At 73.7% G+C, this 57,671-nt stretch carries 45 protein-coding genes and 1 tRNA gene (1 of these 46 running past the window's edge); 35 read left to right on the top strand and 11 right to left on the bottom strand.

What is annotated here, in order from left to right:
* The 5 genes from AB0D67_RS29395 to AB0D67_RS29375 form a co-directional block, all read left to right on the top strand.
* Positions 1-1,525: the 3' portion of an amidohydrolase family protein gene (locus AB0D67_RS29395; protein ID WP_362943011.1), read on the top strand. Its footprint begins 5 nt before the window's first position; the window shows 1,525 of its 1,530 coding nt (coding positions 6-1,530); the start codon falls outside the window, past its left edge; it ends in the stop codon at positions 1,523-1,525.
* A 139-nt stretch (positions 1,526-1,664) separates the two neighbouring features.
* The gene (locus tag AB0D67_RS29390; RefSeq protein WP_362943008.1) at positions 1,665-2,786 is read left to right on the top strand and encodes an alanine racemase; all 1,122 of its coding nucleotides are present in this window, start codon (positions 1,665-1,667) and stop codon (positions 2,784-2,786) included.
* A 150-nt stretch (positions 2,787-2,936) separates the two neighbouring features.
* The gene (locus tag AB0D67_RS29385; protein ID WP_362943005.1) at positions 2,937-3,323 is read left to right on the top strand and encodes a Rid family detoxifying hydrolase; all 387 of its coding nucleotides are present in this window, start codon (positions 2,937-2,939) and stop codon (positions 3,321-3,323) included.
* Between the two features lie 50 nt (positions 3,324-3,373).
* Complete coding sequence (locus AB0D67_RS29380; protein ID WP_362943002.1) at positions 3,374-4,612, top strand: hypothetical protein; 1,239 nt, start codon at positions 3,374-3,376, stop codon at positions 4,610-4,612.
* A gap of 144 nt (positions 4,613-4,756) precedes the next feature.
* Positions 4,757-7,657, top strand: coding sequence for an AAA family ATPase (locus tag AB0D67_RS29375; protein ID WP_362942999.1), 2,901 nt, complete (start codon positions 4,757-4,759; stop codon positions 7,655-7,657).
* A 121-nt stretch (positions 7,658-7,778) separates the two neighbouring features.
* Here AB0D67_RS29375 and AB0D67_RS29370 read toward each other — a convergent pair whose 3' ends face one another.
* Positions 7,779-8,168, bottom strand: coding sequence for a response regulator (locus AB0D67_RS29370; RefSeq protein ID WP_362942996.1), 390 nt, complete (start codon positions 8,166-8,168; stop codon positions 7,779-7,781).
* Positions 8,169-8,931: 763 nt separating this feature from the next.
* Here AB0D67_RS29370 and AB0D67_RS29365 point away from each other — a divergent pair.
* Both AB0D67_RS29365 and AB0D67_RS29360 read left to right on the top strand, forming a co-directional pair.
* Entirely contained in the window at positions 8,932-9,306 is a 375-nt protein-coding gene (locus AB0D67_RS29365; protein ID WP_362942994.1) for a C40 family peptidase, read from the top strand.
* Between the two features lie 101 nt (positions 9,307-9,407).
* Positions 9,408-9,482 (top strand) — tRNA-Arg (locus tag AB0D67_RS29360).
* A 303-nt stretch (positions 9,483-9,785) separates the two neighbouring features.
* On the opposite strand, the gene AB0D67_RS29355 is transcribed toward AB0D67_RS29360, so the two are convergent.
* Positions 9,786-12,989 carry a GH92 family glycosyl hydrolase gene (locus AB0D67_RS29355; protein WP_362942992.1) on the bottom strand — a complete coding sequence of 1,068 codons (3,204 nt, stop codon included), beginning with the start codon at positions 12,987-12,989 and terminating at the stop codon, positions 9,786-9,788.
* Positions 12,990-13,161: 172 nt separating this feature from the next.
* Here AB0D67_RS29355 and AB0D67_RS29350 point away from each other — a divergent pair, with 172 nt between their 5' ends.
* Complete coding sequence (locus AB0D67_RS29350; RefSeq protein WP_362942989.1) at positions 13,162-14,628, top strand: carboxyl transferase domain-containing protein; 1,467 nt, start codon at positions 13,162-13,164, stop codon at positions 14,626-14,628.
* Between the two features lie 18 nt (positions 14,629-14,646).
* A complete protein-coding gene (locus AB0D67_RS29345; RefSeq protein WP_362942986.1) occupies positions 14,647-14,856 on the top strand; it encodes a DUF5988 family protein in 210 nt (69 codons plus the stop codon).
* A gap of 1 nt (position 14,857) precedes the next feature.
* On the opposite strand, the gene AB0D67_RS29340 is transcribed toward AB0D67_RS29345, so the two are convergent.
* Both AB0D67_RS29340 and AB0D67_RS29335 read right to left on the bottom strand, forming a co-directional pair.
* Positions 14,858-17,569, bottom strand: a complete 2,712-nt coding sequence (locus AB0D67_RS29340) for an AAA family ATPase (protein WP_362942983.1) — start codon at positions 17,567-17,569, stop codon at positions 14,858-14,860.
* Positions 17,570-17,712: 143 nt separating this feature from the next.
* Entirely contained in the window at positions 17,713-19,449 is a 1,737-nt protein-coding gene (locus tag AB0D67_RS29335; protein WP_362942980.1) for a 2-isopropylmalate synthase, read from the bottom strand.
* A gap of 320 nt (positions 19,450-19,769) precedes the next feature.
* Between AB0D67_RS29335 and AB0D67_RS29330 the strand changes: the two genes are divergently transcribed.
* From AB0D67_RS29330 to AB0D67_RS29320, 3 genes are all read left to right on the top strand, one after another.
* Entirely contained in the window at positions 19,770-20,702 is a 933-nt protein-coding gene (locus AB0D67_RS29330; RefSeq protein ID WP_362942977.1) for a UbiA family prenyltransferase, read from the top strand.
* Between the two features lie 691 nt (positions 20,703-21,393).
* Positions 21,394-22,188 (top strand): ATP-binding protein, encoded by a 795-nt coding sequence (locus tag AB0D67_RS29325; RefSeq protein WP_362942974.1) that lies wholly within the window; start codon positions 21,394-21,396, stop codon positions 22,186-22,188.
* A complete protein-coding gene (locus AB0D67_RS29320) occupies positions 22,169-22,837 on the top strand; it encodes a response regulator transcription factor (RefSeq protein WP_362942972.1) in 669 nt (222 codons plus the stop codon). The genes AB0D67_RS29325 and AB0D67_RS29320 overlap by 20 nt, the downstream gene beginning before the upstream one ends.
* A gap of 17 nt (positions 22,838-22,854) precedes the next feature.
* Here AB0D67_RS29320 and AB0D67_RS29315 read toward each other — a convergent pair whose 3' ends face one another.
* Positions 22,855-23,820 (bottom strand): aldo/keto reductase, encoded by a 966-nt coding sequence (locus tag AB0D67_RS29315; RefSeq protein ID WP_362942969.1) that lies wholly within the window; start codon positions 23,818-23,820, stop codon positions 22,855-22,857.
* Between the two features lie 284 nt (positions 23,821-24,104).
* Here AB0D67_RS29315 and AB0D67_RS29310 point away from each other — a divergent pair, with 284 nt between their 5' ends.
* The 3 genes from AB0D67_RS29310 (at position 24,105) to AB0D67_RS29300 (ending at position 27,246) form a co-directional block, all read left to right on the top strand.
* Positions 24,105-24,791, top strand: a complete 687-nt coding sequence (locus AB0D67_RS29310; RefSeq protein WP_362942966.1) for a 4'-phosphopantetheinyl transferase superfamily protein — start codon at positions 24,105-24,107, stop codon at positions 24,789-24,791.
* A 33-nt stretch (positions 24,792-24,824) separates the two neighbouring features.
* Positions 24,825-25,385: a dTDP-4-dehydrorhamnose 3,5-epimerase family protein gene (locus AB0D67_RS29305; RefSeq protein ID WP_362942963.1), complete on the top strand. Its 561-nt coding sequence runs from the start codon at positions 24,825-24,827 to the stop codon at positions 25,383-25,385.
* Positions 25,386-25,782: 397 nt separating this feature from the next.
* A complete protein-coding gene (locus AB0D67_RS29300; RefSeq protein ID WP_362942960.1) occupies positions 25,783-27,246 on the top strand; it encodes a BTAD domain-containing putative transcriptional regulator in 1,464 nt (487 codons plus the stop codon).
* A gap of 104 nt (positions 27,247-27,350) precedes the next feature.
* On the opposite strand, the gene AB0D67_RS29295 is transcribed toward AB0D67_RS29300, so the two are convergent.
* Positions 27,351-28,967, bottom strand: coding sequence for an FAD-dependent monooxygenase (locus AB0D67_RS29295; RefSeq protein ID WP_362942957.1), 1,617 nt, complete (start codon positions 28,965-28,967; stop codon positions 27,351-27,353).
* Between the two features lie 143 nt (positions 28,968-29,110).
* Between AB0D67_RS29295 and fabG the strand changes: the two genes are divergently transcribed.
* From fabG to AB0D67_RS29205, 18 genes are read left to right on the top strand one after another with little or no spacing between them, the layout of a single operon-like run.
* Positions 29,111-29,860 (top strand): 3-oxoacyl-ACP reductase FabG, encoded by a 750-nt coding sequence (gene fabG / locus AB0D67_RS29290; protein ID WP_362942954.1) that lies wholly within the window; start codon positions 29,111-29,113, stop codon positions 29,858-29,860.
* 20 nt (positions 29,861-29,880) lie between these two features.
* On the top strand, positions 29,881-30,174 hold the full coding sequence (locus AB0D67_RS29285) for a phosphopantetheine-binding protein (RefSeq protein WP_362942951.1): 294 nt from the start codon (positions 29,881-29,883) through the stop codon (positions 30,172-30,174).
* Positions 30,171-30,716 (top strand): 3-hydroxyacyl-ACP dehydratase FabZ, encoded by a 546-nt coding sequence (gene fabZ / locus AB0D67_RS29280; RefSeq protein WP_362942948.1) that lies wholly within the window; start codon positions 30,171-30,173, stop codon positions 30,714-30,716. Before AB0D67_RS29285 ends, fabZ begins: the two co-directional genes overlap by 4 nt.
* A gap of 2 nt (positions 30,717-30,718) precedes the next feature.
* Positions 30,719-31,789, top strand: a complete 1,071-nt coding sequence (locus AB0D67_RS29275; RefSeq protein ID WP_362942945.1) for an aminomethyl transferase family protein — start codon at positions 30,719-30,721, stop codon at positions 31,787-31,789.
* Between the two features lie 43 nt (positions 31,790-31,832).
* Entirely contained in the window at positions 31,833-34,163 is a 2,331-nt protein-coding gene (locus tag AB0D67_RS29270) for a beta-ketoacyl-[acyl-carrier-protein] synthase family protein (RefSeq protein ID WP_362942942.1), read from the top strand.
* Positions 34,160-34,888, top strand: coding sequence for a nitroreductase family protein (locus tag AB0D67_RS29265; RefSeq protein ID WP_362942939.1), 729 nt, complete (start codon positions 34,160-34,162; stop codon positions 34,886-34,888). Before AB0D67_RS29270 ends, AB0D67_RS29265 begins: the two co-directional genes overlap by 4 nt.
* Positions 34,885-36,132: an FAD-dependent oxidoreductase gene (locus AB0D67_RS29260; RefSeq protein WP_362942936.1), complete on the top strand. Its 1,248-nt coding sequence runs from the start codon at positions 34,885-34,887 to the stop codon at positions 36,130-36,132. Before AB0D67_RS29265 ends, AB0D67_RS29260 begins: the two co-directional genes overlap by 4 nt.
* Entirely contained in the window at positions 36,129-36,998 is an 870-nt protein-coding gene (locus AB0D67_RS29255) for an alpha/beta fold hydrolase (RefSeq protein ID WP_362942933.1), read from the top strand. The genes AB0D67_RS29260 and AB0D67_RS29255 overlap by 4 nt, the downstream gene beginning before the upstream one ends.
* A gap of 24 nt (positions 36,999-37,022) precedes the next feature.
* Positions 37,023-37,928 carry an ACP S-malonyltransferase gene (locus AB0D67_RS29250; protein WP_362942930.1) on the top strand — a complete coding sequence of 302 codons (906 nt, stop codon included), beginning with the start codon at positions 37,023-37,025 and terminating at the stop codon, positions 37,926-37,928.
* Entirely contained in the window at positions 37,925-38,377 is a 453-nt protein-coding gene (locus AB0D67_RS29245; RefSeq protein ID WP_362942927.1) for a phosphopantetheinyl transferase, read from the top strand. The genes AB0D67_RS29250 and AB0D67_RS29245 overlap by 4 nt, the downstream gene beginning before the upstream one ends.
* Positions 38,374-39,225 carry an ester cyclase gene (locus tag AB0D67_RS29240; protein WP_362942924.1) on the top strand — a complete coding sequence of 284 codons (852 nt, stop codon included), beginning with the start codon at positions 38,374-38,376 and terminating at the stop codon, positions 39,223-39,225. The genes AB0D67_RS29245 and AB0D67_RS29240 overlap by 4 nt, the downstream gene beginning before the upstream one ends.
* A gap of 26 nt (positions 39,226-39,251) precedes the next feature.
* The gene (locus AB0D67_RS29235; protein WP_362942921.1) at positions 39,252-40,034 is read left to right on the top strand and encodes an alpha/beta hydrolase; all 783 of its coding nucleotides are present in this window, start codon (positions 39,252-39,254) and stop codon (positions 40,032-40,034) included.
* On the top strand, positions 40,031-40,624 hold the full coding sequence (locus AB0D67_RS29230; protein WP_362942918.1) for a 4'-phosphopantetheinyl transferase superfamily protein: 594 nt from the start codon (positions 40,031-40,033) through the stop codon (positions 40,622-40,624). Before AB0D67_RS29235 ends, AB0D67_RS29230 begins: the two co-directional genes overlap by 4 nt.
* Positions 40,621-41,631 carry a right-handed parallel beta-helix repeat-containing protein gene (locus AB0D67_RS29225; protein ID WP_362942915.1) on the top strand — a complete coding sequence of 337 codons (1,011 nt, stop codon included), beginning with the start codon at positions 40,621-40,623 and terminating at the stop codon, positions 41,629-41,631. Before AB0D67_RS29230 ends, AB0D67_RS29225 begins: the two co-directional genes overlap by 4 nt.
* Entirely contained in the window at positions 41,628-42,659 is a 1,032-nt protein-coding gene (locus AB0D67_RS29220) for an ABC transporter ATP-binding protein (protein WP_362942912.1), read from the top strand. Before AB0D67_RS29225 ends, AB0D67_RS29220 begins: the two co-directional genes overlap by 4 nt.
* Before the next feature lie 2 nt (positions 42,660-42,661).
* Positions 42,662-43,840, top strand: a complete 1,179-nt coding sequence (locus tag AB0D67_RS29215; protein ID WP_362942909.1) for an ABC transporter permease — start codon at positions 42,662-42,664, stop codon at positions 43,838-43,840.
* Positions 43,837-44,976, top strand: coding sequence for an ABC transporter permease (locus AB0D67_RS29210; RefSeq protein ID WP_362942906.1), 1,140 nt, complete (start codon positions 43,837-43,839; stop codon positions 44,974-44,976). Before AB0D67_RS29215 ends, AB0D67_RS29210 begins: the two co-directional genes overlap by 4 nt.
* Before the next feature lie 12 nt (positions 44,977-44,988).
* Complete coding sequence (locus tag AB0D67_RS29205; protein WP_362942903.1) at positions 44,989-45,954, top strand: hypothetical protein; 966 nt, start codon at positions 44,989-44,991, stop codon at positions 45,952-45,954.
* On the opposite strand, the gene AB0D67_RS29200 is transcribed toward AB0D67_RS29205, so the two are convergent.
* Genes AB0D67_RS29200 through AB0D67_RS29190 form a run of 3 tightly spaced genes read right to left on the bottom strand, consistent with a single transcriptional unit; the run spans position 45,941 to position 49,836 of the window.
* On the bottom strand, positions 45,941-47,248 hold the full coding sequence (locus AB0D67_RS29200) for a cysteine desulfurase family protein (protein ID WP_362942900.1): 1,308 nt from the start codon (positions 47,246-47,248) through the stop codon (positions 45,941-45,943). The genes AB0D67_RS29205 and AB0D67_RS29200 overlap by 14 nt on opposite strands.
* Before the next feature lie 6 nt (positions 47,249-47,254).
* Positions 47,255-48,148 (bottom strand): LPD16 domain-containing protein, encoded by an 894-nt coding sequence (locus tag AB0D67_RS29195; protein ID WP_362942897.1) that lies wholly within the window; start codon positions 48,146-48,148, stop codon positions 47,255-47,257.
* 5 nt (positions 48,149-48,153) lie between these two features.
* Complete coding sequence (locus AB0D67_RS29190; protein WP_362942894.1) at positions 48,154-49,836, bottom strand: condensation domain-containing protein; 1,683 nt, start codon at positions 49,834-49,836, stop codon at positions 48,154-48,156.
* A 193-nt stretch (positions 49,837-50,029) separates the two neighbouring features.
* Here AB0D67_RS29190 and AB0D67_RS29185 point away from each other — a divergent pair, with 193 nt between their 5' ends.
* Positions 50,030-50,284 carry a phosphopantetheine-binding protein gene (locus tag AB0D67_RS29185; RefSeq protein WP_362942891.1) on the top strand — a complete coding sequence of 85 codons (255 nt, stop codon included), beginning with the start codon at positions 50,030-50,032 and terminating at the stop codon, positions 50,282-50,284.
* Between the two features lie 90 nt (positions 50,285-50,374).
* Here AB0D67_RS29185 and AB0D67_RS29180 read toward each other — a convergent pair whose 3' ends face one another.
* Together AB0D67_RS29180 and AB0D67_RS29175 are read right to left on the bottom strand one after the other, a co-directional pair.
* Positions 50,375-51,904, bottom strand: a complete 1,530-nt coding sequence (locus AB0D67_RS29180; RefSeq protein ID WP_362942888.1) for an AMP-binding protein — start codon at positions 51,902-51,904, stop codon at positions 50,375-50,377.
* 15 nt (positions 51,905-51,919) lie between these two features.
* Positions 51,920-53,278, bottom strand: coding sequence for a condensation domain-containing protein (locus AB0D67_RS29175; protein ID WP_362942885.1), 1,359 nt, complete (start codon positions 53,276-53,278; stop codon positions 51,920-51,922).
* 276 nt (positions 53,279-53,554) lie between these two features.
* On the opposite strand from AB0D67_RS29175, the gene AB0D67_RS29170 reads away from it, so the two are divergent.
* The coding region (locus AB0D67_RS29170) for a beta-ketoacyl synthase N-terminal-like domain-containing protein (RefSeq protein ID WP_362942882.1) at positions 53,555-57,671 on the top strand (4,117 nt) is incomplete at its 3' end.

Raw genomic sequence — 57,671 nt, 5'->3', positions numbered from 1 at the left:
CTTCGATGTGCTGGTCCGGGGTGGCCGGGTGCTGGACGGCACGGGAGCCCCCGCGTTCCCGGCGGACGTCGGCGTCGTCGGCGACGAGATCGTCGCGGTGGGGAGACTGTCCGAGGCCGGAGCCGAGGCCGGCACGGTCGTCGACGCCTCCGGGCGGCACGTCATGCCCGGCCTCGTCGACTGCCACGTCCACGGTGACGCCCTGGCCGGTGATCCGGCGGTGCAGCTCGCCGCGCTCCGCCAGGGCGTGACCACGTTCGTCCTCGGTCAGGACGGCCTGTCCTTCGCCCCGGCCACGACCCCCGGGACCCTCGACTACGTCACCCGCTACTTCGCGGCCGTCAACGGCGCGCACCCCTGGGCCGACGGGCCGCTGAGCGTCCGCGAGCTGCTGGACGGCCACGACGGGACGACCGCGCTCAACACCGCCTACCTGCTGCCGCACGGCACGATCCGCTACGACGTGATGGGCCCCGCCGAGCGGGCCGCCACCCGCGAGGAGCTGGCCGCGATGCTCGCCCGGGTCGAACGCGGCCTGGAGGAGGGCGCGGCGGGCCTGTCCACCGGGCTGGAGTACGCCCCCGGCCGCTACGCCGACGCCGCCGAGATCGCCGCGCTGTGCGCGCCGCTGGGTGGCCTGCCGTACGTCACCCACATGCGCGCGTACGGCGAGCGGGCCCCGATCGGCATGGCCGAGGTGACCGCCATCGCCCGCGCGTCCGGCGCCTCCGTCCACGTCTCGCACTATCACGGCCCGGCGTCCGTCCTGCTGCCGCGCCTCGACGCGGCCCTCGCCGAGGGGCTGGACGTCACCTTCGACAGCTACCCCTACCTGCGCGGCAGCACGATCCTGGCGATGGTCGCGCTTCCCGCGCGGATCCCGGCCGCCGACACCGGACGGGCGCTGGAGATCCTCGCGTCCGGGCCCATCGAGTGGGACGACTCCATCTGGCCGAGGATCACCCTGTCCCACGTGCCCGGGGACGAGTGGGCCGAGGGGATGACGCTCCCGGAGGCCGCCGCCGAGGCCGGGACCGACCCGGGGGAGTTCTGCCGCCGGATCCTCCTCGGCACCCGGCTGGAAGCCGGCTGCGTGACGGCCCGCCCGGACGAGGGCCCCGAGGGGGAGGAGTCGGTCCGCGCGATCCTGCGCCACCCGGCCCACACGGGCGGCTCCGACGGCATCTACGTCGGCGGGCACCCCCATCCCCGGGGGTACGGGGCGTTCGCCCGCATGCTCGGCCGTCACGTCCGCGAGACCGGCGACTGGAGCCTGGAGGCGGCCGCCGTCCACCTGGCCTCCCACCCGGCCCGCCGCTTCGGCCTGCCCCGCCGGGGCCTGGTCCGTCCCGGGCAGATCGCCGACCTCGCCGTCGTGGACGCCGCCGCCGTCCGCGACCTGGCCACCTACGGATCCCCCCGCGTCCCGGCCGCCGGGGTGGACGACGTCCTCGTCTCCGGCGTGCCGGTCCTGGCCGCGGGACGGCTCACCGGCGCCACCCCCGGACGGGCGCTGCGACCCTGACGGGTCCGGTCCCGTTTCCCCGGTGATCGTGAAGGGTCCGGTCCCGTTTCCCGGTGGCTCTGACGGGTCCGGCCCGTTTCCCCTGTGAGCCGTGGGCCGCGAGGATAGGGTCGGCGGGCAGACCGAAGGGAGCGGTGCGATGACGGCGACGGTGAAGGGGATCGTGGACCCCGAGAAGGCGGTGGGGTCCTCGCTGTTCGGTGGGGCCTTCAGTTTCCCGGTCATGGTGGCGCGCCGCTCCGCGCTGGAGCACAACATCGCCACGCTCGCGGACTTCGCCGGGCGGCACGGCATGCTGCTCGCCCCGCACGCCAAGACGACCATGTCCCCTGAGCTGGTCCGCGCCCAACTGGACGCGGGCGCGTGGGGGATGACGGCCGCCACCCCGAGCCAGGTCCTCATCCTGCGCGAGTTCGGGGTCTCCCGGATCGTCCTGGCCAACCAGTTCTTCGACCCCGCCGGGCTCGACGCGGTCGCCGCGTGGCTGGAGGAGGACCCGGCGGCCGAGTTCCTGTGCTTCGTGGACTCGGTGGCGGGGGTGGAGACGCTGTCGGCGCACGCGGGCGCCAGGCCGTTCCGGGTGCTGGCCGAGCTGGGCGTCGCGGGCGCGCGGTGCGGCAGCCGCACGCTCGGCGAGCTGCTGGAGGTCGCCGGGGCGGCGCAGGCGGCCGAGGGCGTGGAGCTCGCCGGCGTCGCCGGGTACGAAGGGGTGCTCGGCACGGCCGAAGAGGTGCGGGCCTACCTGGGCCGGATGCTGGAGGCGCTGGAACACCTGCGGGTGCGCGACCCGATCCTGTCGGTCGGCGGCAGCCAGTGGTTCGACGTGGTCGGCAGGGAGCTCGCCGCCTGCCAGGCCAGGATCGTGCTGCGCAGCGGCGCCTACGTCACCCACGACGACGGCCACTACCGCGAGCGCACGCCGTACAACCGCATCGAGGGCGAGCTGCGGGCGGCGCTGGAGGTCTGGGCGCATGTGCTGAGCGTCCCCGAGCCGGGGACGGCCGTCGTCGGGCTCGGCAAGCGCGACGCCCCCTTCGACGAGGGGTTCCCGGTGCCGCGCGGCGTCCTGGACGGCTCGGAGGTGATCAGGATGCACGACCAGCACGCGGTCGTACGGCTCGCGCCCGGATCGCGGGCCACGCCGGGCGAGCTGGTGCCGTTCGGCATCTCCCATCCGTGCACCGCCTTCGACAAGTGGCGGGTCATCCCGGTGGTGGACGACGACTACCGAGTCGTCGATCTCGTCACGACCTTCTTCTGAGTTCCGTATATTTCCCTCTGTTTCACTTGCTCCCGTTCGTCCGTGACCCGCCGAGCCGGCGGTCGCGGACACACGACCCGATCGGAGGCGCGGCGGTGCGCCGCGCCTCCTCCCGGCCCTGAGGGCCGGGTTCCACGCTGGAGGTAGTTGATGAGCGTCAAGCAGGAGCTGCGCACCGCCGAGGGTGCGGCGCCGGTCGGGGCGTACTCCCAGGGCCTCGTCGTCGGGGACTTCGTCTACACCTCCGGCATGGGACCGCTGCACCCCGAGACCGGCGAGGTCGTCGGGACCGACGTGGCCGAGCAGACCCACCAGGTCATGCGCAACCTCGGCGCGATCCTGGCCGCCCACGGACTGGGCTTCGACGACGTGGTGAAGGCGACCGTCCACCTCCAGCACCTCAAGCGTGACTTCGCCGCCTACAACGAGGTCTACAAGTCCTACTTCACCCGGCCCTACCCGGTCCGCACCACCGTCGGGTCCGACCTGATGGACATCCTCGTCGAGATCGACTTCATCGCCTACAAGGGACGTTAGAGTCTGACCGGCTTCGACTCCGACTCCGGAACCGGGTGAAGGGCGGCGGTTTGGACAGCTCGCTACACGTCCACGTCGAGGACGTGCGCGGGGAGGGCCGCGCGGCGGTCCTCGACCGGATCGCCGGGTACGGCGTCGCGGGCGTGACCGTGGCGGCGGCCGGTGAGCGGTCCCGCGACATCACGCCCCACGGCCCGGCCCGGGTGACGCTGCGGGCGGACGGGGTCCACTTCACGCCGCCCGCCGACCTGTTCGACGGATTGCGACTGGCCCCGCCCGTCCAGGCCGGGGCCGCCGGGGGGCCGCTGGCCGCCCTGCGCGCGGACACCGCCCGGCGCGGCCTGAGGCTGCACGGCTGGGCGGTCTTCCTGCGCAACGCCACGCTGGGCCTGGCCGCCCCCGACGTGACCGTGCGGAGCTGCTTCGGCGACCGGGGCGCGCCCGCCGACCTGTGCCCCTCCCACCCGGACGTCCGCTCCTACGCGGTGGCGCTGGGCCGGGCGGTGGCCAGGCAGGGGGTGGACAGCGTGGTCGCCGAGGCGCTGCACTTCGGCGCCTTCGGCGGTCCCTGCGGCTTCGGCGGCGCGGGCCGTGGGCACGGCCCCGGGTGCGGCCACGTCCCCATGGGCCCGATGGACGCGTTCCTGTTCGGCCTGTGCTTCTGCGACTTCTGCATGCGGCGCGCGACCGACCTGGGCGTCAACGCCGAGGCGGCGCGCGAGGAGTGCGCGCGGATCGTGGGCGGCGTGCTCGGCGGAGACCCTCCGGCGCAGGGCGAGGTGACCCGGGCGGCGCTGACCGCCTACGCGGGCCCCGAGGCCGTCGCCTACGCCAGGGCCCGCTCCGAGGCGGTGACCTCGCTGGTCTCGGAGGTCTCCGCCGCCGTCGCCGGCGAGGGCTCCCGGCTCGTCTTCCTCGACGGGACCGGCGCGGTGAAGGGACACGACGACGGCCTGCCCTCCCCGGGGCTGGCCGCGCACGACGCCTGGCAGCTCGGCGTGGACCTGGTGGCGCTGGGCGACCTGGTGCCCTCGCTCGGCGCGTTCGGCTACGCCCGCGACGCCGTACGGGTGGCCGACGACGTGGGCGCCTACCGCCGCTCGGCGGGCGAGGAGCGGGAGCTGAGGGTCGTGCTGCGGCCCGGCCCGCCCGACACCGACTCGGCCGACAGGCTCGCCGCCAAGGTCCGCGCGGCCCGCGCGGCCGGGGCGGACGCGGTCGACTTCCACGCCTACGGGCTGGTGCCGTACCCGATCCTGGAGCGCGTCACGGCCGCGCTCACGGGCTGACCGCCGCCCGGCCCGCCCGGAGCGATCCTCCGACCGGCGGGACGGTGATCGGCGGGACGGTGATCGGTGGGAGACGGACCGGCGGGACGATGGCCGGCGGGGACGGCGGCCGGGCTGTCGGCGGGCCGTGACATACTCGCCGTCGTGGGCTGGCAAAAGGCGCTCAATGCGCTTATCGGGCGATCGGCGGAGCTCGACCGCCTGACCGCCGTCCTCGACTCCGCCGCCGCGGGGCTCGCGGGAGTGGCCCTCGTCGGCGGCGACGCCGGGATCGGCAAGACCCGGCTGGTCACCGAGCTGGCCGAACGGGCCGAGGCGGCCGGCTTCGCCGTACTGGTCGGGCAGTGCGCCGAACTGGGCGACGCGCTGCCGTACCTTCCGCTGGCCGACGCCCTGCGCGGCGCGCCCGCGGAGCTGCGCGCCGAGATCGAGGCCCGTCCGGTGCTCGGCAGGCTGCTGCCCGGCGGCGCCGACCTCGATGCCGGGACCGACTCGGCCCTCACCCAGCAGCGGCTCTTCGGCTCGATGCTGGGCTTCCTGGCGGCGAGGCCCGTGCTGCTGATCCTGGAGGACCTGCACTGGGCCGACCGGTCCACCCGCGACCTGCTCGTCTTCCTCAGCCGGATGCTGCAGACCGAGCGCGTCTGCCTCGTCGGCACCTACCGCACCGACGACCTACGCCGCCGCCATCCGCTGCGCCGCGTCCTCGCCGAGCTCAAGCGCCTCCCCACGGTGACCGCCGTAGAGCTGAACCCGCTCGGTCCCGACGAGATGGCCGGCCACCTCTCCGAGTTCGGCGGGGCGGACCCACGGGTGATCAGAGAGATCGTCGACCGGGCCGAGGGCAACCCGTTCTACGCCGAGGAGCTCCTGGAGGCGGCGACCGACGGCTGCTCGATGAGCGACGGCCTGGCCGACCTGCTGCTCTCCCGGATCGAACCGCTCTCCGACGCCGCACAGCGGGTGCTGCGGGGCGCCGCCGTGGCCGGACGGCGCGTCGACCACGCCCTGCTCCAGGAGGCATCCGGCCTGGACGACCTCACCTTCGAGGACGCCATGCGGGAGATCATCTCCCAGGGGCTGCTCCGCCCCGACGGAGGATACGGCTACGCCTTCCGTCACGCCCTGCTCCAGGAGGCCGTCTACACCGACCTGCTGCCCGGCGAGCGGACCCGGCTGCACTCGGAGTTCGCCCGGCTGCTCACCGCCCGCGAGGGCGCCGCGGCCGAGCTGGCCTACCACTACCTCGCCGGTCACGACCTCGCCGAGGCGCTGTCGGCCTCCGTCGAGGCGGGCCGGCGGGCCGAGCGCCTCGGCGCGCCCGCCGAGGCCCACCGCCACTTCGAGCAGGCGCTCGGGCTCTGGGACCGCGTCCCCGACGCCGAGATCCGCGCCGGAACCGACCGCGTACGGCTCGCCATGCGCACCGCCGTCGCCGCGGCCGGCACGGGCGACGACCACCGGGCCATCGCCCAGTTGCGGGAGCTGCCCCCGACGGCCGAGACCCACGAGCGGCTCGCCTACTACCTCTACGACTCCGACGACGTGCCGGCGGCCGTCGCCGCCGCCGAGGAGGCCGTCGCGGCGGCCGACCCGGACACGGCGGTACTGGCGCGGGCGCTGGCGACCCTCGCCCGCACCCTCATCGCCACCGACCGCCGCGGGGAGGTCCGGCCGCTCGCCGAACGCGCCCTGGAGATCGCGCGGGCCACCGGGGCGTGCGACGCGGAGAAGAGCGCGATGGTCACGCTCGCCTCCTGCGCCGAGTACGACGGCGACCCCGGCCGGGCCGGGGAGTTGTTCGGCACCGCCGCAGCCCAGGCGTCCGGCGACCTGGCCGTCGACCTGCGGGCGATCTTCCAGCACGCCAGGGTCGAGTTCGAGCACGGCTCGATGGCCGAGGCCGCCGTGATCGCCGAGCGCGGCATCCGGCTGGCCGAGGACAGCGGTCTGTCCTGGAGCACCTTCGGCACCGACCTGCGGTTCCTCCAGTTGCTGATCCACTACACGGCGGGGGACTGGGTCCGGGCCCGCAGGGAGGGTGCGGGCTTCGGTGTGCGCGTCGGCACGGGCCACGAGGCGGTCCTGTCGTCCTTCGCGCTGTTCGTCGAGGTCGCCATGGGGCTGCCCGAGGTGGACGAGCGGCTGACCTGGGTGCGTCCCTTCTGGTCCGACTCCCTGGTCGCCTACATGTCGCGGGCGCTGGCCGCCGAGCACGCCCTGTGGAACGGCGACCCCGAACTCGCCCTGGAGCACGTGACCGCCGTCCTCGACGCCCTCGGCCCGGACGACATGGGCAACATCCGCATCGGGGCGGTCGGGCTGTGGGCGCTGGCCGAGCTGGGCCGTTCCGACGGCGCCGACGAGCTGCTGGCCCGCGCCCGCAAGCCGGTCCGGCCCGGGACGGGCGCCGAGGGGCACGCCTGGCTGGCGAGGGCCGAGGCCGAGTGGCACCGCGCGCACGGCCGCGCCGACGTCGGGGCCTGGCGGGCCGCGGTCGAGGCGTTCGACTACGGGTTCGTCTACGAGACCGCACGCTCGCGCTGGCGGCTGGCCGAGGCGCTGCTCGTCTCGGGAGACCACGCCGCGGCCCTTGAGGAATGGCGGACGGCCGTCCGGACCGCCGCGTCACTCGGCGCCCGGCCGCTGGGCGACGCCCTGGCCGACCTGGGCCTCCGGGCGCGGTTCCCCGCGGCCGGGTCCGGGGCGCTGTCCGGGGGCGCTTCCGGGGGCGGGCCCGAGGACGCTTCCGGCGGTCTCTCCGGGGGTGCGGCGGGGTCCGGGGCAGGGGCCACCGGGGGGCGGGAGCCACGGGACGGCGCGCGGGGACGGGCGTCCGCCGGGCCGCGTCCGGGCGCGCTCACCGGGCGGGAGCGGGAGGTGCTCTCGCTGGTGGCCGAGGGCCTGGCCAACCGGGAGATCGGCGAGCGGCTGTTCATCGCGCAGAAGACGGTGAGCGTGCACGTCTCCAACATCCTGGGCAAGCTCGGGGTCTCCTCCCGCACCCAGGCCGCCGCCGTGGCCCGCAGGGAGGGCCTGCTGTAGGAGCCTCCGGCCCCGGCGGGCGCCGAGAGCCCTGCGAGGCTCTCCGGGGTGCCTTCTCATGGCGTCGGGAGGTTTTCCGGAACGTCCGGAACGTCCGGGCGACGGAGAACCGACCCGGAGGTCAGCGGCTCCGGGTGGAGACGGCCAGCTCGCGGACGACCTGGATCAGCTCGGCCGGGTCGAACGGCTTGGTGAGGTAGGCGTCGACCCCGATGCCGAACCCGCGCCGCCTGTCGTCCTCCTGCGCCCGCGCGGTGATCAGCACGACCCTGATGTGGCTCGTCCCCTCGTTCCTCCGCAGCTTCGTGGCGGTCATCCAGCCGTCGAGCCGCGGCATCATGACGTCCAGCGTGATCACATCCGGCATCACGTCCCGCACCTTGTCCAGGCAGTCCTGCCCGTCGAAGGCGGTCTCCACCTGGAACCCCTCAAGGGTCAGGTTGACCGCGATGAGCTGCCGGATGACCTCGTCGTCATCCACCACCAGTACCTTGCCCAGAACCTCGCCCACGGCCGTGAGGCTAACCCGTGGGAGCGGGGCCACGCGTGGTTTTCGCCGGACGCGTATCCGCCGCGTCCTGGAAAAGCCGTGGAGGACGCCGTGGAGGACGCCGTGGAGGACGCCGCGTTATCCACAGAATCCCGTTCGGCTCCTTGGCGATCACGTGTTCCGGCCGACCCTGGACCCCGGTCATCCGCCGAACCCGGGAGGACACATGATCACCGCATTCCTCACCACCGCCGCCCTCGCGGCTGCTCTCGCGGGAGCGCCGCAGGCGTCCCCGGCCCGTCGCTGCCCCGACGCCGTACGGCTCCTGTCGGGTATCCGCTCCCTCCTCGGAGCCGGGATGCCGGACGGCATCCGGAGATGGGTCGAGAGCGAGGTGCGGGACGCGCTCGCCTCCGCCTGCGAGGCCCGCCGGGAGTTCCCGGCCCCCGCGCCACCATGGGAACCGCCCCCGGCCTCCGCTCCCGCGCCACCATGGGCACCGTCCGTGACCCCTGCCCCCATGTCGCCGTGGACGCCGTCTCCGGCACCCACTCCGCCCCCGTCGTGGGTGCCGCCCTCGACCCGGGATGAGACCGAGATCGGAAGCCCTCCCGCCGATCAGCCTCCCGCCGATCAGCCGGCCGCTGGTCGGCCTTCCGCTGGTCGGCCTTCGGCTGGTCGGTCTCCTGCCGGTCGGCCGGCGGTCAGGGCGGGGAAACCCGGCGCTTCACCCATCCCCACTCCCTCTTCGAGGTCGCGCCGGGCCTCGCCCGGCCTGACGGCCGTGGCCGCCGCCCTCCGCCATGTCGGCAGGCCGTACGTCTGGGGAGGCGGGTCCGGGGCGGGCCCGACGGGCGGCGGCTTCGACTGCTCGGGGCTCGCCCTGCACGCGTGGTCCAGGGCGGGCGTCACCCTCACCCACTACACCGGCAGCCAGTTCAGGCAGGGCCACCGGGTGCCGCTCTCCCGGCTCCGCGCCGGAGACCTGGTCTTCTTCGGCGGCGGCACGGGAGACCCCACCCACGTGGGCGTCTACGTCAAGAACGGCGTCATGGTCCACGCCCCCAAGACCGGTGACGTCGTCAAGCTGACGAACTTCACCGCCTCCCCCTACTACCGCGCCCGCTACCGCGGAGCCGTCCGCCCGGGTCCCCGGTGAGCCGGGCGGACGGCCCCCGGTGACCGTTCGCCTTCCGTGATCTCCCCTCTGCGCTTCGAGTGTCAGTCCACCTCCAGAACCTGGTAATCTTTCACTCGCTGGCCCCCTTAGCTCAGGGGATAGAGCACCGGCCTCCGGAGCCGGGTGCGCAGGTTCGAATCCTGCAGGGGGCACCAGTGATCCACCAGGGGAAACCCGGCTACGACCCGCGGAAACGCGGGTCGTTTTGCTTTTTCTGGCGGGTGCGGGCTCACCCGTCCAGCACGGACTCCGCGACCCGGGATCCAGCGTCGGTCGCCGGCTGCCGGACCCTGGGGTCCGACGCCGGTCCGCCCGGACGCCGGGTCCTGACACCGGTCCGCCGGGCTTCGGGTCCGGTCCGTCGAGCCCCGGAATCGGCATCGGTCCGCCGGGGCCCGGAGTCGGGGCCCGGCGGACCGGGGACGAGCGGTCAGGCGAGAGACGTCAGGCGAAGGACGTCAGGTGAAGGACCAGGTGAAGATGTGCATCTGGCCCTCGCCCACCGGTGAGAAGCTCAGGGACTTGAGCGTCTTCCCCGGGGTCAGAGCGATGGGCTGGGAGGCGTACACATTGGCGCTGATGGGCTGGAGCAGCCAGGATCCCCAGAACTGCCGATAGGGGGCGGTGGCCACGATCTCGTTGCCGTACTGGGGGGTGTCGTTGCCGAAGTCCAGGATCCAGTCGCTGAAGCCCAGCCGGGCCGTGCTCGTGGTCCCGTCGGTGTAGGTGAGCGTCACGGTGGTCTGGGGGTTGCCCTGGGTTCCGGCGCCGAGGAAGGAGAGCTTGCTCGCTCCGGCCGGGGCCGTCGCGTCGAGGGGGGTGGAGCCGACGCGGATGTTGTCCCAGTCGCCCTTCTTGGTGTCGGGCCAGGTGAAGCGGAAGTCCTTCCAGGTCACCGGCTCGCCGGGGCGCAGGCCCGCCTCGGCGAGCGCCTGGGCGGAGTAGCTGAAGCCGGGGCCGTCGAGGTTGGACTCGCCGGGCGAGGCGACGTCGCCGATGCCGGCGTTGTTGCGGTGCCACTCGGGGGTGCCGCGGGCGGCGACGTTGAGCCGGACGCCGGCGGTCGTGTCGCCCACCGTGATCGGCACGGTGCGGAAGCCGGGCGCAGTGTCCTTCTGCACCGAGATCTTGAGCTTCACCTGCGCCTTCCCCGACGCCGTCACGGACAGCGTGCCGCTGGACGGCGTCACCGTGACGCCCGCGGGGGGCTGGGCCCGCCAGGTGAGGGTCGCCGCCCGGCTCAGGGAGCGGACGACCAGGTCCGTCTCGAAGGCGCCGCCCGGCTCCACCGGGCCGCTGCCGCGGGTCAGGCCCGCCAGGTACGGCTTCGAGCCCTGGTCGAAGGAGGGCGGGACGTCACGCGGGTCGCTCCCGAACCCCCGGTTCGGGGTGGAGCCGAGCGTGAAGTCGAGTTGCCCGCCGGCCGTGGCGAACGACTCCGGCAGCCACGCCCGGCTCGTCGCCGTGCCGTTGACCTTCAGCCCGCGGATGTACGGGGAGGCGGCGCCGGGCGCGTTGACGACGATGTCGCCCGCGGGCCGGTCGATGACCACGCGGTCGAACAGCGGCGTGCTGACCAGCAGTTCGGCGCGGCCGGGGATGGCGGGGTACAGGCCGATCGCCGACCAGACGTACCAGGCGCCCATGGTGCCCAGGTCGTCGTTGCCGACCAGTCCGTCGGGCCCGGGGCCGAACAGCTCCTTCTGCACGCGGCGTACCAGTTCCTGCGTCTTGTACGCCTGCCCGGTCCACGCGTACAGCCACGGCGCGGGCATCGCGGGCTCGTTGCCCATGTAGGCGTAGGGCCGTGCCGGACCGGCGTTGAGCTCGGTGAAGTACTCGTCCAGGCGGGCGGCGGCCTTGTCGCGTCCGCCCATCGCCGTGAACAGCCCCTGCACGTTCTGCGGCACGAGCCACTGGTATTGGGCGCCGTTGCCCTCCATGTAGACGTCGGGGTCGCCCGGGTCGAACGGCGACTTGAACGAGCCCTCGCCCATGCGGGGCTGGATCCAGTCGTTGCCGGCGTTGAAGAGGTTCTGCCACGCCTGCGCCCGCCCCATGAACTCGGCGGTCGTGGCCCGGTCGCCGAGGCGGGCGGCGAGCTGGGCGATGCCGAAGTCGGCTATGCCGTACTCGAGGGTGGAGGAGGGGTCGTTCGGGACGTAGCCCTGCTTCATGAAGGCGGCGTTGCCGGGGCGTTCGTCGTAGCCGAGCTGCGGGTGGCCGATGTCCATGGGGCCGACCCGGCGTGCGGCATCCGCCATGGCCCGGAGTGCGGCGGTGTACTCGAAGTCGCGGGCGCCGAAGGCGTACACGGTGGAGAGGATCACGTGGAACGGGTCGCCGACCATGACGCCGGTGACCGCGGTCTGGTGGGACCAGCGGTCCCAGACGTTGCCGAGGGACTGGGCGTTGGCGTACATCGACTGGGCGATGTCGGAGGCCGCGTCGGGCGCGAGGAGTGCCAGGAGCTGCACCTCGCTGCGGTAGATGTCCCAGCCGGAGAAGGTCGCGTACTGGTGGTGGCCGGGGCGGACCGTGTGGGTCTTGCCGTCCGGGCCGGTGTAGGAGCCGTCCACGTCGTCGAAGACGTACGGCTGGAGGAGGGTGTGGTAGAGGTTGCTGTAGAACGTCCGGCGCTGGTCCTTGGTGCCGCCGCCGACGGCCACCTTGCGCAGGCGGTCGTTCCAGACGGCGCCGGCCGCCTGCTTCACCTGGTCGAGGCTCTTGCCGCCGATCTCCGCCGTCAGGTTCCGCTTGGCGCCGTCGATGCTGACGTACGACAGGCCGACCCGCATCTGGACCGGCTGGGACGGGTCGAACTGCAGGTAGGCTCCCGACCCGGGCCCGTTGACCGTGACGTCGCCCGGCTCCACCAGGTCGCCCCTGACCCTGGCCTCACCGGCGTTGTCCACCGTGGCCGCGCCGGGGCGGACCTCGTCGTCCTTCCAGGTGCCGTGGCCGGTGACCGGGCGGTCGAACTCGGCGTGGAAGTACACCTTGTAGCGCATCGGCGGGCCGCAGAAGCCACCGGTCTGGACCCATCCCTCGACCGTGTTCCCGCTGATCCTGGTCTCGCCGTCGTCCACGCCGTTGACCGAGCCGCTGGTGTTCAGCAAGATCGTCCCGGGTTTGCCCTGCGGGAACGCGAAGCGGGCCACGCCGGCCCGCGCGGACACCGAGATCTCCGTCTTGATCCCGGTGTCCAGGACGCTGCTGTAGAAGCCGGGGGAGGCCGTCTCGTTCTCGTGTTTGAAGGTCTGGACGTAGTCCTCGCCGTGGGTGGCGGGGGAGCGGCCGACCGGCCCGGAGAAGGGCAGCACCGGGAAGTCCTGAGCGCCCGTGCAGCCCGGCCCCGAGATGTGCGTCATCGAGAATCCGCGTAGCCGGTCGTCCTCCCACCGGTAGCCGCCGCCCGCGTTGGCCACCGTGTCGGGGCTCCACTGCAGCATGCCGAACGGCAGCACGGCGCCGGGGAACGTCATGCCCCCGCCTCCGCCGTGGCCGAAGTCGGCCGCCGCCTCCTTGGTTCCGTGGAAGACGTTGACCAGGGAGGCGGGGTCGCGTTCGAGCGCCGTGTCCGTGGCGGTCACGGCCGGGCCGGGTGATATCAGGGTGGTCGCGACGAGGGCGGCGACCACGGGTAGGGACCATTGAGACAAGGCAGTCCTCCAGGGATGAGACCGCTATCACCGCACCTCGGGCCGCCGGTCGGGGTCAACGGGCAGAAGGGGCGGTCACAACCTGCCGTCCGGGGTAGGGGTGGACGGGCACGGGAACCGGTTGCCACATTCGCAGGTACCTGCGTGTCGAGCCGGTGTGAGGAAAGCAGCGATGACTGTCGTGCCCGCGGTTCCCGTCGAAAGCGCCGAAAGCGTCGAAAGCCCAGCAGAGCCCGCCGCCGATCCCCGTGATCCCACGGTCAGGCTCGACCTGCTCCTCGATCCGGACTCGGCCGTGCCGCTCGGCGGCGCGGACGGGAGCGGCGTGACGGCCGTACACGGGCTGGTCGGCGGGGCTCCCGTCGTCGCCTACTGCACCGACGCCCGCGTGATGGGCGGTGCGCTGGGCGCGGCCGGGGCCATGCGCGTCGTGGAGGCCATCGAGGCCGCCGTACGCCGGGGCCGCCCGGTGATCGGCCTGTGGCACTCCGGGGGCGCCCGGCTGGCCGACGGCGTGGAGTCCATGGACGGCGTGGGCCGCATGTTCGCCGCGATGACCCGGGCCTCGGGCGTGGTGCCGCAGATCTCGGTCATCCTCGGACCCGCGGCGGGCGCGGCGGCGTACGGGCCCGCGCTCACCGACCTGGTCGTCATGGCGCCCGCCGGACGGGTCTTCGTGACCGGCCCCGAGATCGTCCGCAGCGTCACCGGCGAGGTCATCGACATGGAGGGGCTCGGCGGTCCCGACGCGCACGCCCGCAGGTCAGGCGTGACCCACGTGGTGGCCGCCGACGAGCGGGACGCGATCCGCCGCGCCCGCCTGCTGACCGGCTTCTTCACCTGCCGGGGGGCGTTCGACCTGGCCGCGCTGCGTGAACCCCATGAGACCCGCGAGCTCCGTGATCTGCGTGCGCTGCTGCCCGAGTCACCGCGCCGCGCCTATGACGTGCGCCCGCTGGTGCGCGGCCTGCTGGACGCCGACGGCGGCTTCGAGGAGCTGCAGCCCCGGTGGGCGGCCAACATCCTGGTCGGTCTCGGCCGGCTCGGCGGCCGGCCGGTCGGCGTGCTGGCCAACAACCCCCGCCACAAGGGCGGCTGCCTCGACGCGCTGTCGGCGGAGAAGGCCGCCAGGTTCGTCCGCATGTGCGATGCCCACGGGGTGCCGCTCGTCGTGCTGGTGGACGTGCCCGGCTACCTGCCGGGCGTCGGCCAGGAGTGGGACGGGGTGGTACGCCGCGGCGCCAAGCTGCTGCACGCCTTCGCCGAGTCCGTCGTGCCGCGGGTCACGCTGATCACCCGGAAGGCGTACGGCGGGGCGTACATCGCGATGAACTCCCGCTCGCTCGGCGCGACCACCACGTTCGCCTGGCCCGGCGCCGAGGTCGCGGTCATGGGCGCGGAGTCGGCCGTCGGCGTGCTGCACCGCAAGGCCCTCGCGGCCGTCCCCGAGGAGGAGCGCGAGGGGCTGCGCGCCCGGCTGGCCGAGGAGCACCGCCGGGTCGCGGGCGGCGTGGAGCGGGCCGTGGCCATCGGCGTCGTGGACGAAGTGATCGCTCCCGAGACCACCCGCCTGCGGATCGCCGAGGCCCTCGCCCGTGCCCCGCACACCCGTGGCCATCACTCCAACATCCCCTTGTGAGGAAACAGGAGGCACATCATGTCCCAGTTCACAGCCGTACTGGTGGGCGGGCCCGCCCACCTGCCCGCCGAGCGGCGGATCCAGAGCGTGGGCTCCCCGGACGAGACGCTCAAGCTCCCCCACGGCGCGGGGTACGAGCACTTCCGGCACCGTGGCGAGTCCACCGAGATCGGCGGTGAACCGGCCCTGGTCTTCGCCTGGGTCATGCGCACGGCCGTCGCGGAGTGACTCACAGGCGCTCACCGACCAGCCGGGCCGGCAGATCGGCGCGGCGGGACACGCTGAGCTTGCGGTAGACCCGTGTCAGGTGCTGTTCCACGGTACTGACCGTGATGTGCAATTTGGCAGAGATATCCCGGTTCGAGTAGCCGTCGGCGGCCAGCGCGGCCACCCGCCGCTCCGCGTCGCTGAGGATCGGCTGCACACCCGGCGCCTCGCCGTCGTGGTCGCCCGGGGACAGCGCCTGACTCAACCCGTCCGCGTGACACTCCTGCGCCAGCGCCCTCGCCCGCCGCGCCAGCATCCCGCCGCGCCGGTACTCGCCGCTGGCGTGGTACGCCTCCACGAGGTCGAACAGGGCCCTGGCCAGCTCGTACCTGTCGCCGCCCGCCTGGAGCAGGTCGGCTGAGCGGCGCAGCAGGTTCACCCGGTGCCTGGCCTCCCCGGTGGCGGCCAGCACCCGCATCGCCATGCCGTGCACCCGTTTGGAGCGTCCATGGCAGCGGTGCATCTCCTCCTCGGCCAGGCGCCGCGCCTCGTCGAGGTCTCCGAGGCGGACCAGGCACTCGGCCGCGTCCACCCGCCAGGGGAGGAACTCCGGGCCGTCCAGACCCCACCGGGCCGTCAGCTCACCGCACAGCCGCAGGTCCCTCAGCGCCTGCTCGGCCTGCCCCGCCATGAGCGTGAAGCGGGCCTTGCCGTACAGGTAGAGCAGGCCGAAGCGGGTCTCCAGCATGGCCTCCGGCACGGGCTGGGTGGCGTGCGGCAGGCACGCGTCGTGGTGGGACATCGCCGCGCCGGCCCACAGCAGCGTGCCCAGCGGGGCGCCGACGGCCACGCCCCAGCTGGCCGGAGGGATGATCTCCAGGGCGCGGCGGGCGTCGTGCGCGGCCGCGGCCAGGTCGCCGCGGCGCAGCCCGATCTCGGCGCGGATGGCCGACAGCCGGGCCTGCCTGCTGGGCGCCCGGCGGCGTACGGCCTCGTCGATGAAGGCGTCGCACCACGGCGCGGCCCGGTCGGCGCGTCCCACGTACGTGAGGGTCAGCAGCGCGCTCTCGACCGTGTCCATGGACATCTCGTCCAGCTGCGAGCCGCCCAGGACGCGTTCGGCGGTCGCCGCGGTCCCCGTGTTCGGGCCCTCCCTCAGGGCCTTCACCAGCATGTTCGCCGACTCGATGCGGCGGGACGCGGTGAGCGAGTGCGCGGCGCAGGCGTTCTCGCGGGCGTTCGGCTCGGGCAGGTGGGACAGGAACGACGGGGAGGCGCCGCGGAACCAGGCGCGGGCGACGGTCAGCTCCGTCATGCCCTCCCGGTCCAGCTCGTCCAGGTCCCCGAGGTGGTCCAGGACGTCCTTGGCGTCGGCCACGTGGCCGTGCCACAGCAGCGCCTTGGCGAGCACCACGGCGTCGCCGCCGCCCAGATGGCCCTTGTGCAGGGCCTCGGTCAGCTCGGCCAGCTGCCCGGCCGGGGTGCTGGGGTTGATGCGCCACTTGGCGCGCACGAGCTTGGTGGCGATCCTGGCGCGCCACCGTTCGTCGGCACAGCCCTGCCAGGCCAGTTTCAGGTACTCGATGGCCGGTTCCACGCGGCCGTCGCGCAGCGCGTGGCCCGCGGCCTCCTCCAGCACCGACACGTTCCACGGCTCGTCGGCGTGGCCGGCCAGCAGCAGGTGGCCGGCCACCACCGCCACCGCCGCGCCGTCGTGGTAGGTCAGCTCGGCGGCGCGGCGGTGCAGGCCGGCGCGGTCGGCGGAGTCGATCGCGGCCAGCACCGCCGACCGGGCGGCGTCGTGCCGGAAACCGCTCTCGGCCAGCAGCCCGGCGCGGGTCAGCGTCCGGACCGCCTGGGCGGTGTCGGCCTCGCTCTCGCCCAGCAGGCGGGCGGCCGGACCGGGCTCGCCCAGGACGGCCAGCGCGCGGGCCACCCGCAGCAGGTCCGGATCGGCGCCGTGCAGGCAGGTCAGCACGGCCTCGCCGTACCGCTCGCCGGGGGCGCCCGTCTCCCGGAAGTCATCGGCGAGCGCGTCCACCAGGAGACGGTTGCCGCCGCTCAGCTCGTGGCAGCGCGCCGCGTGGAGTTCGGCCGTCTCCCGGCCCGCCCGTTCGGCCACCCGTTCGGCCACCTCCCCCGGCGACAGATGGGCGAGCGTGACCTGGCGGCAGTGGGGCAGGCGCAGCAGGTCGGCGTGGAGCGGGAACGGCCGGCGCGAGTCCCGGCCGGCGCCGCCGAAGACCAGCATGACCTTGGCGTACTTCACCCGGCGGGCCAGGTAGGACAGGCAGAGCTGGGAGCCGCGGTCGGCGTGGTGGGCGTCGTCCACCACGATCAGCAGCGGGCAGCGCTCCGACAGCTCCAGCAGGACCGTGCAGAGCGCGTCCACGATCTGCACGTCCATGTGGCCGAGGGTCTCGCCCGTGAGCTGGGCGCGGGCGCCCTCCTGCAGGAGGCTCAGCGTGGTCGCGCGGTGCTCCTCCGGCATCGGCGTGTTGTGCACGAGCTGCGACAGCACGCCGAGGGGCAGGTCCCGTTCCGTCCGCGAGCCGGTCGCGGTGAGCGGGAGGGCGCCGTGGTCGAACGCGTGCTCGGTGAGGCCGTCCAGCAACCGGCTCTTGCCGGTGGCGATCGGGCCCGTGACCATCGCGATGCGGCCCTGCCCCGACACCGCCTCGTTCAGGAGGTCCCGCAGGAGGGCCATCCCCTGTACCTGGTCGTGCTCGGCCATGAAGGCCCTCCTTGACGGTGGTGCTGGTATGGCGGGGTTGGCGGGTCGTGTGCCGGCGGGGTGCGCGGGCCGGACCGGCGGACGCGTCCGGGGCGGGGCGGTCTCCTCCTCGCGCCGGTGGCCGCCGGCCGGCCGTGCGCCCGTCAGCCCGCGGTGGCGAGGGGCCGGGGGAGGGGGCGGCGGGACGGCTCGGGGCACTCCACCGGACGGCCCCGCAGCGCCGCGCGGACGGCCGAGAAGGCGGAGGCGGCCACGTCGGCGTGCATGCCCGCGCCCCAGGACGTGCCCCCGTCCACCGCGCACTCCGCGTAGATCACGACCTCGCCGGGGGAGCGGCCGCCGGGCGGCCTCCCCGGGTGCGCGTCGTGCAGCGGCGGCTCGGTGGTGTGGACCGCGAGGACCCGGATCCCCCAGGGGGCGAGCACCGAGGCCAGGTCCTCGGTGGCGGCCGCGCCCGGCCCGGCCGGCACCGCGCCCCCGTCGATGTGGAGCGTGACCTCGACCGGTTCCCGGCTCAGCGGCAGCGGGCGGAAGGGGTCGCCGTGGTAGAGGTGCGCCTCGCGGAACAGCGCGCCGATGCGCTCCGGCGACAGCTCGCCGCCGTCGGCGTCGGCCTGCGCCTGCACGCGGGCGGCCAGGTCCGCCTGGAGGCCGCGCGGCAGGTTGAGCCCGTGCCAGGCGCTCATCACGTACGCCACGCCGCCCTTGCCGGACTGGCTGTTGACCCGGACCACCGCCTCGTAGGTGCGGCCCACGTCCCTGGGGTCGACCGGCAGGTACGGCATCTCCCACGGCAGCTCGTCCACCGGCGTCCCGGTCGTGGCGGAGCGCCGTTCGCGCTCGTCGAAGCCCTTCTTGATGGCGTCCTGGTGGGAACCGGAGAACGCCGTGTAGACCAGGTCGCCGCCGTAGGGGTGGCGCGGGTGGACCGGGAGCTGGTTGCACAGCTCGACGGTGCGGCGCACGGCGTTGATGTCGGAGAAGTCGATGCCCGGGTCGACGCCCTGGACGTACATGTTCATGCCCAGGGTCACCAGGCAGACGTTGCCCGCGCGCTCGCCGTTGCCGAACAGGCAGCCCTCGATCCGCTCGGCCCCCGCGAGCAGCGCCAGCTCGGCGGAGGCCACGCCGGTGCCGCGGTCGTTGTGCGGGTGGATCGACAGGCAGACGTGCGCGCGGCGGGACAGGTTGCGGTCGAGCCACTCGATCTGGTCGGCGAAGACGTTCGGCAGGGAGCGCTCGACGGTCGTGGGGAAGTTCAGGATGATGTCGCGGCCCGCCTCCGGCTGCCAGACGTCCATGACGGCCTCGCAGACCTCCAGCGAGAAGTCGAGCTCGGTCTCGTTGAACAGCTCGGGGGAGTACTGGTAGCCGAGGTCGCAGTCGCCGAGCACGCGTTCGGCGTGGTCCATCATGACCTGCGTGGCGCGCACGGCCAGGTCGCGGCAGTCGTCCCGGCCGATGCCGAAGACCAGCCGGCGGAACAGCGGGGACGTGGCGTTGTAGATGTGGACCAGCGCGCGCGGGGCGCCCCTGAGCGCGTCGACGGTGTCCCTGATCAGCTCCTCGCGGGCCTGCGTCAGCACGGTGATGCGGACGTCGTCGGGGATGCGGTCCTCCTCGATGAGCAGGCGCAGGAAGTCGCGGTCGTCCTGGCTGGCGACGGGGAAGCCGACCTCGATCTCCTTGTATCCCATGCGCACGAGCAGCTCGAACATCACCAGCTTGCGCTCGGGGGACATCGGGCGGGCCAGCGACTGGTTGCCGTCGCGCAGGTCGGTGGACAGCCAGCGGGGGGCCTCATGGATGCGCCTGCCGGGCCATGTGCGGTCCGTCAGGTCGATAGGCCGGAATTCTCGGTAGCGTTCGGCACCCAGCATCCTCGGATTTCCTTTCCCTGGATCGGATGAGTCGCGGCGGTCCGCGGGGTTACCGTTGTCGCGGCGTTCTTCACGAGCGCGGCGCACGGGGGGAGAAACGGAACGCTCGCCTCTCCTCCGCGAATCCGCTCCGGTCCTTTGGGGATCTTGACTGGGTGTGCCGAAGTTATAGGGGGTCGCGGACCGCGACAAGGCAGGGGGTCAGGAGTTCGTCCCCGGTGTCGGGAGGAGCACTCCAGGGGTATCGAAAGGCGCATCCCCCCTGCTGCTTTCGGATCACGCCACTTATCGCGGCCCTGACGGCGGTCAACACTCCAGTCATGGCGGCTATCGATCTCACGCTCCGGACCGTTCCGGCTCTTCCCCGCACCTTCGCCCGCACCCTCGCCCTCTGCCTCGCCGAGGCCCGCCCGCTCGTCCTGGCGGTCTCGCTCCTGCGCTTCCTGTCCGGCGTCGCCCTGGCCGTGCCGGTGGCCGCGGCGCCCGATCCGCTGACGGTCCTGAGGGGGGCGGCCGCCTGGGTGCTGTCCGTTTTCGCCGTCTACCTGTTCAACGGCGTCACCGACGTCACCGAGGACCGGATCAACGGCTCCGGCAGGCCGATCGCCCGCGGCGCCCTGGACCGGCGGGCCGCCGCCGCCGTCGGCGCCGTGGGCGCCGGCCTGGCGATGTCGGCCACCGTGGGGCTTCCGGCGCCGATGGCCTGGATCGTCGGGGGCAACCTGGTGCTGGGCTACCTCTACTCGGGACCGCCGCTGCGGCTCAAGGGCAGCGCGGCCGGGACGGTGGCCGTGCTGTGCCTGTCAGGGCTGCTGTCGTACCTGGGCGGGTTCGTCGTGGCGACGGCCGGCGGTACGGACGTCCCGGTGCCGCCGGACCTGGCGGTCTTCGCCGCGGCGGCGATCGGGTGGATGGTGCTGGTCGGCGTGCCCGCGAAGGACCTCTCCGACATCGAGGGCGACGCCGCCGCCGGACGGCGCACGTTCGGCGTGCTCGTCGGAGAGCGCGGGGCGCGGCTGGCGATGACGGCGGCCTCGCTGACCCTGTGCGCCGCGCTCGGCGCGGCCGTCTGGCGGCTCGGGCTGCCCCTGCTGGGCGTCCTGGCGGCCATGGCCGCGGGGAGCGCCGGCGTCGTCGCCGCGGCCCGCCGGCGGCGGGCGGAGAGGGGACGCAGATCGCTGCGCCGGCCGTACGGTGTTTTTATGGGAACGCAATATGCCGTTCATCTGGCCGCTGTTGTGTGTGCCATGTGAATGCACCTTTGAATGGCGTGTGAAGGGCCGGCGGGCGGCCCCGGCCGCGGCGGCTTCGCCGGTCGTCACCGCGACGGTCCCGAACCGCCTTGCGGCGCCGTCGCCCCGGCGGGCCCTGCGTGCTGCGCCGGAAGGCGGGTGGACGGCCGCGCCGTCCCGGACCGTCTCCTCCGGCGGGTGGCACGGGGGTGCGGGAGGCCCGGCCTCACGGGATCGGCGGCGCGCCACAGACGCGCCGCCGACGGCCGCTCCGGCGCGGTGGGCGGTGGAAGACGGGATTCCTCCTGGCCATCTGACCCATATGAACGGAAATGTTGCCTTATTGTCGGAGGCAAGGGATAGTTGGGGAGCGCTCCATCGTTAGTCCCGCAGCGGAGGGGGGATATTGGCGGTGCACGGGCAGTCGGACGATCCGGCGAAATTAGTTGAAGCGTGTCGCAATGAAATACTCGCCGAGTTCGAGTCGGCCCTGCAGGCCGCCGGGAGCATGGTCTTCACGGATACGCAGGCCCGTGACCAGGCCCTCTCGACCGCCCGATACGTCCTGGACGACGTGGTGGCCACGCTACGCGCCGGTAAGGTGCAGATAAGCGAACTGTACAAATTCCACGCCTGGGAAGTCGGAAACGCGAGGGCGGTCGCCGGCGTTCATCCGAAAGCCTCACTTGAGGCGGGCTCACTTTTTTTCCGCGTGGCGTTACGCCATCTGGTCAGGGGAATCGCCGCGGAGACGGACTACGGCACGACCGCGGAGCTGGTCACGCTGGCGGTCGCCGGCCTGGAGGAGAGCCTGTCCCGGCGGGTGCGCGAGTCCGCCGACAGCTACCACGGCTTCCTGCTCGACCTGGTGCGCGAGGCGCAGGAGGAGGAGCGCCGCCGTATCGCCCGTGAGCTGCACGACCGCATCGGCCACGGCCTCAGCGTGGCCCACCAGCAACTGGCGCTGTCGGAGGCGTACCGCGCGTCCGACGCGGCCCGCGCCTCCGCCAAGACCGGCATGGTGCAGCAGGCCATCCAGGAGACCATGGAGAACCTGCGGCAGCTCACCTCCGAGCTGCACCCGCAGACGCCGGTCAAGAGCCTGGAGAAGTCGCTGATCGGCTTCCTGGAGGAGATGGAGGACGACGAGGTCTCCATTGTGCTCGACCTCAGCGGCGACGAGTCGTGGGCCGAGCCGCGGGTGCGCGACGAGGCGTTCCTCATCGTGCGCGAGGCCCTGCGCAACGCCCTCGCCCACGGGAACCCGCCCATGGTCCTGGTGCGCGTGAACATCGCCCCCCACGAGCTTTCGGCATCGGTGCGGGACAACGGCCGCGGCTTCGATCCGGGGGCCGTGCGCGGCCACGGGGTCGGCATGACGTCCATGCGCGAACGCGCCGAGCTGCTCGGCGGGCAGGTCGTCATCACCAGCGATCCGGGGCAGGGCTGCCTCGTCGAGCTGTTCGTCCCGCTGAAAAGACGGTCCCGTGGTCGCAGAGACGTCTAGCGACGCCATCTCCGTGGTGCTGGTCGACGACCACGCGCTGTTCCGTGAGGGGCTGCGCGAGATCCTCGAGTGCGACGGCGGCATCCGCATCGTCGGCGAGGCCGGCGACTCCGAGACGGCCGTGGCCGTGGTCGCGAGGACCCGCCCCGACGTGGTGCTGCTCGACGTCGAGATCCCCGGCGACGAGGTCACCGAGACGGTCGCCAACATCAGGAGGCTGTCGCCCGACAGCCGGATCATCATCCTCAGCATGTACGACGGCTCGCAGCTCCTCATCCGGCTGCTGTCCGCGGGCATCCGCGGCTACCTGCTCAAGAGCGTGCACCGGCACGAGCTGATCGCGGCGGTGCACAGCGTGCACGAGGACGCCTCCAGGGTCGTGCTGGCCGTCTCGCGTCACAGTCTGGCCAGGGTGGAGTCGCCGAGTGCCGGGACGTTGTCGCAGAAGGAGCTGGAGGTGCTGCAGCTGGCGGCGCAGGCGCTGAGCAACGTGCAGATCGCGCGGCGGCTCGGGCTGGCCGAGGCCACCGTGAAGCGGCACCTGCGCAACATCTTCGTCAAGCTCAACGCGGTCTCGCGGATCGACGCGGTGAACAAGGCCCTGGCCATGTCCCTGATCTCGCCCCCGTCCAGGAGCGAGGTGGACTGATCCCGGCCGGAGACCGCTCACAGTGGCGGTGACTCCGGCGGGACGCAGTGGGGGGCGGGGAACAGGTCGTCCAGCCTGGCGAGGGTCTCGGGAGGCAGCTCGACCGAGGCGGCGGCCAGGTTCATCTCCAGGTGCACCGGGTCGCGGGTGCTCGGCACGGGGATGACGTGCTCGCCCCGCGAGAACAGCCAGCTCAGCGCGACCCGTCCGGCCCCCAGGTCGAGCTGGGCCGCCGCCGACTCGAGCTCCTGGAGCCGGGAGCAGCTGCTGTGGCGGTGGTCGGGGTGGAAGCGGGGGTCGGCGTGCCGCCAGTCGTCCGGCTCGAACCTGGCCTGCGGCCGGACCCGGCCGGTGAGGAAGCCGCGGCCGAGCGGCCGGGCGGCGATCACGGCGATGCCCAGCTCGCGGGCGGCGGCCAGCAGCCCGGGGGAGGGCGGCGGCCCCCACAGGGAGTACTCGACGCCGATCGCGCTGACCGGATGGACGGCGTGCGCGCGGCGCACCTGCTCGGTCGTGCCGCCGGACAGCCCCAAACGACGGATCTTGCCCGCGCGCACCAGCTCGGCCAGCCCCGCCACGCTCTCCTCCAGGGGTACCCGGGTGTCCTGGCAGTGGAGATGGAACAGGTCGACGCAATCGGTGCGCAGGCGCCTGAGCGAGGCGTGCAGGGAACGCTCCAGCTCGCGCGGACGGCCGTCGAACACGACCGGGCCGCCGGGCCCGGCCACGCGAGCCCCGCCGCGGGTGCACACCACCACCTCGCCGGACCGTCCGGCGAGCACCCGCCCGATCAGGCTCTCCACCTGCCCGTCCGCGTAGAAGTCCGCCGTGTCGAGCAGTGTCACCCCGGCGTCGAGCGCCCTGCGCACCAGCCGCTCGGCATCGTGGGGCTCGACCGGCCCGTACGCGCCGCTCAGGGCGAGTGTGCCGAGCCCGACGGCGGAGACGACCGGGCCCGCAGGACCCAACCTGGTGTGACGCACGAAATCCCCTTCGCGGAACGGAAATTCTTCTCGACAGGGTAAGTCAAGAGTGGAAACTTTGTTTGTCGACCGACATGACTTTAAGCCGGTGCGCAGATGCAACAATGACACATTAGGGGGCGGAAGGCATACGGGAGGGCAGGTCGAGGGGTGGGCGGGTGCGCCGGACCCCTAGTCGAACCCCTGTTTTCCGGGCCGTCCCCACTGATACTCCGTGCAGCCCTTTTCGGGAAATGCCGTGCCTGGTTACTGTGCGACGGAGGGCGGACGAGAGGAGGCGCGGGGTGATCGAAGAGATTCTTCCCGACACCGTCGTGTCCTTCCATGCCTTCACCGACCCGCCCGGCGTCGTGCTCTTCCCCGAAGAGGCCGATCTGGTCCGGAACGCCGTGGAGAAACGGCGCAGGGAGTTCACCACCGCCCGCCACTGCGTGCACCGCGCCATGGAACTCCTGGGCGTGCCCCCCGTCCCCGTGCTGTCCGGCGCCTACGGCGAGCCCGTCTGGCCCCCCGGCGTGGTCGGCAGCATCACCCACTGCGCCGGCTACCGCGCCGCCGCGGTCGGCGCGGCGCCCGCCGCCATCGGCATCGACGCCGAGCCCGACGGGCCGCTGCCGCCCGGGGTGCTGGAGGCCGTCTCGCTTCCCCAGGAGCGCCGGATGCTGCGCCGGCTGGCCGCCGACCATCCGGGCCCGAGCTGGGACCGCATCCTGTTCAGCGCCAAGGAGTCGGTCTACAAGGCGTGGTATCCGCTGGCCTGGCGCTGGCTGGACTTCCAGGACGCGGTGATCGTCCTGGATCCGCTGCGGGGCACGTTCGAGGCCCGGCTGCTGGTGGCCGGGCTGCGCTGGCAGGGGAGACCGCTGAGCGGGTTCGCGGGGCGCTGGACGTCCGGCAACGGGCTGGTGCTCACGGCGATCGTCATGACCGCCGCCCGGGCCGGGGGATCCGCGGAAGGCGCGGCGGCATGACCGGGCCCGGGGCCCGCGCGGCACGGGCCTGACATGGAGTACCGCGAGCTGGCCGTGACGGGCGCGTACGCGTTCGTCCCCGAGGTCCTCCCCGACGCCCGGGGCGGCTCCGTCTCCCCGTACCGGGAGAGCGTGTTCACCGCGGCGGTGGGGCGGCTGTTCCCCGTGGCGGAGGTCGGCAGGAGCGTGTCCCGGCGCGGCGTGGTCCGCGGCGTGCACTACACGCTGACGCCGCCCGGCACCGCCAGGTACGTCCACTGCGCCGCGGGACGGGCCCTGGACGTCGCCGTGGACCTGCGGGCGGGCTCGCCCACGTTCGGGCGGTGGGAGGCGGTCGAGCTGAGCGGCGACGGTGGGGAGGCGGTCTACCTGCCGCCCGGGGTCGGGCACGCGTTCACCGCGCTGGAGGACGGCACGGTGATGTGCCACCTCCTGTCGAGGGAGCACCGCGGGGAGCACGAGCTCGCGCTGTCGTACTTCGACCGCGAACTGGGGCTGCCCCTGCCGGTCGAGTCCCCGCTGGTGTCGGAGCGCGACCGGCGGGCACCCACCCTGGCCGAGGCGGCGGCCCGCGGCCTGCTGCCCCGCTACTGAGCCGGCGGCACGCGGCCTCCACGGTCTCCACGGCGTTCACGGCGCCTGCGGGTCCGGTCGCGTATCCCGAAAGGACGGCTCCGGAAAGGACGGCTCCGGCCATGAGTGGGAACGGCCGCGTACTCGGAAAGGACGGTCCCGGCCATGAGCGGAACGGCCGTGGGTGAAACGCGGCCTTCCCCGGCGTGAAGCCCCTAGGGGAGACGGCGCGCTTGAGGGGACGGATAGGGGATGACGCCTGATATCCGCCCTCCCTACCGTGGGCGGTGGGTGACAGTGCTTATGAACCGAAAGACTTTGATATGACGGGGCATTGTCTTTTCATCTTGCATTCCGACCGCGGTGATGTGATTCCCGTTCCGGCCGTGGTCGCCGAATCGACGCGACGGGCGGTGTGATGGAGATCTCCGCTTTCGAGTTCCGCGTGCTCGGCCCGGTCAAGGTGGTCAGGGACGGCGTCGAGCTGTTCATGAACGCCAGCCGGGAGCAGGTCATCCTGGCCTGCCTGCTGCTCAACGCCAACCGGGTGATGAGCGTGGAACGGCTGATCGAGGCCGTGTGGGCCGGGTCCGCGCCGCCGAGCGCGTGGCGGCAGGTGGCCATCTGCGTGTCGCGGCTGCGCCGTACGCTGGGGGCCGGGGTCATCAAGACCTCCAGCCCCGGCTACCTGCTGCGGGCCGAGCCCGACAGCATCGACTGGCTGAGGTTCACCTCCATGGTCGACAGGTCGCGCGCCCTGGTCAGTCTGGGCTCGGCCGAGGAGGCCGTCCTGCTGCTGCGGGAGGCGCTGGCGCTGTGGCGGGGCAGGCCGTTCGGGGACATCCGGGGGCTTCGGTACGACGTGGCGTGGATGGAGGAGTCGCGGCTGGAGGCGCTGGAGACCCGCCTGGAGCTGGAGATCGAGCTGGGACGCCACCACCAGGTGATCCCCGAGCTCGTGGCGCTGGTGGCCGAGTCGCCGTTCCGTGAGCGGGTGCGGGCACAGCTCATGCTGGCCCAGTACCGCGCGGGACGGCGGGCCGAGGCGCTGCGCACGTACCAGGAGACGCGCCGCTACCTGCTGGAGCAGATCGGTCTCGAACCGGGGCCGGTGCTGCGGCGGCTGCACGAGCAGATCCTCAGGGACGAGTCCGCGCTGATGCGGCCCCGTGCCCGCGCCGTCCCCCCGCCCGTCGCGACGATGCCTCCCTGCCAGCTGCCGCCGCAGGTCCTGCCGTTCGTGGGGCGGGAGAAGGAACTGGCCGCGCTGGACGCCTCCCTGCTCGGGGGCGCCGCGCCGGCCACCGTGGTCATCAGCGGCCGCGGCGACGTGGGGAAGACCACGCTGGCGGTGCGCTGGGCCCACGCCCGGCTGGACGCCTTCCCCGACGGGCAGCTCTACGCCGACCTGGCCGGCGCCGGCCCGGACGCCGTGCTCGACCGGTTCCTGCGCGCGCTGGGCGTTCCCGCCCAGGACCTCCCCTGCGACCCCGACGAGAAGCTCGCGCTCTACCGGAGCTTCACGGCCCGGCGGAGGGTGCTGGTGGTGCTGGACAACGCCCGTGACAGCGACCAGGTGCTCGCCCTGCTGCCGGGCGGCGCGCACTGCCGCGTGCTCGTCACCGCCGGGGACCCCCTGGACGACCTGGTGGCCCGGCAGGGCGCGCACCGCGTGTTCCTGCGGCCGCTGCCCGAGGACGCGGCGCGGGAGCTCGTCGGCCTGCTGGCCGGGCCCACGTCCGCGCAGGAGGTGCGCGAGCTCGTGGCCACCTCCCGCGGGAACCCCCTCTCGCTGCGGCTGGCGGTCGCCCGCCTCCGCTCCCGTGACGTGACCCCGGCTCAGGAGGGCCGGGTGGGGAGGGCGGGACAGCCCGCCGCGTGACCTCCCCGGCGGCGCCCCGCCCCGGCTCCGCCCTCCGCCCTCGGGTGATGCCCTCCCTCGGTGACGCGTTCCTCCGGTGACGCGTCCCCCGGCGGCGCCTTCCCTCAGCGGCGCCTCGCGAGGACGGTCGCGAGGACCGCCTCCAGGGCGCCGGGGGAGGGGGCGTCGTCGCGGACGCGCCAGGCCACGTGGCCGTCGGGGCGGACGAGGACCGCGCCGCACGGGCCGAGCCCGTACTCCTTCGCCCAGGTGGGAGAGGTGAGGGCGGCGGCCCCGCCCGTCTCGGCGATCTCCACCGCCCGCACCGGGAGGCCGTCCGCCGCCCGGAGCCAGCCGCTGCCCGCCGGCGTCAGCAGGGTGAAGCGCGGACCGAGGAGGTCGAGCGTGGAGATCCGGCCGTCCTCGCCGGTCAGCCACACGTGCGGGGCGCGGTGGCCGGGGCGGGCCGTGGGGACGTGGTCGCGGTAGGGGTCCTCCACCGCGGGGGGCGGCGTGCCGTCGGGGACGACGGCGGACGAGTCGTAGTGGTGGCCCAGGACCAGGCCCTCCGAGCTGCGCCGGTCCGCCTGCCGCCGGAGGGCCTCGTCCATGGGCAGCAGGCCCCCCATCATCTGCCGGGTGATCAGGGCGTTGGTCAGGCTCTCGTCCACCGTGCGGGCGGCGATCGGGCGGCGTTCGGCCTCGTACGTGTCCAGCAGCCCCTCGCCCGCCTCCCCGCGTAGGACGGCGGCCAGCTTCCAGGCCAGGTTGTGCGCGTCCTGGATGCCGCAGTTCATGCCGAAACCGCCCTGCGGGGTGGCGACGTGGGCGGCGTCGCCGGCCAGGAAGACCGGGCCCGCGCGGAAGGCGGTGGCGACGCGTGCCTGCTGCAGCCACGGCATGACGCCCAGGAGCGTGACCGGCAGATCGGGCACCCCCACGGCGGCCCGTACGGCGCGCAGGCACACCTCCTCGGTGAAGTCCTCGGGGCTGCCGCCCCTCTCCGGGTCGTACCCCGTCTGCACCATCCAGCGCAGCCCGTGGTCCACGGCCTCCACGGCGCACGGCGGGTCGGTCAGGAAGGACAGCGCGGCCCGGCGGTCGGCGGGCAGGAAGCCCAGGTCGGCCTCGAACATGATGCTGATCATGTGGCCCAGCGGGGGCGGTCCCTCGGTGGAGATGCCCAGCGACTCGCGGACCCCGCTGCGGCTGCCGTCCGCGGCCACCAGGTAGCGGCACCGCACCAGCGTTGGCTCGGGGCCCTCGACCAGCGCCTCCACGCCGGAGTCCGTCACGGTCATGCGGGTCATGGCGGCGCCGAAGCGCACTTCGGCCGGCGTCGCCGACGAAACCGACGACGCCGGCGCCCTGGCCAGCCGGCGCAGGACGACCTCCAGCACGTCCTGCGCGCACAGGTAGGTGTAGGTGGGGCTCTGCGGGGTGTCGCGCTCCAGCTCGGCCGCGGCGCGGACGAAGTCGCCGGCCGCCAGCGAGCTGCCCACGCCCACCGCGAGGTACTCCTCGCGCGGCATCCCCACGCTCTCCACCTCGTCCTGGATCCCCCACGCGCGGAAGAGTTCCATGGTCCTGGTGGTGATGAGCCGCGCCTTCGGGAAAACCGACGTTCCGGAGTGGCGTTCCACCAGCAGGGTCGATATTCCGTGGCGGGACAGCTCAATGGCGGCGCAGAGTCCCACCGGGCCGCCGCCGACCACCAGGACTTCGATGTCGAGCTCTTTCATGCCGCCCAGCGTTATGCAGCGGAATTGCCGGGTCAATGCGGAGATAATCGCATGATACAGACGTGATACACCTGCTCAGTAGTTTCATTCACGGAAGATCCAGATAAGTCGATCCGGTGATTGCCGAATTCCTGGAGACCGTGATGCTGTTTGCGCAGGGAGCCGTGGCGCTGGTGACCGGCGGGTCGCGTGGAATCGGCCGGGCCGTCGCACTCGACCTGGCCCGTGAGGGTGCCACGGTCATCGTCAACTACGCCCGCTCCGAGAGCGACGCCAAGGATGTCGTCGCGCGGATCGAGGACGAGGGCGGCCGCGCGACGGCGGTCCAGGCCGACGTCACGGACGAGGAGGCCGTACGGGCCATGTTCCGCGGTGTGCGGGCCGACCACGGGCGCCTGGACGTGCTGGTGACCAGCGCCGGCATCACCTCCGACCGCTACCTGGTGGCGATGGGGCTGGAGCAGTTCCGCGCGCCGATCGAGACCAACCTCATCGGCACGTTCCTGAGCTGCAGGGAGGCGCTGCGGCTGATGCAGCACCAGCGCAGCGGCTCCATCGTGACGCTGTCGTCCTCCAGCGGGCTCGACGGGGGCTTCCCCGGCCAGACCAACTACGTGGCCTCCAAGGGCGCGATCGTCGCGTTCACCCACGCGCTGTCGAACGAGGCCGCCCCCCACGGGGTGCGGGCCAACGTCGTGTGCCCCGGGTTCGTGGCCACAGACATGACGCGCAAGGTCCCCGCGGACCTCAAGAAGCAGTACGAGTCCCGTATCCGCCTGGGCCGCATGGGCCGTCCCGAAGAGATCGCGTCCATCGTGAGCTTCCTGGCCTCGGCCAAGGCGTCGTACATGTCCGGATCCGTGGTGGTCGCGCATGGCGGCGGCCTCGGCTGAGCGAGACAAGGAAGGACCCCATGACCATCGACGAACTGCGCGCCAGGGCCGCGGAACGGCAGCAGACGTGCTCCCAGATCAAGAAGATGATCGTCTCCCGGCTCGACCTGGAGATCGACCCTGACTGGATCACCGACGACCAGCCGCTGTTCGGCCGCGGGCTCGAACTGGACAGCCTCGACGTGCTCGAACTGTACGTGGCGATCGAGGCCGAGTTCGGCGTGGCGCTCTATGACAGCGACATGGCGGGATTCGGTTCGGTGTCGCGGCTGGCCGAAGAGGTCAACCCGGCGCTGCGGGCGGTCTCCGCATGACGACCGCGGAGACGGCCCCGGTCACGGAACTCCCGGTCGCGGAGCTTCCGTCCGTGGAGCTCCCGGCCGCGGAGCCGGGCAGGGCGCCCGCCGCCGTCCGGCTCTCCCACGACCAGGTACGGCAGCTGCTGCCCCACCGGTGGCCGATGCTGCTGCTGGACCGGGTCGGCTCCGTGGTGCCCGGGGTCAAGGGCACGGCCACCAAGAACGTGGCGGGGACCGAGCTGTGGTTCCAGGGGCACTTCCCGAACGAGGCGGTGCTTCCCGGCGTCGTGATCGTCGAGGCCATGGCCCAGCTCAGCGGGGTGGTCTTCGCCCTGGCGGGGGCCAGCGAGATCAGCTACCTGGCCGGGGTCAGGTCGATGCGGTTCCGCCGCCCGATCGTCCCCGGAGACCAGGTCGTCCTGACCGCCGAACGGACCGCGGGCACCGGCGGGTTCGCCGAGTTCCGCGTGTCGGCGCGGGTGGACGGCCAGGTCGCCGCCGAAGGAAACCTCACGATCGCCGATCCGGCGTCGCAACGTACCGCGCGAAAGGTGTGATCATGGCAAGCGTCCTCGCGACCGAGCATCCGGAGGACACCGCGTACGGCGAGGTGGGCGATGCCACCGTGCCGCTGCGTTTCTCGTCACTCGCGGAGGAGTACCGGGTGCTCAGAGACCGTGCCGTGGTCCTGGACCTCGGAGGGCACGGCCTCATCGAGATCACCGGATCCGGCGGTGTGGACTTCGCGCAGCGCGTGCTGGCCCGCGACGTGGAGTACCTCACCTCCGATCGCTGCATGATGAGCCTCGTCCTGGACGAGGCCGGGCAGGTCGTGGACCAGGTCCTCGCCTTCGGGCGGGAGGACGGGATGCTGCTGGAGAGCTCCTGCGGCGCCGGCGGCCGTCTTCTCGAGCACCTGCTGGCCCGGGTGGAGGAGGACGACGACGTCCGGATCACCGACCGCTCCGGGGACCTGACCGTCATCGGACTGGAGGGTCCGTACGCGTGGGGCGTGGTCGGGCGGCTGATCGACGCCGAGCTGGCGTCGTTGCCGTTCGAGTCGGTGGTGGACACCGCCTGGGACGACGTGGAGATCGTCTTCGCCCGTACCGGCCTCACCGGCGAGTACGGCTACCAGATGATCGTCCCCATCGAGTCCGCCGCCGCCCTGTGGCGCAGGTCGCTGGAGCACGCGCAGGCGGCGGGGCTGGAGGCGCTGGAGCTCGCGATGCTGGAGGTGCGCCAGCCCGTGCCCCGCCACGAGGTCACCCCCGGCGCGTCCGTCATCGAGATCGGCGCCAACTGGCTCGTGGACATCACCAAGGACGGCTTCGTCGGCAAGGACGCGGTGGTCGAGGCGTTCGAGGCCGGCGGCGGGCGGCGCACGGTCGGCTTCACCGGCTGCTCCGGCGTCCCCACCCCGGGCACCCGCGTGCAGGCCGGCGGCGAGGACATCGGCGAGGTCGTGTACGCCGTGCACAGCGTCGGCCTCGACGCCACCCTCGGCCTGGCCCGCGTGTCGGGGGACCTCGCCGCGGCGGGCCTCGAACTCAGCGTCGGCGGGCTGCCCGTGACCACGCTGACCAGTCCCTACATCGTGCCCAAGAGCTGGAGCATTCCGATCATCTGACCGGCCGGTGCCGAGTTCCGGTGCCGAGTTAAGGAGGGCAAGCATGGCGCTGCGGCCCGTCGTGGTCACCGGCCTGGGCATCATCTGCGCGGCCGGTCGCGACCCCGCCGAGTTCTGGCGGCGGCTCACCGCCGGCCAGGGTGGTCTCACCCCCATCGAGGACGAGGCGTTCGCCGTCTTCACGGCCCGGTACGCGGGCCAGGTGCCGGACGCGTGGATCGACGAACGGCTTCCGGACGACGACCGCGACGACGACCGGACCGCCAGGCTCGCGCTCGTCGCCGCCCGTCAGGCGCTCGAACAGGCCGGCCTCGCCGGCCCGCCGGGGACGGGAACGGCCGGCCGGCCCGCGGCCGGCCGGTTCGGGATCATCCTCGGGAAATGCCAGGCGACGCCCGACGCGGCGGGGCGCTACCAGCCCATGCACCGCACGGGCGACGTGGTGGCCGACCGGCTGGGGCTGCTCGGCCCGCGCGTCCTGGTCTCCACCGCCTGCGCGGCCGGAGGCAACGCGGTCGGCCTGGCCAGGGACAAGATCCTCACCGGCGAGGCGGACGCCGTGCTGGCCGGCGGCGTCGACCCGCTGCTGTTCGGCACGTACGCGGGCTTCGCGGGACTGCAGGCGCTGAGCACCGGCCCCTGCCGCCCGTACAGCAGCTCCGACGGTCTCAACCTGGGCGAGGGCGCGGCGTTCCTGCTGCTGGAACCGCTGGACCTGGCGCTGGCCAGGGGCGCGACCCCGCTGGCCGAGGTGGCCGGGTACGGCCTGTCCGCCGACGCCTACCACGCCACCGCCCCCGACCCCACCGGCCGCGGCGGGGCCAGCGCGGTGCGGCGGGCCCTGGCCGACGCCGGCCTCACCCCCGCCGACGTCCACTACGTCAGCGGCCACGGCACCGGCACCCCCGCCAACGACGCCATGGAGGCCAAGGTCATGCGCCTGGTCTTCGGCGAACGTGCCGGGCAGGTTCCCACCAGCAGCATCAAGTCGTTCGTCGGCCACACCCTGGGCGCGGCCGGCGCGGTGGAGGCGGTGGCCGGCGTGCTGGCGCTCCAGCACGGCGCCGCCCCGCCCACGATCGGCTTCGAGGACGAACCGGCCGCGAGCGACCTGGACTTCGTGCCCAATACGGCGCGGCCGATGACGATCGACACCGTCGTCTCCAACAACTACGCCTTCGGCGGCAACAACGTCTCCCTCGTGCTGACACGGCCCCGTGACCCGCGCCCGTACGACGCGCTGCCGCGCCGTACCGCCGTGATCACCGGCCTCGGGCCGGTGACCGGGGCCGGCGCCGGGATCGCCGAGGTCGCCGAGGCGGTCGCCGCCGGGCGTCAGGAGCCCGGAAGGCCGCCGTCGCTGGACGGGCGCACGTACGCGCCGCGCTCGCTGTGGCGGCACATGAACCACCTGTCGCGCATGGCCATCGCCGCCTCCCGCCTGGCCTGGGAGGACGCCGGGCTGAAACTGCCCAGGAAGGCGCTGGACGACGTGGGACTGGTGTTCGCCACCGCCGCCGGGTCGGCGGAGAGCACCGGCGGATTCGACGAGAGCATCGCGCTCAACCCGAACAAGCCGGCCGTGCTCAGCTTCTCCAACGTCGTGCTGAACGCCACGGGAGGCGCGGTCTGCCAGACGCTCGGGCTGCGCGGGCCGACCACCACGATCTGCAACGGCGGCGCGTCGGCCTCGATCGCCCTGGACTGCGCGCTGGAGATGATCCGGGCGGGCAAGGCCGAGGTGGTCCTGATCGTCGCCGCCGACGAGACGACCGCGTCCGCGCCGCCGGAGGATCCGCCGGTCCCGTACGGCGAGGGCTCACCCGCGCCCGTGCCGGGGTCGGCGGCCGTGGCCTTCGTCGTCGAGTCGGCCGAGCACTGCGCGGGCCGCAGTGGCCGGGCGTACGCGACGGTGACCGCCACCGCCCACACCCCCGACACCGGCACCGACCCCGACCCCGACCCCGGCACCGGCACCGAGGCGGTCCTCCGGGCCCTGACGGCGCTCGGCACGCCGGAGCCGCCGGCGGGGGCGGGACCGGCGGAGCTGGTGATCGGCGCCGGGGCCGGGGCGCCCGAGGACGGCGCGGAGGCCGGCGCCGTGCTCGCCCGCCTGCCGGGCGCGCTGCTGACCGCCTCGGCCGGGCTGACCGGAGACTGCCAGGCGGCCACCGGCGCCATGAACATCGTCCTGGCCGCCCTGGCCCTGCGCGACCAGGTCGCCCCCGCGCTGACCGGGCTCACCGCGCCCCGCGCCGGTGATCTCGCCTCGTACGTGACCAAGCCGGACCTCCCCGGCCCCGTGCGCCGCGCGGTGGCGCTCACCGCGGCCCCCGGCTCGGTGCGCGGCGCGACACTGCTGGAGGCCCTGTGAGCGCGCCCCCCTTCGACGTGGCCGAGACCGACCGGCTGCTGACCACCACCCGGTCCGTGCGCCGCCGCCTCGACCTGGAGCGGCCCGTCCCCCGCGAGGTCGTCGAGGAGTGCCTGGAGGTCGCCGTCCAGGCGCCCACCGCCAACAACCACCAGAACTGGCGGTGGCTGGTCGTCACCGAGCCCGCGGTCAAGGCGCGGCTGGCCGAGATGATCCGCTCGTCGTGGCAGTTCCACCTCAACGACATCTGGGTCAGGGCCGGACGCCGCCGCAACGACCGGCAGGCCCGCCGCAACCACGACTCCGCCCAGGCGCTCACCGAGACGATCGCCCGGGTTCCCGCGCTGGTCATCCCGTGCGTGCTGGGCCGCCCGCCGGACGTCGCGGCCATCAACGCCGCCTGGCGCGAGCGCATGGCGGACAAGGTCTCCGAGGACCCCGGCCACGAGGTCCAGCACGGCGAGACCCGGGCCAGCATCTTCTACGGCTCGATCTTCCCGGCCGTCTGGTCCTTCCAGCTCGCCCTGCGCAGCCGGGGCCTCGGCAGCACCATCACCTGCCTGCACGTCCCCCACGAACGCGCCGTGGGACGACTGCTCGGCATCCCCTCCGGGGTCACGCAGGTGTGCATGATCCCGGTCGCCTACACGGTCGGCACCGACTTCCGTCCCGCCGACCGCCACAGCGCCAAGGAGCGCACCTACTGGGAGAGGTGGGGGACGTGACCCGACGACCCGAGGACCCCGACGTCGTGATCGTCGGCGGCGGCATCTCCGGCGCGTCGGCGGCCTGCAGGCTGGCCGCCGGCGGGCTGTCGGTGGTGCTGCTGGAGAAGCAGGACGCCTACCACGACCTCGTACGCGGCGAGTGGCTGGCGCCGTGGGGGATCAGGGAGGCCCAGCGGCTGGGCGTGTACGACTGCTTCTCCGCCGGCGGCGGCTGGGAGATCCGCGAGTGGATGACCTGGGACGAGGCCGTCACCGAGGACGAGGTCGAGGCCGTGGACATGACCCGGTTCATCCCGGGCATCGGCGGGCCGCTGTCCTTCCCCCACCACAGCGTCTGCGAGCTCATGGCCGAGCAGGCCGTGTCCTCCGGAGCGCGCCTCGTCATGGACGCCTCCAGGATCGGCGTCACCGCCGGGCCGCGGCCGGCGGTGACGTACCGGACGCCCGAGGGCGACCACGAGCTGCGGCCCCGCATGGTGCTCGGCGCGACGGGGCGCGGCAACACCGTCGGACGCCAGGTCGGCGCCACCATGCGCAACTCCATGCACCACTGGGGCGGCGGCATGATGGTCGAGGGCCTGGACTCCTGGCCGGCGGACGTGCAGGCCATGGGCACCGAGGGCGACGTGATGTTCATGGTCTTCCCCCAGGGGTACGGCCGTGCCCGCCTCTACCTGAACTTCCCCGTCGCCAACAAGCACCGCTACCGGGGGCCGGGCGGCGTGGAGCGGTTCCTGGCCGCGTTCGAGCTCGACTGCCTGCCCGACCGGGGCAAGGCGGTCGCCGAGGCGGTGCCGGCCGGGCCGCTGTCGGTGTGGCCGTCGGTGTCCAGCTTCCCCGAGAGGTCGCCCGTGTTCGAGGGCGTGATCCTGATCGGCGACGAGGCGGGCAACGCCGACACCGTGCTCGGCACCGGCCTGTCCTGCGCGATGCGCGACTCCCGCACGGTCTGCGACATCCTGCTGGCCTCCGGCGACTGGTCGCCCGAGGCGTTCGCCCCGTACGTGGAGGAGCGGAACTCCCGCCTGGAGCGGCTCCACTTCGGAGCCTCCATCATCAGCAGGCTGCACGTCGAGTTCGGGCCGGCGGCCGTCGAGCGGCGGCGGCGGGTGCGCAGGCTCATGGCGAAGAACTTCGCCGCGCAGGTGACCGGGCTGCTCAACATGGTCGCCCCGGAGGACGTACCGGAGTTCGGCTTCAGCGAGTTCTTCGCTGAACGGCTGTTCAGGGAGACGGCATGACGGAGAAGAAGTTCGTCCGCGTCAACGACGTGGACCTGGCCTACGTGGACGAGGGCGAGGGTGACGCCGTCATCCTGCTGCACGGCTTCCCCGACTCCTCCTACCTGTGGCGGCACCAGATCCCCGCCCTGGTCGAGGGCGGCTTCCGGGTCATCGCGCCCGACCTGCGCGGCTTCGGCGACTCCGGCAAGCCGCAGGAGGTCGAGGCGTACGGCATGCAGACCATCGTCAACGACGTCGTGGCCCTCACCATGAAACTCGGCGTCAAGCGGCCCCACCTGGTGGGCCACGACTGGGGCGCGGCCATCGCCTGGATGTACGCCTTCCTCATGCCCCGCCGCGTCGACCACCTGGCGGTGCTCTCGGTCGGGCACCCCGGGGTCTTCGCCACCCCGTCGCTGGAGCAGCGCGCGGCCTCCTGGTACATGCTCTTCTACCAGTTCCCCGGCGTGAGCGAGGAGCTGCTGCGGCGCAACGGGTGGCGGCTGTTCAAGGAGATCATGGGCCGGGACGGCGACTACGACCGCTACCTGCGCGACCTGGCCAGGCCCGGCGCGCTGACCGCGGGGCTCAACTGGTACCGCGCCAACCGCTCGCCGGCCGCCGAACTGCGTCCGGCCCGCCCCTTCCCGCCCGTGCTCGCGCCGACGCTCGGCGTCTGGGGCGCCGGGGACAAGGCGCTGCTGGAGGAGGGCATGTCCGCCTCCGGCAAGTTCGTCAAGGGCCCCTGGCGGTACGAGCGCGTCGAGGACGCCGGCCACTGGCTGCCCCTCGACGCCCCCGACGAGGTCAGCAAGCTGCTGCTCGGCTTCCTCGGCACGGAACAACCCGCGCACGAGGAACGGCGTCCGCGCCGTCGCCTCTAGCCGCCCCGGAAAGGTGTGCATCGCATGCTCGGCTATCTCTTCCCCGGCCAGGGGACCGTCCGCGTCGGGATGGGCGCGTGGCTGCGCCGCCGTCCCGCCGCCCGGGAGCGGCTGGACCGGTTCGACGCGCTGCTGACGCGGCCGATCTCCCCGCTGTGCGCCCGCGGGCCCGAGGAGCGGCTGGTCGCCACCGAACACGCCCAGGTGGCGGTGACGGCCTGCAACCTGGCCGCGCTGGCCGTCCTCACGGAGGAGGGGTACGAGCCCGCCGTCGTGGCCGGGCACAGCGTGGGCGAGCTGAGCGCCCTGCACGCGGCCGGGGTGCTGACCTTCGACGACACGGTGCGGCTGGTCGCGATCCGCGCGCGGCTCATGGCCGGCGTCGGGCGGACCGGCGGCATGCGGGCCGTGATGGGACTTCCCGTCGAGGAGGTGGAAGACCTGGCCGCGTCCGCGTCCGAGCCGGGGGAGCCGGTCGTGGTGGGGCTGGAGAACGCGCCCGGGCACGTGGTGGTCTCGGGGACGCTGCCCGCGCTCGACCGGCTGGCCGCGCTCGCCGTCACCGCCACCAAGATCATGACCCTGCGGGTGGGGAACGCCTTCCACTCGCCGCTGATGGCGGAGGCCGTGCCGGAGTGGGCCGAGGCCGTACGGAGGGCACCGATGCGCGAGCCGCGCGTCCCCGTCGTGCCGAACGTCACCGGCGAGCCGGCCACCGACCTCGGGACGCTGCGGGAGGCCCTGATCGAACAGCTCACCGGCCGTGTCCTGTGGACGCGTACGGTCGCCGCGGTCGAGGCCGTCGCGCCCGGCGTGGAGGTGGGCGACAGCAAGGTGCTCGCCGGCCTGTCCCGGCGCGCGGGAGCCCGGTGCCTGAGCATGGCCGACCCGGCCACCCTCCGCCGCCTCGCCAAGACGGTGGCGGCGTGAACGGGCGGAGCGGCGGCGTGACGCCGAACCGCTGGGGGAGCGCCGTGGTCGGGTACGAGGGGTTCACGCGGCCTCACGAACTGGTCGGCGCGATGCCCCTGGAAGAGGTCTTCACGCCCGCCGAACGGGTCAGGTCCGCCGACGGGCGCACCCTCCAGCACTGGGCGGGACGGCTCGCGGCCAAGCACGCGGTGCTGCGCCTGCTCGGCATGCGGCCCACGGCCGAGCGCCTGGGCCAGGTGGAGGTGCTGCCCGTGCCCACCCCGGCCTGCCGCGGCGACGCCGCCTGCCGCGACATGCATCCCCCGTCCGTCCGCCTCACCGGCCGGCTGGCCGGGCTCGACGGTCCCGGAACCCGCATCCGCGTCTCCCTCAGCCACACCTCGCGCCGCGCCCTCGCCGTCGCCCTCCGCACCCCCCGCCTCCCCGAGGACGAGGAGGACCGGTGACGGACGCCAGGAAGACCGCGGAGGAGCACCTGCGGGCGTGGTGCGACGGCGACCCCGAGGCCGTCGCCGCCGCGGTCGCCTCCTACGCCGACCCCGACTCCGGCGGGACGCTGGCCGGCCCGGCGCTGGCCGCGCACGCCGCCGCCGTGCTGGCGCGCTTCCGCAACCTCCGCTTCGAGACCGGGCGGGTGGCCGGGGACGCCGACGCGGCCGTCGTCTCCTGGACGCTCACGGCCGACCACCGCGACGCCTACCTCGGCATCCCCGCCACGGGCGGCGCCGTCACCGTCACCGGCACCGACCTGGTGACCGTCGACGCGGACGGCGCGCACGTGCGGCGCGACTTCGACCGGCTGGCGCTGGCCGCGGGGCTCGGCTACGGCGCGCGGTTCGTGCCCGAGTCCGACGGGACGCGCGAGTTCGGCGTGAGCGCCCGCGCCGCCACCGGCCGCACCGAACGCCCCGGCGCGCTCGTCCTCACCTGGCTGGAGGTACGCGACGACGCCGAGGCGGCCGACGTGGACCTGCTCAGCGTGGAGATCGTCAAGTCCCTGCGCGCGGCCCGCGGCTTCCTCGGCGTGACCACGTTCGACATCGGCGACCGCAAGTACACGCTGAGCGCCTTCGACCGGCCCGAGTCCGTGCGCGCCGTCCACGCCCGGCCCCACCAGCGCGCCGTGCGCCGCTTCTTCAAGAGCGGCCTGTGCACCCGCGTCCACACCAGCGTGTGGCGGCCGATCCACGCCCGCGACTACGCCCGCTGCCCCGGCTGCGCGGCGGTCGTCGTGACCGGCGCGGACGCGGCCTGCCCGTGCGGCTGGACCCCCGGCGACGCCCCGACCCTGTGAGACCCGCCGAGCGATCGGAGACCCCGATGTTGGAATTCACCGCCGAGCACCGGCCCGGTGACCGCCGGCCGGCCGTGGTGTTCATGTCAGCGCTGTTCGCCGGCGGCTGGATCTGGGACCACCCCTTCCGGCGGCTGTCCGAGGACGGGTGGCCGGTGCTGCGCACGAACGAGGCCATCTGCGCCCTCGACCGCCAGGTGGCCGGGTCGATCGAACGGCTCGGCGACGCGCTGCTGCGGGCCTGCGACGACGCGGGCGTCGAGGACGCCGTGGTGTGCGCCAACTCGCTCGGCGGGCTGGTGGCCATCGACCTGGCGGGACGCCGTCCCGACCGGGTGCGGGGGATCGTCGTGAGCGGCGCCCCCGGCCTCACCCCCGACCCCGACGTGGGACTGAGCTTCGACCGGCGCGCCAGCGTGCGGCCCTTCGGGGACGACTTCGGCGAGCGCATGGTGGCCGCCCTCTTCCACAGCGGGCGCAGCCACTTCGCCCCCGAGCGCATGGCCGAGGCGGGCGCCCTGCTGGAGCGGCCGGAGGCCATGGTGAGCATGGCCCGCAGCCTCAAGGCCACCCGCCGGTACCAGGTGAGACCCGCGCTGGACCGCGTCCGCTGCCCCTCCCTGTACGTCTGGGGCCGCCACGACCGCATGACCCCCGTCGCCCCCTGGCTGGACGTGCTGGCCGGCCGCCCGGACGCGGAGATCCTGGTCGTCGAGGACAGCGGCCACATCCCCATGGTCGAGTGCGCCGAGGGATACACCGCGGCCCTGGAACGCTTCGTCACCCGCCGCGCCGGAGCCCTCACATGACCCCCCGGGCCCTCCCGGTCGCCGGCGGGGACGCGCTCGCAGTCTTCCTCTCCCCGCCCGCCGTCGCGCCGCCCGCTCCCCGGTCACGTGCCGCCCGCCCGCCCGCGGGCCGGCCGGACGCGCCCGCCCTGCTGATGGGGGTGGACATCGTGGAGTGCGACCGGCTGGCACGGGCGATGGCGCGCGGCGGCGAGGTGTTCGCCCGGCACGTCAGCACGCCGGACGAGCTGACGCTGGGGCCGGGGGTGGCGGCGTTCTCCGTCAAGGAGAGCCTGATCAAGGCGGTCGGCGTCCGCCCGGCCGGATTCAGCTGGCACGACTTCGAGGCGCTGCCCGATCGGCCGCCCGCCTGGGCCGCGGCCCTCCTGGACGAGGCGGCGGCGGAACTGGCCGACGCCACGGGGGTGTCCCTGACCGGCGGCGCCGCCTACGCCGTGCGCGGCGCCAGCGCCAGGGCCGCCGCCGTCCGCCTCGGGCCCGGCGTGCCCGTGGGAGCCGCCCGGTGGGGGGAGAGCCAGGGGTTGTTCGCGGCGCTGGCGATCGTCTACGCCCGGACCGTCCACGCCCAGGAGGAAGGGATGCCGTCATGAGGAGAACCGTCCAGCCGGGAGAGCCGATCCAGCGGGCGCTGGACGAGGCCGGTCCCGGCGCGCACGTCACCCTGGCGGAGGGCGTCTTCGCCGGGAGCGTCTGGATCCGGCACCCCGGCGTGACCCTCACCGGGGCGGGCGCGGGCGCGACGATCCTGGAGCCCGGCGAGGTCACGCCGTCCGGGGCGCCGCCCCTGCACGACGCCGCCGGGGACGTGGTCAACGGCGTCACCGTGTACGGCGAGAACCTCTCGGACGTGCGGGTCGAGGGGCTGACGGTGCGCGGCTTCTCCGGCGCGGGGGTCTACGCGCACTCCGTCGCCGGCGTCACGGTGCGTCGCGTCGAGGTCGTGGACAACGACGTCTGGGGTGTCTACCTGCGGGAGTCCACCGGCTGCCGGATCATGGACTGCCAGGCCCGCGGCAGCCGGTACGGCGGCGCCGCCCTCAGCTTCTGCCCCCTGTCCGACCACCTGGTGGCCGGCAACGAGTCCTGCGCCAACGCCTTCGGCGTCTTCGTCGACAACTCCTCCGGCGTCAGGGTGCTGCGCAACGCCTGCCACGGCAACGCGGTCGGCATGCTCCTGCTCAACCAGGTCTACGAGGGCGAGCCGCCGGGCGGCGTCACCGACTGCCTGGTGGCGGGCAACGACCTGTACGGCAACGACCTGGCCTCCGGCGCCGGGCCGGACGGCCTGGGCGCGGCGGGCCCGCCGATGTCCGGCGTCGGCCTCGCGCTGATCGGCACGAGCCGGGTCAGCGTCGTGGACAACCACATCCACGACAACCACCCGGGCGGCGAGTCGGTCATGGGCGCGGCCTTCGTCATGGGCTCGTCCAAGGACTGGGGCGGTGACGACACCCTGGACACCCACGTGCTGTGGAACCGCGTGCACGGCAACACCCCGCTGGACTACCAGCTCGGCGTGGACCCGGACCGTCAGGTGTCCGCCGCCAACACCGCCGACAAGGGCGACCCGGCCGACGCGCGGGGCTGGGCGATATGACCGGGCCCACGCCGTCCACCCCGGCCATGCCGTCCACCCCGGCCACGCCGCCTGCGCCGTCCACATCGCCCGCGCCGTCCACTCCGGCCACGCCGCCCGCGCTGTCCTGCCACGGCCTGGGAAAACGCTACGGCGACGTCCACGCCGTCCGGGACGTCGGCTTCGACATCGCACCCGGCGAGGCGTACGGGCTGCTCGGCCCCAACGGCGCGGGCAAGACCACCACGATCTCCATGCTCGTCGGCCTGCTCCGTCCCGACACCGGTCACGTGCGCGTACGCGGCGTGGACCTGGCCGACGACCCCATGCGCGCCAAGGCCGGGATCGGGTACGTCCCGCAGGAGATCGCCCTCTACCCGGAGCTGACCGGCCGCGAGAACCTGCGCTTCTTCGGCCGGCTGTTCGGCCTGCCCCGCCGCGAGCTGGCCGGGCGCATCGACGAGGTGCTCGACCTGGTGGGGCTGACGGGCCGCGCCGACAGCAGGCTCAAGACGTACTCGGGGGGCATGAAGCGGCGCATCAACATCGGGGCCGCGCTGCTGCACCGGCCCGAGGTGCTGATCCTGGACGAGCCCACCGTGGGCGTGGACCCGCAGAGCCGCAAGGCGATCCTGGACGGCGTCGAACGCCTGGTCGGCGAGGGCATGTCGCTGCTGTACACCTCCCACTACATGGAGGAGGTCGAGCGGGTCTGCGACCGGGTGGCGATCATCGACCACGGCCGGATCATCGCCGAGGGCACCCGGCGCGAACTGATCGCACTGGTCGGCGGCGCCGACAAGGTGGAGTTGTCGCTGGAGGGTGACATGGAGACGGCACTGGCCAAGCTGCGCGCGGTCGAGGGCGTGATCGAGGCGGCCATGACCGGCGACACGTCGATCCGGCTGCTCGCCGAGGACGGGCGGCACCTGCTCCCCGCGCTCATCACCGCCGTGGACGGCTGCTCCACCGTGACGGCCGCCCAGGTCATCGAGCCCGACCTGGAGGCCACGTTCCTGCACCTGACCGGCTCCACCCTGCGGGACTGACCATGTGGAGAGCATTCGCCGCGGTGAGCGCGCTGGAGTTCCGGACCCGGCTGCGCGACGGCACCGCCCTGGTGATCGCGCTGATCGTCCCGGTCACGCTGGCCACGCTGTTCAGCGTGGTCCTCGGCGGCGACGACCCGCCGCTGCGGGCCACGGTGGGGTTCGTGGACCTGGACCGCGGCGAGTTCCCCGCCGGTGTGCGCCGCGAGGTGATGGCCTCGGAGGAGCTGAAGGGCGTCATGACGCTGCGCGACCTGCCCGGCCGGGAGGAGGCGGCCCGCGCCCTGGACGCCGAGGAGATCGGCGCGGCGATCGTCTTCCCCGCCGGTTTCAGCCGCAGCGTGGGGGAGGGGAACGGCGGCGACGTGGCCGTCCTGACCTCGCCGAAGTCCCCTCTGGCCGGGGTGGTGGCGCGGGCGGTCGTGGACCGCATCTCCGCGCTGGTGGACGCCAGGACCCTGGCGGTGCGCGCCGTGCTGAAGGCCGGGGTGCCCGGCGACGAGGTCAAGGAGCTGGTGGAGCGCAACGGGGCGGCGGGACCGTCGCCGGCGCTGGAGGACGACCCGATGTCCGGCGGCAAGGTCGACCTGTCGGTCCACTACGGCTCCGGCATGGCGGCGCTGTTCGCGTTCTTCGTGGTCGGGGCGTCCTTCCGCGGCCTGCTGACCGAACGAAAGCTCGGCACGCTCGACCGCATGCGCGCCGGGCCGCTGGCCGCGTGGGTGCCGTTCGCGGGCAAGGCCGCGGTGGGGTTCGCGCTGGCGCTGGTCAGCGTGTGCGTCACCTGGGCGGCCTCCGTGCTGGTGTCCGGCGCGACCTGGGGGGACCCGCTCGCCGTGTTCACGGTGCTGCTGGCGCACGTGCTGGCCGCCGCGGCGATCACGATGCTGGTGGCCTCCCGGGCGAAGACCGACGCCCAGGCGGACGGCGTGATCATGGTGGTGTCGTTCGTCATGGCCTTCCTCGGCGGCAGCCTCGTGCCGATGTACAGCCTGCCCGGAGTGCTCCAGGCCGCCGCCCTGCTCACCCCCAACGGCTGGACCTCCACGGCGCTGACCGAACTGGCCGGCTCCGGAGCGGGCCTGGCCGCCGTCGCCGGGCCCGTCGCCGTGCTGTGCGCGATCACGCTGGTCGCCGGGGGCCTGGCCGTACTCGGGATGAAGAAGGGAACGCTGCTGTGAGCCCACGCCCCGTCCTGGCCCTGGTGGCCGCCAACCTGCGACGGCACACCCGCGACCGGGTGGGGCTGTTCTTCATGGTGATCATGCCGTTCGTGTCCATCGCGTTCGTCGGCATGGCCATCGGCAACGGCACGGGACGCCTGCCCGTCGGCGTGGTCGCGCACGGCTCCGACCCCGTCACCGCCGCCCTCCTGGCCGAGCTGGACCGCCGCCCCGACCTGGAGGTCACCCGCGTGGAGTCGGCCGCGGACCTGCGCTCCGGCGTGCGGTCCGGCGCGCTGGCCGCCGGCCTGGTCGTCCCGGACGACCCCGCCCGGCTCCGGCTCGTCGTCACCGAGGTCAACGGCAGCGGCATGGCCGCCCGCAGCGCCATCGACGTGGCCGTGGGCCGGGTGGCCGCCGTGGAGGAGGCCACCCGGGCCGCCGTCACCGCGGGCGCCACGCCGGCCCAGGCCGCCGCGTACGTCCGGCAGGCCCAGGCGGAGTCCGGCCGCGTGGCCGTCACCGGCGGGTCCGCGGGCGCCGCCGACCCGCGCGGTTTCGCCTACACCGCCCCGGCCAACCTGCTGCTGTTCACCTTCATCAACTCCATGGCCGTGGCCTCCGCCCTGGTCGAGAGCCGCCGGCTCGGCATGCTCCAGCGGGCGCTCACGGCTCCCGTCCGGCGGGCGTCGGTGCTGCTCGGGGAGGCGCTGAGCCGGTTCCTCGTGGCGCTCGCCCAGGCCGTGCTGGTCGTCGTGGTGAGCGCGCTGGCGTTCGGCGTGACGTGGGGCGACCCGCTCGGCGTGGCGGCGGTCGTGGTGGTGTTCTCGCTGGTCGCGACCGGCGCCGCCCTCCTGGTCGGCACCCTGCTGAACGCGCCCGACCAGGCCCCCGCCGTCGGCCCGCCGCTCGGCGTGGTGCTGGGCATGCTCGGCGGCTGCCTGTGGCCGCGCGAGTCGTCCGGCGAAGTGATCAACACCATCGGACACCTGTTCCCGCACGCCTGGGGCATGGACGCGCTGCTCACGCTCGCCCAGCCGGGCAAGGGCCTCACGGCGGTGCTGCCCCAGCTCGCCGTACTGGCCGGGATGGCCGCCCTGCTGCTGGGCGCCGCCCTGGCCCTGTTCCGCCGCCGAGCGCTGTCCGCCGCCTGAGGAGGAAAGATCATGACGTTGATGTCGTTCACCCGGGACCACGTGATGGACGTGTACCGCTACGCCGAGAGCAAGGGCGCGATCGAGGCCATCGAGGTGGCGGCGGCCGACCTCGGCATCGGCGTGGGGGAGATGCGGGAGGCGGTGCGCCATCTGACGGACAGCCACCTGCTGCGGCCGGACGACGGCGCCGGCGCCGTCGAGCGGTACGCCCCGGTCGATCCGGAGCTGGCCGCGGCGTCGCTGGTGTCCACCGTGGAGCGCGAGATCTACCGGCGGCGGGAGCTGCTCGACCAGATCAAGGAACGGGTCGGCCTGGTGGAGCAGTCGCCGGGCGCGTCCCAGGGCACCGTGGACTACCTGGCGGGGACCATGGAGGTGCGCGGCTTCCTCAAGACGGCCGGCGACGCCTGCCGCGACGAGGTCCTGGTGCTCCAGGGCGGCGGCGTGGTCGAGGACATGGCGGAGACCTACCTCGGCCTGGTGACCAGGGGGGTGACCGTCCGCATCATCTGCCAGCACCGCAACCGGGCCGACGTCGGCACCAGGATGCGGATGAAGCGGCTCACCGACGCGGGCGCCTCCGTCTACACCGTCAGCCACGTGCCGCGGTCGGCCATCGTCTTCGACCGCTCGCTGGTCGTGCTGTTCGGCGCGGACGACGCCGAGGCCAGCATCGCCCGCGTGCACAACCAGGGCGTCATCCAGTTCTTCCTCGACCTGTTCAACCACCTGTGGGAGATGGCCACGCCGCTGGAGGGCATCGACTTCGGCTACTCGGGCGTGGCCGACGACCTCCAGCAGTCGATCGCCGCCCTGATGGCCAAGGGCTACACCGACGAGGTGGTGGCCAGGAAGCTCGGCATGTCGGTGCGGAGCTGCCGCCGGCACATCGCCACCATGATGCGCGATCTCGACGCCACCAGCCGTTTCCAGGCCGGAGTGCAGGCCGCCAGGAAGTACCTCACAGCGGGGTGACCTCCTCGACTCCGGCGGGCTCGCCTCCTACCGGGGTGAAACCGGCCGGAGTGAAAGCGGCGGGCCCGGAACCGGCCGGAGTGAAAGCGGCGGGCCCGGAACCGGCCGGCCTGAGACCGGCGGGTTCGGAACCGGCCAGGGTCACCCGGTCCAGGGCCACGCCGGCCAGCGCGCGGGCCCGCTCCACGACGGTCTCGACGCCGAGTGTCAGATCCTCGAACGACATGCGCGGGTCCAGGCACAGCCGGACCGAGCTGTTGGCGTCCTCGGGGGAGAGGCCGATGGCGGTCAGGACGTACGAGGGCTCCTGGGAGCCGGAGTTGCACGCCGAGCCGGTGGACAGCGCCACCGACCGCAGGCTGGAGACGAGGCTCTCACCGCGTACGCCGGGCAGCACCACGTTCAGCACGTGCGGCACGCTCACGTCCGGGTCGCCGTTGACGCGCAGTCCGGGGAATCCGGCCGTCAGCACGTCCAGGGCGACGGCGCGAAGTTCGAGCACCCGCCGCCACTCGGCGTCCCAGCGTCCGGCGGCCAGCTCGCACGCCTTGCCGAGGCCGACGACCAGGTGGGTGGGGACGGTGCCGCTGCGGAGCGCGTGCTGGCCGCCGCCGTACATGATCGGACGCAGCCGGTGGCGGATCTCCGGCCGCACGTACAGCGCGCCGACGCCCTTGGGGCCGTGGATCTTGTGGGCGGACAGGGACAGGGTGTCCGGCTCCGTGTCGCGCACGTCGATGGGGATGCGGCCGGCCGCCTGCGCGCCGTCCACGTGCAGCAGCGCGCCCGCCTCGTGGCAGAGCGCGGCCATGGCCCGCACCGGCTGCACGGCTCCGATCTCGCTGTTGACCCAGGCGGCCGTGGCCACCCGGGTGTTCAGATCGAGCAGCCCGGCCAGGTGGCCGAGGTCGACCTGGCCGCTCGGGCGCACCCGCATGGTCCTGGTCCCGACGCCGCGGGCGGCCAGCGCCTGGCCGACGGCCAGCGACGACTTGTGGTCGGTGGGGCAGAACACGCCGTTGACCGGGGCGGTGTCACCGTGGGCGAACACACCGAGCAGGGCGATGTTGTTGCTCTCGGTCGCGCCCGAGGTGAACACGATCTCGCCGGGGCCGGCGCCGATCAGCCGGGCCACGGACTCGGCCGCGGCGTCCACCGCGCGCCGTGCCCGCTTGCCCATGGCGTGCGGCGACGAGGGGTTGCCGTACTCGTCCCGCAGGTACGGCATCATGGCCTCCAGCACCTCGTCGTCGACGCGGGTGGTGGCGCAGCCGTCCAGGTATATGGGCTTCATCGGGGATCACCGCCGGAACGTGCTGACGGTGACGAGCTTGTCGTAGATCTCGTCCTCGGACATCTCACCGCTGCCGCCGGGATCGGCCACGACCACCCGCATGCCGGGCAGGTCGTACAGGCCGAGCGCGATGTCGACGCCGGTCTCCACCGGCCGCAGGCACTCGCCGGGCGCGAAGATCAGCAGGTTGCGGTGGCCGGCCCTGTACACCTCCGAGACCATCTCGGTGATCTCGCCCGCGCAGCCGGTGACGCCGCAGCTGATCAGGGTGCGGTAGTTGCCGTCGGCGTCCAGGAAGGCCACCTCGGTGTCGTTCCGGCCGGTGTCGAGGTAGCGCTTCTCCAGGCGCCCCGCCTTGACGAGGCGGTCGGCGGCCTTCTGGAAGCGGTACTTCAGCCAGGTCTCGGGGAAGGCCAGGGGGTGCTTGCGGCTGGGCAGCACGCTGTCCCCGTTCAGCCCGGCCTCCCGCAGCGTCTTCTCGTACGAGGACGGCAGCGCGGACATGCCGGCGAAGAACTCCGCGCGGAGCTCGCCGGCCGGGCGGCCGCCGGCGGGCACGTACTGCCAGTCGTTGATGAGCAGCAGCAGCCGCACGTCGGCGCCCGCCGCGGCGTAGCTCCGGAGCAGCTCGGCCGACATCCGCCACGTGTAACCGGGGAAGATGCCGACGCGGCCGGCGACGCGGCGGCGCATGGTCTCGTCGTGCTGCTCCTCGATGACGCCGGGCGTCAGCCGGCCCGTCTCCGGGTCCTCGAAGAGCATGAAGTGACCACCCATGATGACCAGGTCGCCGAGGTCGGCGGCGGGCAGCTCGCGGTCGATGGTCTCGCGTAACTCCTGCTCCGAGGCGACCAGGCGGCGGCTTCTGACCACCTGTTGTCCGTTGAGGGTCTGGGACATGACGTTCACTCCCTGTGACTGGGAATAGGGGTGGTGGAGGTCTGCGGGACGGGGGTCAGGCGGGCGGCCAGCGCGCCCAGCGGCGTGGGACCGGCGAGCTGCTGGAGGGTGAGTCCCCGCCAGCCGCGGCCGCTCAGCTCCGCCAGCACCCGCGGGATGCGCAGAGCCCTGCCTCCGGCCAGCGTGTAGCTGTCGGACGGGTCGACGCCGGCGAGTCCGTGCGCGTCCCGTACGGCCGCCAGCAACGCCTGCACGGCCTCGTCGGAGGGTGCGGCGGGCGCCGGGGGCGCGGTGGGTACGGCGGGTGAGACGGCTAAGGCGGGCACGGGGAGTGTGGCGGGCGCGGGGAGCGCAGAGGACGCAGTGGCCGTCTCCGGGGCGGAGGGCACCAGGGCCGCCAGCTCGGTGAGCCGCAGGTCGTCGCCGGCCGCCAGCACCAGGCGCTCCATGCCGCGCAGGAACCACTCGACGGCGCCGGCGTCCATGACCGACGACATGGCGTGCAGGGAGAGCGAGACCGCGTCGCGCCACTCGTCGATCCGCAGGTACGTGTCCAGCCCGCAGTACGCCCACGACTCCGGGACCGGGTTCCAGGTGAAGGCGGTGCGCCGCCCGCCGTACTCCTTGGTGCGCTGCTTGATGAAGTTGAGCTCGGAGCTCAGCAGCACCGGGCCGCCGCGCCGCGACCCCTCGCGCGAGACCATCTCGACGATCTCGTCGTAGGGGACGTAGGCGTGCTCGCGTGCCCGCGAGAAGCTCCCGGCCACGCGGCCGAGCAGCTCGCCGAAGGACGGGTCGCCCGCGCAGTCCACCCGGACGAGCGTCGGGGAGAACATGCAGGTCATCACGTCGGGGAAGGGATGCGTCTCGCGGTTGCTGACGAACGACAGGAACCCTGCCGAGTCGCCGCCGGTGTAGATCGCGGTCATCGCCGCGTACGCGGCGACGTGCACCAGCGACGGCCACACCCCGTGCCGTCCCGCGGCCGTCCGGGCGGCCCCCGGCAAGAAGGGCGAGACCAGCGTCGCGTGCCGGGCCGGGGGGCCGTCGCGCTCCGCCCGCCGGCGGGCGAAGGGGTCGAGGGGGAGGCGGGCCACCTCCTCCCGCCAGTGCGCCATCGCCCGCGCCGCCGTGATCGCCGCGTCCGCCGACGTCTCGTGGCGGGCCAGGTCGGCCGGCCGGTTCCGGACGGGGGACAGCGCGGCCGGGCGGCGCGCGGCCATCCCGGCGGCCTGCGTACGCAGTTCCCGCTTGATCTCCCCCAGCGTCCAGACGTCCACCGCCAGGTGGTTGAACACCAGCACGCACGCCTTCGGCGCGCCCCCGGTGGTGACCAGGCAGGCCCGGATCGGCCACTCCCCGGCCGGGTCGAACGGGCTGCGGGTCAGTTCCTCGACCGTCTCGACGGGCCCGGGGGTGCCGTCCCGCTCCGTGGTGACGACCCGGACAGGCAGCGGGCGCGGCGGATCCACGTGCTGCCCGGGCTCGGGGTCGAGCCGGTACGTCGTCCGCAGGATCTCGTGACGCCGGGTCAGATGGGTGAGGATGGCCTTCGCCTGGGCGACGGTGATCCCCGCGGGCACCTCGAAACGCAGCACCACGTGCGTTTCGTGCTGGTGCTCCGGAGGAAGCTGATGGACGCGCAGCCACATGTAGCGCTGCCCCCAGCACAGGCCTGCGGATTTCATGAGACGTTCACCTCGGCGGATTCCATGAAACCGGACATCTTGAGGATTGGGCTTCACCGCGTGTCCGGCAATGGTCACGCAATGACCGGTTCGGCGGCGGAAAAGCTGCCAGCAGGGGTCGCTTGACCGGGGCCCCTGTTTTTCGGAAACCTCTTTTCAAGGGGATGATTCCGTGAGATGAGGACACCTCGCCATGCTGGAAATACCCGACAGCTTCAAAAGCCTTCTGAGAATCCATCTGCCGTACGCGGACGCGGAGCGGCTGACCCCGCAGGACCAGCTGGGCGCGCTCGGCCTCGACTCGATGGGCGTTGTGCGGCTGCTCGTGGACGTGGAGAACACCTACGGGGTGGAGCTGCCCGACGACCTGCTGAACGAGTCCACGTTCAGGACGGTCGGCTCCCTGTGGGGCACCCTGTCGTCGTGCCTGACGCCTCCGCCCCTCTGACGCCCCGCTCGCCGGCGCCGCCACCCACCGGGCGGCGGCGCCCCGGACCGCGTCCATCCCGTACCGTGTCCGTCTCGGACCGCGTCCGCCTCAGACGGTGTTCAGGGCGGCGGCCGTGGCACGGCGGTCGACCTTGCCGTTGGCGTTCAGCGGCAGCTCCTCCAGGATCGTCACCGAGCGCGGCACCATGTAGCCGGGCAGCACCTCCGCCACCCCCCTGACCAGCGCCACGGGGTCCAGCCCCGTCCCCGTGCAGGCCGCCTCCAGGCCCAGCTCGCCGTCCCGTCCCCGCACCGCCAGCACGACCGCCTCCACCACGCCCGGCCGGTCCCGCAGCGCGGCCTCGACCTCGCCCGGCTCCACCCGGTGCCCGGAGATCTTGACCTGCTGGTCCAGCCGTCCCAGGTGAACCAGCGTGCCGTCGCACCAGGCCACCCGGTCGCCGGTCCGGTACCACAGGTCCGGCGCGACGGTCCCGCCCGCCGTCGCCGCGTCGCGCGCCGCCACGCCGTCGAAGCGGGCGAACCGTCCCCGGTTCACACCGGGGTCGGCGTACCCGGGGAAGCGCTGCACGCCGCGCAGCAGCAGCTCGCCCTCGGCGGCCGGCCGTCCCCCGCCGTCCACCACCAGGTGCTCGACCCCCGGGTACGGCGTCCCGATCGGCACCGTCCCGTTGGAGGTCTCCGGCCAGCGTCCCGGGTCGGCCGGAAGGCGGTATTCGGCGCAGCTGATGGTCAGCTCCGTCGGACCGTACAGGTTCTCCAGGACGCTCCCCGGGGCGGCCGTCCGCCACGCCGCGGCCTGGGGCAGCGTCAGCGGCTCGCCGCAGAACAGGCTCCACCGCAACGACGGCATAGCGCCCGGAGTCAGCCGCCGCAGCCGCATGGCCAGCGACACCACCGACGGCACGCTGAACCAGTGCGTCAGCTCCTCGCGGGCCACGAAGGCGACGGGTTTGAGCAGGTCGTACGGGGCCGGCACGACCAGCGTCGCCCCGCTGCCCCAGGCGGCGAACATGTCGAACACCGACAGGTCGAACGTCAGGTCGAACGTCTGCGACAGCCGGCAGCCCGGACCCAGCTCGTAGCGGGGGACCACGTGCGACAGGTACGCGTCCACACTGCGGTGGCGCAGCGGCACGCCCTTCGGCACACCGGTCGACCCCGACGTGAACAGCACGTACGCCAGGTCGTCCGGGCCGGCCGGAAAGGCGTCGGGCACGACGCGCGGCGGGGCGTCCAGCCGGTCCAGGCTCACCGCCAGCGTGGCGGCGGGCAGCACGGGCGGCCGGAGGCCGGCGTCGGCGAGCACGAGGCCGGGCCCTGCGGCCGCCGTCACGGCGCGGTTGCGCGCGGCGGGCGCGGACGGGTTCAGCGGCACCGCGGTGGCGCCGAGCCGCTGGATCGCCAGGTAGCCCGCGTAGGCCAGGAGGCTGCGGGCCGCGTACAGGCCGACCCTGGCGGGCGGCTCGCCGCAGGCCGCGACGATCTCGGCGGCCAGCCGCCGGGACAGCGCCTCCAACTCGGCGTAGGTGTGACGGCCGCCGCCCACCTCCAGCGCGACCCGCTCACCGTGGCGGGCGGCGGAGTCGGCGAACCACCGGTGAAGGGTGCGTTCCATGGGACTCTCCGGGGTTCAGCGGGGCGGCTCTGGCGGCTCGGGCGGGAACAGCGACGGCGGCAGGTCGCCGCGCGCGCTCCACAGGTCCTTCAGCGCGCGCCCCGGATCGGTCGCCGCCAGCCGTACGCCGTCGGCGATCGTCCGCATGATGTCGGTCATCGCCCCGGCCGGCAGCACGTCCGGGTCGGCCAGCATCAGCACGCTGGTGCACCCGCCGCGCACCTCCACCCGCACCCGGAACGCCTGGCCGTACTGCTGGGCGAGCGGTGTCCAGGCCAGCGAGGCCGGGGTGGGGTCGTGGGGGTCGCTGGGGCGCCGGTCCACCTGGATGTAGTTGAACCAGGCGCGGAACAGGTGGTTGACCCAGCAGTCGTGCTCCGGCCGCTCGCCGTGCCCGGCCGCCGTCTCGGCGATCCTGTCGAAGTCGTAGGCGGAGTGCCGGTACGCCTTCGCGCTCGCCCAGTGGAGCCGCCTGACGTGCTCGGCGATCGTGGACCGCGGGTCCACGGCCGTGACGAACGGGATGAGCTGGTTCATCGTGCCCACGTTGTGCTGGTCCTCCGGCGCGAACCGGTTGGAGGACATCAGGCTCATCGTCACCCGGTCCACGTCCAGGTGGCGGGCCAGGCCCGCGGCCACGAACGCCATCACCACGGCCGGGGCGGTCACCCCGTGCCGCCTGCCGGCCTCCGCCGCCAGCCCGCCCAGGCCGCGTGACCGCAGCGTCAGCTCCAGCCGGTCGCGTTTCACCTTCGCGGGCAGCGTGGGCAGGACGTCCATCAGGCCGTCGTCGAGCACGCTCCGCCAGTAACGCTCGGAGCCCTCCTGCCGGGGCCGCCACGACTCCTCCCGCTGCCGCCGCGCCAGCTCGCGCGGCGGGGACCCCACCGGCGCGGTCGCCCGCGGGTCGGCCGTCAGCGCCCTGAACTGGTCCTGAAGGTGGTGGATCGACCACAGGTCCACGATCAGGTGGGAGAACGACAGGCACAGGTACATCGGCTCGCCCCGCGGGCCGACCAGCCGGCCGCGCCAGTTCAGCGCGTCGCTCATCGCGAACGGCACCGTCACCAGCTCGGCCTTCGTCCGCTCGTGCTCGGCGGGGTCGGTGACGATCCGGTCGATCCGCTCGATCGGAAGCTCGACGTCCTCGTGGACGTGCTGCACCGGACGGCCGCCCCGATCCCGGTAGGTGGTGCGCAGCACCTCGTGCCGGTCCACCAGCCGCCGCAGCGCCTCGTCCACCCGCTCGCCGGAGAGCCCGCGCAGATCCCAGGTGGTCGGCAGGTTGGCCTCCGCCAGCCAGTCGTCCGGATACCGCTCTATTTCCCGCCAGCTGAAGAGCTGGCCGTTACTGAGAGGCGCCTCGACGGACATGTGATCTCCTCCGCAGCTTTCTCCGCCTGTCATTCTCCGCGGACGAGAACGATCGGGGTCAAGGGCGGAGCCGGTGGCCTCCGGTGGCCAGAAGCGGTGGCAACTACATGTCGGCGATCCGGGAGTGTGCCGGGACGGAACGCAACCTTAAAGTCGCAATGGATTAAGTCATGGCCGCGTTCCAGATCGGCTGTCGAGTAATTCTTCGGAGCCGTTCCCAGGCAAGGCGTCGATACCTGACGCTCCCCGAGGCGTGAAGCTTGAGGTGGCGCATTGATGGCTGGTGAGTCGACACAGCGGGCCGAGAACGAGGGGCCGGTCGCCGTCGCCGTCGTCGGCATGGCGTGCAGGCTCCCGGGAGCCGCCGGTCCCGAGAGGTTCTGGCGGCTGCTGCGCGAGGGCGTGGACGCCGTCACCGAGGCGCCCGAGGGACGGGCGGCGGAGGGGACCGCGTACCGGCGGGGCGGGTTCCTGGAGGACGTGTACGGGTTCGACCCCGGCTTCTTCGGCATCTCGCCCAACGAGGCGGCGGCGATGGACCCGCACCAGCGCCTGGTGCTCGAACTCGCCTGGGAGGCGCTGGAGAACGCCCGCGCCGTCCCGGCCTCGCTGCGCGGCAGCGCCACCGGGGTGTTCCTGGGCGCCATCTCCAACGACTGGGCGGCCCTGCAGGACCGGATCGGCGGCGCCGGCCGCCACGCCTACACCGGCGCCAACCGCGCCATGATCGCCAACCGGGTGTCGTACGTGCTCGGCCTGCGCGGTCCCTCCCTCACCCTTGACACCGGCCAGTCGTCGTCGCTGGTGGCCGTCTGGATGGCCGCCGAGAGCCTACGCCGCGGCGAGAGCGACGTGGCGCTGGCCGGCGGCGCGAACCTGAACCTGCTGCCGGAGACCACCGACGCCATCGGCGCGTTCGGCGCGCTGTCGCCCGACGGCCGCTGCCACGTCTTCGACCACCGCGCCAACGGGTACGTGCGCGGTGAGGGCGGCGCGCTGGTCGTGCTCAAGCGCCTCCCCGACGCGCTCGCCGCCGGCGACACCGTGCACGCGGTGATCCTGGGCGGGGCGGTCAACAACGACGGCGGCGGCGAGGGCCTCACCGTGCCCAGCGGCCGCGCCCAGCGGGACGTCATCGCGCTGGCCTGCGACCGCGCCGGGGTACGGCCCGCCCAGGTCCGGTACGTGGAGCTCCACGGCACCGGCACCAAGGTCGGCGACCCCGTGGAGGCCGCGGCGCTCGGAGCCGCGTACGGGACCACCCGGCCGGCCGGCGACCCCCTGCTCGTGGGCTCGGTCAAGACCAACATCGGTCACCTGGAGGGCGCGGCCGGCATCGCCGGGCTGCTCAAGGTCGTCCTGTCGCTCGGGAACGGCGAACTGCCCCCCAGCCTCAACTTCGAGTCCGCGCCCCCGGAGATCCCCCTCGGCGACCTGCGCCTCCACGTCGTCACCGAGACCCGGCCCCTGCCCGGTCCCGTGGTCGCCGCCGTCAGCTCCTTCGGGATGGGCGGCACCAACTGCCACCTGATCCTCGCCTCGCCCCCCGCGCGGGCCTCCGTCCCGGGTTCCGCTCCCTCCTCCGGTACGGAGGACGCGGGTACGGAGGACGCGCCCTGGACGCTGTCGGCACGGTCGGAGGGGGCGCTGCGGGAGTGGGCCGCGCGCCTCACGACGCCGGCCGCGGATCCCGGCACCGGCCCGGCGGACGTGGCGCTGAGCCTCGCCCGGACCCGTACCTCCTTCGAACGCCGCGCCGTGGTCCTCGCCCCCGACCGCGGCGCCCGCCTGTCCGCGCTCCGGGCCCTGGCCGCCGGGGAGCCGCACGACGCCCTCGTGACCGGCACGGAGACCGCCGGCGCGCGTGCCTTCGTCTTCCCCGGACAGGGCTCGCAGTGGCCCGCCATGGCGCGCGAGCTGATGACGGTCTCGCCCGTGTTCGCCGGACGGCTCGCCGAGTGCGCGGACGCGCTGGCCCCGTTCACCGGCCTCGACCTCCTGGACGTCCTCCGCGAGCGCCCCGGCGCGCCCGGCCTGGACCGGGTGGACGTGGTGCAGCCCGCGCTCTGGGCGGTCATGGTCGGTCTGGCAGAGGTGTGGAGGTCCCACGGCGTCGAGCCCGACGTGGTGATCGGCCACTCCCAGGGGGAGATCGCCGCCGCCGTCGTCGCCGGCGCGCTGACCCTGGACGACGCCGCCCGGGTCGTCGCGCTGCGCAGCCGGGCCATCGCGGGCATCGAGGGCTCCGGCGGCATGATGTCCGTGGCGGCCGGCCTCGACGCGGTGGAGCGGGCGATCGCGGACCTGTCCGCGCCCGTCACCGTGGCCGCCGTCAACGGCCCGCGCTCGGTCGTCGTCTCCGGTCCCCGCGAGGCGCTGACCGCCCTCGCCGGCCGCCTCACCGACGTCTCCACCAAGATCATCCCGGTCACGTACGCGTCCCACTCCCCGGAGGTCGAGCGGGTACGGGAGGAGGTCCTGCGGGACCTCGCCCCCATCCGCCCGCAGAGCGGCGCCACCGTGTTCGTCTCCACGCTCACCGGCGAGCCGATGGACACCGCCGGTCTGGACGCCGGTTACTGGTACCGCAGCCTGCGCAGCCCCGTCCGCTTCGCCGAGGCGGTGCGGGCGGCGCTGGGCGGGCGGCACTGCGGGTTGTTCGTCGAGTGCAGCCCGCACCCCGTGCTGGTGACCGCGGTGGAGGAGACCGCGGAGGCGGCGGGACGGGAGGCGGTCGCGGTCGGCACGCTGCGCCGCGGCGAGGGCGGGCGCGACCGCCTGCTGCGGTCGCTCGCGCAGGCGTACGCGTGGGGCGCCCCCGTGGACTGGTCCGGACCGTGCGGCGAGGCCCGGCTCGTGGACCTGCCGTCCTACCCCTTCCAGCGCCGCCCCCACACCTCCGTCCCCGCCGCGCGCCGCCCGGCGGCCCTGACCCCGTCCGCCGGGGAGGCCGTACCCGAGCAGGCCGTACCCGAGCAGGCCGTACCCGAGCAGGCCGGGCCCGTCCGCTCCAGGGGCGAGCTGCGCGACCTGGTGCTGTCCGCGACCGCGCGCCTGCTGGGCTACGCCGGCGCGTCCGACATGGAGCCCGGCCGTACGTTCAAGGACCTCGGGCTGGAGTCGGCGGCGGCCGTCGAACTGCGCGACCGGCTGCGCGCCGCGACCGGGCTGCGGCTCCCGACCGGCCTCCTGTACGACCACCCGACGCCCGAGCGTCTCGCCGCGCACCTCCACGAACTGCTGACCGGCGGCGCGGCCGAGCCGGCGGCCGAGATCCGCGGCGGCGACGACGACCCGATCGCGGTGGTCGGCATGGGCTGCCGCTACCCCGGCGGGGTGGCCTCCCCCGAGGACCTGTGGCGGCTGGTCGCCGGCGGCGCCGACGCGATCGGCGAGTTCCCCCGGAACCGCGGCTGGGACCTCGACGCGTTGTCCGCCACCGGGCCGGACCGCTCGGGGACCAGCGACACCGGGCACGGCGGTTTCGTCTACGACGCCGACCTGTTCGACGCCGCGTTCTTCGGCATCAGCCCGCGCGAGGCCACGGCGATGGACCCGCAGCAGCGGCTGCTGCTGGAGATCTGCTGGGAGGCCGTGGAGGGGGCCGGGATCGACCCGGCCGGGCTGCGCGGCTCGCCCACCGGCGTGTTCGTCGGCGCCATGGCCCCCGACTACGGCCCCCGGCTGCACCAGTCCACGGGCACCGCGGACGGTCATCTGCTCACCGGCACCACGCTCAGCGTCGTGTCCGGTCGCGTCGCCTACACCCTGGGACTGCGGGGACCGGCCGTCACCACCGACACGGCCTGCTCGTCGTCGCTGGTCTCGATCGTGTTCGCCGTGCAGGCGCTGCGGCGCGGGGAGTGCTCGCTGGCGCTGGCCGGCGGGGTCACGGTGATGTCCAGCCCCGGCATGTTCGTCGAGTTCAGCAGGCAGGGCGGGCTGTCGCCCGACGGCCGCTGCAAGTCGTTCTCCGCCTCGGCGGACGGGACCGGCTGGGCCGAGGGCGCGGGCGTGGTGGTGCTCGAACGCCTCTCCGACGCCCGCCGCAACGGCCACCCCGTCCTCGCCGTGATCCGCGGCGGAGCCGTCAACCAGGACGGCGCCAGCAACGGCCTCACCGCCCCCAGCGGCCAGGCCCAGCAGGACGTCATCCGCCAGGCGCTCGCCGACGCCGGGCTCGGCGCCGGCGACGTCGACGCGGTGGAGGCCCACGGCACCGGAACCAGGCTGGGCGACCCGATCGAGGCCGAAGCCCTGCTGGCCACCTACGGAACCCGTCGTCCGGCCGGCCGTCCCGTGTGGCTCGGTTCGATCAAGTCGAACATCGGTCATACGCAGGCCGCCGCGGGGGTGGCGGGTGTGATCAAGGTGGTGGAGGCGTTGCGGCGGC

The organism is Streptosporangium sp. NPDC048047, from assembly GCF_040653115.1.
GTDB lineage: Bacteria > Actinomycetota > Actinomycetes > Streptosporangiales > Streptosporangiaceae > Streptosporangium.
The sequence above is the reverse complement of the archived record's forward strand: the minus strand, read 5'-3'. Positions and strand labels throughout refer to the sequence as shown.

What these genes read in the sequence shown, in the direction of transcription:
- AB0D67_RS29390 (WP_362943008.1), top strand. Translation starts at nt 1,665, where the DNA reads ATGACGGCGACGGTGAAGGGGATCGTGGACCCCGAGAAGGCGGTGGGG.
- AB0D67_RS29385 (WP_362943005.1), top strand. Translation starts at nt 2,937, where the DNA reads ATGAGCGTCAAGCAGGAGCTGCGCACCGCCGAGGGTGCGGCGCCGGTC.
- AB0D67_RS29350 (WP_362942989.1), top strand. Translation starts at nt 13,162, where the DNA reads ATGACTGTCGTGCCCGCGGTTCCCGTCGAAAGCGCCGAAAGCGTCGAA.
- AB0D67_RS29345 (WP_362942986.1), top strand. Translation starts at nt 14,647, where the DNA reads ATGTCCCAGTTCACAGCCGTACTGGTGGGCGGGCCCGCCCACCTGCCC.
- AB0D67_RS29340 (WP_362942983.1), bottom strand. Translation starts at nt 17,569, where the DNA reads ATGGCCGAGCACGACCAGGTACAGGGGATGGCCCTCCTGCGGGACCTC.
- AB0D67_RS29335 (WP_362942980.1), bottom strand. Translation starts at nt 19,449, where the DNA reads ATGCTGGGTGCCGAACGCTACCGAGAATTCCGGCCTATCGACCTGACG.
- AB0D67_RS29330 (WP_362942977.1), top strand. Translation starts at nt 19,770, where the DNA reads ATGGCGGCTATCGATCTCACGCTCCGGACCGTTCCGGCTCTTCCCCGC.
- AB0D67_RS29305 (WP_362942963.1), top strand. Translation starts at nt 24,825, where the DNA reads ATGGAGTACCGCGAGCTGGCCGTGACGGGCGCGTACGCGTTCGTCCCC.
- AB0D67_RS29300 (WP_362942960.1), top strand. Translation starts at nt 25,783, where the DNA reads ATGGAGATCTCCGCTTTCGAGTTCCGCGTGCTCGGCCCGGTCAAGGTG.
- AB0D67_RS29295 (WP_362942957.1), bottom strand. Translation starts at nt 28,967, where the DNA reads ATGAAAGAGCTCGACATCGAAGTCCTGGTGGTCGGCGGCGGCCCGGTG.
- fabG (WP_362942954.1), top strand. Translation starts at nt 29,111, where the DNA reads ATGCTGTTTGCGCAGGGAGCCGTGGCGCTGGTGACCGGCGGGTCGCGT.
- AB0D67_RS29285 (WP_362942951.1), top strand. Translation starts at nt 29,881, where the DNA reads ATGACCATCGACGAACTGCGCGCCAGGGCCGCGGAACGGCAGCAGACG.
- fabZ (WP_362942948.1), top strand. Translation starts at nt 30,171, where the DNA reads ATGACGACCGCGGAGACGGCCCCGGTCACGGAACTCCCGGTCGCGGAG.
- AB0D67_RS29275 (WP_362942945.1), top strand. Translation starts at nt 30,719, where the DNA reads ATGGCAAGCGTCCTCGCGACCGAGCATCCGGAGGACACCGCGTACGGC.
- AB0D67_RS29270 (WP_362942942.1), top strand. Translation starts at nt 31,833, where the DNA reads ATGGCGCTGCGGCCCGTCGTGGTCACCGGCCTGGGCATCATCTGCGCG.
- AB0D67_RS29255 (WP_362942933.1), top strand. Translation starts at nt 36,129, where the DNA reads ATGACGGAGAAGAAGTTCGTCCGCGTCAACGACGTGGACCTGGCCTAC.
- AB0D67_RS29250 (WP_362942930.1), top strand. Translation starts at nt 37,023, where the DNA reads ATGCTCGGCTATCTCTTCCCCGGCCAGGGGACCGTCCGCGTCGGGATG.
- AB0D67_RS29235 (WP_362942921.1), top strand. Translation starts at nt 39,252, where the DNA reads ATGTTGGAATTCACCGCCGAGCACCGGCCCGGTGACCGCCGGCCGGCC.
- AB0D67_RS29230 (WP_362942918.1), top strand. Translation starts at nt 40,031, where the DNA reads ATGACCCCCCGGGCCCTCCCGGTCGCCGGCGGGGACGCGCTCGCAGTC.
- AB0D67_RS29225 (WP_362942915.1), top strand. Translation starts at nt 40,621, where the DNA reads ATGAGGAGAACCGTCCAGCCGGGAGAGCCGATCCAGCGGGCGCTGGAC.
- AB0D67_RS29220 (WP_362942912.1), top strand. Translation starts at nt 41,628, where the DNA reads ATGACCGGGCCCACGCCGTCCACCCCGGCCATGCCGTCCACCCCGGCC.
- AB0D67_RS29215 (WP_362942909.1), top strand. Translation starts at nt 42,662, where the DNA reads ATGTGGAGAGCATTCGCCGCGGTGAGCGCGCTGGAGTTCCGGACCCGG.
- AB0D67_RS29205 (WP_362942903.1), top strand. Translation starts at nt 44,989, where the DNA reads ATGACGTTGATGTCGTTCACCCGGGACCACGTGATGGACGTGTACCGC.
- AB0D67_RS29200 (WP_362942900.1), bottom strand. Translation starts at nt 47,248, where the DNA reads ATGAAGCCCATATACCTGGACGGCTGCGCCACCACCCGCGTCGACGAC.
- AB0D67_RS29195 (WP_362942897.1), bottom strand. Translation starts at nt 48,148, where the DNA reads ATGTCCCAGACCCTCAACGGACAACAGGTGGTCAGAAGCCGCCGCCTG.
- AB0D67_RS29190 (WP_362942894.1), bottom strand. Translation starts at nt 49,836, where the DNA reads ATGAAATCCGCAGGCCTGTGCTGGGGGCAGCGCTACATGTGGCTGCGC.
- AB0D67_RS29185 (WP_362942891.1), top strand. Translation starts at nt 50,030, where the DNA reads ATGCTGGAAATACCCGACAGCTTCAAAAGCCTTCTGAGAATCCATCTG.
- AB0D67_RS29180 (WP_362942888.1), bottom strand. Translation starts at nt 51,904, where the DNA reads ATGGAACGCACCCTTCACCGGTGGTTCGCCGACTCCGCCGCCCGCCAC.
- AB0D67_RS29175 (WP_362942885.1), bottom strand. Translation starts at nt 53,278, where the DNA reads ATGTCCGTCGAGGCGCCTCTCAGTAACGGCCAGCTCTTCAGCTGGCGG.